Consider the following 49,197-nt stretch of genomic DNA (forward strand, 5'->3'; position numbering starts at 1 on the left):
TCTTCAGCACGTTGCGGATCGCCGCCACGCCGGCCTCCAGATCGGGCACGTCCGATCCGCGCACGGTGAAGGTGGATTTCTCTTCGTTGAATCGATCGGGGGCATTGGGGGTCGACATCGTTCCCCCAGTTAGGACTCCGGCGCGTCCGCAACAACGGGTATATGTGCCGCGAAACACATAGCCCCTCCCCTTCAGGGGAGGGGTTGGGGTGGGGCTTATCCGCAAGTGCCTGTCTCGGTGAGACTCCCCCCACCCCCAACCCCTCCCCTGAAGGGGAGGGGCTTAGATCTGGAGGAGCTGGACATGCAGTTGAAGGGCAAGACGGCGGTCGTGACCGGCGGCAGCGACGGGATCGGGCTGGAGATCGCGCGGCATCTGCTGGCGGCGGGGGCCGAGGTGATCGTGGTGGGGCGGGATCGCGGGCGGCTGGCGTCGGCGCTGGCGGAGGGGTTCGATACGATTACCGCTGACCTGTCCGATGCGGCGGGGTGCGATGCCTTGGTGGCGGAGCTCAGCGGGCGGGCGATCGATATTTTGGTCAACAATGCCGGGATGGGCGGCACTTTCCAGGTGGGGGTGCCGTTCGACCTGGGCGAGATCGACCGGTGCATCTTCCTCAATCTCAATGCGCCGATCCGGCTGATCGCGGGGTTGCTCGACGGGCTGCGGGCGCGGCCGGAGGCGATGATCGTCAACGTCACCTCGGGGCTGGCGATCGCGCCCAGCGGCAAGGGCCCGGTCTATTGCGGGACCAAGGCGGGGTTGCGGAGCTTCACCATGGCGTTGCGGGCGCAGCTTGCGGGGACGCGGGTGCATGTGCTGGAGGCGCTGCCGCCGGTCGTCGAGACGCGGATGACCGAGGAGAACCAGCACAAGAAGATGCCGGCGGCGGAATGCGGGCGGCAGATCGTCGCGGCGATGGCGGGCGGGCGGAACCAGGCGAATGTCGGCATGACCGCGGTGCTGAACGCGGTGTACAATGTGTCACCCGCCATCGCACGGCGGGTGATGATCCGGTATTAGGGCGGAGGCGCGCCGCCTTGTTCCTCTCCAGCGGGAGTTTTGGCTGTAGTCAGGCCGAAATGCCCCCCGGGCATTTCTCAGTCATGCCGGGGGCATGACTGACCTGACTTCAGGCAAAACTGATAGCGAAGCTTGGCAGCTTTGCTGCTTAGCGTAGCTTGGTGAGGGGCTCCGGGAGCTCTCGATAGGTCCGGAACCCCTCACCAACTTCGACTAGATCGCTGCGCTCTCAAGTCTGCGTATCCTCTCCCACTGGAGAGGAGCGATTGGGCTCGGACTCTTACTTGATCGCCGCGAGATCGGCCTTGACCTTGGCCAGCTGCGCGTCGGTGATCGCGCCGTTGGACAAAGGCTGGACCGCCGTCAGCGACAGGACCTTGAACTGCTCATAGGCCGGGTGCGCGGTCATGCCGGGAAGGTCGGCGTCGAGCACGGCCTTGCCGGCGGGGTCGGCGGCGATCGTCTCGATCGGCGTGTCGAGCGTGAACTTGGCTGCGGGCGCAGCGTCCGCGGTCGCCGCCGGCGCGGCGGCGGGAGCGGCTGGGGCCGGCGCCGCAGGGGCGTTCTGCGCCAGGGCTGGCGCCGCCGTCATCACGAACAGGGCGGCGGTAAAGGCGGCAAGCTTCATGGGATTCTCTCTCCAGGGATATGGCACGCGACTCGGTGCCCCGGCCCCGGTGTAGCCGGGATCGAGACACCGTGAAACGGCAGGAGAGCTGACTTAAGAGTGGTTTAGTTGAGGCGCCCGAGACCGGCGATGGTCTGATCGACCAAAGGCTTGTCTGCCGTAGCGTCATGCTTCTGCGCGATGATCGCGGAAGCGGCGCGGGTGGCGGCATCGGCCGCCGTGGCGCGAACCTCGGCGATCGCGGCGCGCTCGGCTGCGGCGATCTTGTCCTCGGCCATCTTGCGGCGGCGGGTGACGAGATCAGCGGAGTCGCTTTCCGCCTTGGCGATCATCTGCTTCGCTTCGGCTTCGGCATGCGCGATGATCGCGGCGGCATCGCCGGCGCTCGCCGCGTTGCGCGCCTTGGCTTCGGCCAGCTGCGCCTCGGCTTCGGTGCGGAGGCGCGAGGCCTCTTCGAGCTGGGTGCGGATCGTCGCGATCCGCGCGTCCAGCATGCCGGCGATCATCGCCGGTACCTTCTTCCAGATGATGATGCCGATGACGACCAGCATCGACAGCGCGACGAAGCCGGGCGCGGTGATGCCCAGAGCAGCCGGCTCGTGATGCAGCTCGGTCGTGCCGGTCGCCGCCGTCAGGCTCTCATGATGCGCTTCAGCCATGCGCCAGTTCCGCCTTCACTTGCTGTTCGATCGCCGAACGATCGACCGCCACGCCCGAAAGCTTGGCGACGATGTCCTGCACCGCATCGACGGTCGCCGTCTCGATCTCGGCCATGGCCGTGGTCTTGGCGGTGCCGATGCGGGCGGTGGCGGTGGCGAGCGCTTCGGCCATGGCCGCGTCGCCCGCCTTCACCTTTGTCTCGGCCGTGGCCGATGCCTTGGCCTTGGCCTCCGTCACCGAGCGCAGGGCCTGGGACCGGGCCGAGTCCAGCCCGGTCTGATATTCCAGCTCCGACGCGCGGGCGGCGGCATTCGCGGCCTCCGCCGCGGCGAGGTCTCCGCCGATACGGGCGTTACGATCGTCGATCGTGCGCTCGATCTTCGGGACCATCGCCTTGCCGATCCCGAAATAGATCAGGGCGAATACGATCGCGAGCCAGAACAGCTGCGACGCGTAGATCTCTCCGATCTGGGATAGCTGCGGCATCTCGGGGTCGTCCTTAGTTCTTGACGACGAAGAGGATGAGGATCGCGACGACGAACGCGATCAGGCCGAGCAGCTCGGAAGCCGCGAAGCCGATGAACAGGCGGCCCTGCTGGCCGTCTGCCGCGCCCGGATTGCGCAGCGCGCCTTCGAGGAACGAGCCGAACACGTTGCCCACGCCGAGCGCGGCCAGGCCGACGCCGATCGCCGCGAGGCCGGCACCGATGTACATTGCACCAAGATCAGTCATGATAAGCTCCTTAGAAATACGGTAGTTAGACGAAATTCGCAGGACTTAGTGCAGGTGCACCGCGTCGTTGAGGTAAAGCGAGGTCAGCAGCGCGAAGACATAGGCCTGGATCGCGCACACCAGCAACTCGAGCGCGCTGACGCCGATGATCATCACGAAGCTGAGGATGCTGACGAGGATGCCGAGGCCCCCACCGGCGTTCAGGCCCTGCACCACGAAGCTGCCGAACACCTCGAGCAGGATGTGGCCCGCGGTCATCGCGACGAACAGTCGGAGACCAAGGCTGAACGGGCGGACCATGAACGACACGAACTCGACCGGGATGATGACGGGCATCAGCCAGCCGGGCGCACCGTGCGGCACGAACAGCGAGAAGAAGTGGAGGCCGTGGCGCCAGAAGCCGACCGCGAGCACGATGCCGAACGACAGGAACGCCAGCACCGCGGTGACGGTGATGTGGCTGGTCACGGCGAAAGTGTGCAGGCCCGGCACGATCGCCAGCGGCAGCACGCCGACCAGGTTCGCGAACAGGATGAACATGAAGATCGAGAAGATATAGGGCGCGAACTTCTTGCCTTCCGGCCCGATGTTCACCTGCATCATGTTGTCGATGAAGCCGACGACCGATTCAGCCGCGACCTGCCAGCGGGTGGGCACCAGCTGGCGCTTCATGCCGCCCCACATGAACAGGAACAGCAGCGCGAACACGACGACCATGAACAGCGCCGAGTTCGTGAAGGACACGTCGTATCCGAACAGCTCGAGATGCCGGCCGAGCACGGGCTCGACCAGGAACTGTTCCATCGGGTCAATTTTACCGGCCACGATCGCCTTACCCTTGTGCGTTGCTGTCGGAAGCGACGGTCATTCCGCGCGCTCCTTCGAGATCTTGAAGATGTTGCGGAACGCCGCGACGACGGCCAGCACGAGCAGGATCAGCAACAGCCAGGGGCTGGTGCCGAGCCACTTGTCGAGCAGCCAGCCGATAAGGCCGCCACCGATCGGCGCGCCGATCAGCTCGGCCAGCACGCGCGACCCCTGCGAATAGCCCTTGGCGGGCTTTGCCGCGGGGTTCCCGGCAGTACGCGCCTCTTCGACCGCGCGCGCCTTCGCGATACGGCTTTCAAGGTCATCGTTCTGGCGGTCGTCGGCCAACGCGAAAGCATCCTGATAAGAAAACGCCGCCGGGCTTGCGCACGGCGACGGAAAACATGGGGCGAGCCCCCGTTGCGGCGCCCGTTTAGAAAAGGGATCGGCTTGAGTCAACCTCAACCCCCGGCGGGGTTTCGCGACCGTCATCCACCCTTTCGGCGCAGGTGACGGGCAGGATACGCCCGAGGTCATGGATGCGGCATAGCGCCCCTGGAGCGTGACTTGAATCACCGCCTCGATGAGGCCGCGTGCGTTGGCGGCCCATAAAATGTCATGAGGGTCACTGACATTTTCGGCGGCAGATTGACGCATCGGCTCACGCATAGTAGTTTGCTTTTATGCGAAATAGCGAACTTGATATGAGCGAGAGACTGACCGCCCTGAAGGCCCTTGCCAGTCCGGTACGGCTTGCCGTGCTTGACTATCTGAAGGATCCGGTGGGCAATTTCCCGCCACAGGTCGACGGCGACCCGGTCACTGACGGCATTTGCGCCGACTTCCTGCGCGACAAGCTCGGCATCGCGCCGGCGACCGCGTCCCGGCATCTGACCCTGTTAGTGGATTCCGGCCTGCTGATCGCAACGCGGAAGAAGGGCTGGACCTTCTATCGGCGCGACGAGGAAGCGATTGCCCGCTTCACGGCCGCGCTCGCGCTCAGCCTCTGACCCGGCGCAGTCCATGTCAGCGCTCCCCTATCTGCACGTCGATGTCTTCGCGTCGCGCCCCTATGCCGGCAACAGCCTGCCCGTCTTCCTCGATGCCCCGGGGCTCGACAGCCGGCAGATGCTGGCGATCACGCAGGAGCTTCGCCATTTCGAGGCGATCTTCCTGACCGGGGCCGGCGAGGCGAACCGGTATCGCGCGCGCATCTTCGACGGTTTCGAGGAGCTGCCCTTTGCCGGTCACCCCATCATCGGGGCGGCGGCGGCGCTGCATGACAGAGACGGCAGCGACGAGACGCGGATCTGGACGTTCGATCTTGCCGAGAAGAGCGTGACGGTCGCGACGCGGCGAACGGGCGGCGGCTATTTCGGGCTGCTCGATCAGGGGCCGGCGACGTTTCTAGGAGAAGTGGCGGCGGACGACCGGATCGCCGCTGCTTTCAGCCTGTCGGCCGGCGACCTCGATCCAGAGTTGCCGCTGGCGGTGGCGAGCACCGGCCTACGCTATCTCATCATTCCCGTCCGGCCCGATGTGCTGCCGCGCGCATCGATCGGGGCGGACATCACGACGCTCCTGCGGGGTGTCGGCGCTCAATTCGCCGTGTTGTTCGACGAGAGCGCGCTCGAGATACGCCATTGGAACAATGACGGCCTGGTCGAGGACGTGGCCACCGGCAGCGCCGCCGGGACGATCGGCGCCTATCGCCTGCGCCATTGCGGCGCGGCCACGGGCTCGGCCTTCACCCTGAACCAGGGCCGCTTCACCGGCCGACCCAGCCGGATGATCGTCGAGCCCCATGGCAGTCCGGAGGCCGTTCCTTCGGTCAGGGTCGGCGGCGAGGTGACGATCGTCGGGAGCGGACGGCTCGAGGTGCTGCCGTGATCGCGCTCTTGCTGGCCCACAGCCGCGCCATCGGCATTCATGAAGTGCAAATGGGGTTTCATGCGCCCTGGCATATCAATTCGCCGGATCGTTTCGGACCCAATACGCGTTATGTTACCCCAAACCGGATGCGCACGAGCGTCTCGGTGGCGCGACCGACGGGCAGCGAAAGGGACCCATCGTTATGGATATATCTGACGAACTGGAGATGTCCCGACGCGGCATCCTGGCCGGTAGCGCGGCGCTGGCCACGCTGACCGCCATCCCGCAGGCCAGCGCCAGCTCGGGCATGCCGCAGCCTGCCCCGACCATGATGAAGGTCAGGCTTCAGGTGAACGGCAGGCAGCGCGACCTGGAGTTGGACACGCGTACCACCCTGCTCGACGCACTCCGCGAGCATCTCCAGCTGACCGGCACCAAGAAAGGCTGCGACCATGGCCAGTGCGGCGCCTGCACCGTGCTGGTCGATGGCGTTCGGATCAATTCCTGCCTCACCCTCGCGGTGATGCACGACGGCGACAAGGTGACGACGATCGAAGGGCTCGGCACCCCTGGCGACCTTCACCCGATGCAGGCGGCCTTCATCAAGCATGACGGCTATCAATGCGGCTATTGCACGCCGGGGCAGATCTGCTCGGCGGTCGCCGTGCTCGACGAGATCCGATCGGGCATCCCTAGCCATGCCAGCGCCAGCCTGACCGAGCGCCCCAAGGCCAGCAATGCGGAGATGCGCGAGCGGATGAGCGGCAATATCTGCCGCTGCGGCGCCTATTCGAACATCCTTGAAGCGATGACCGAAGTGGCGGAGGCACGGGCATGAAACCCTTTTCCTATGCGCGGGCGACCACTCCCGCCGAGGCCGCCGCGGCGGTAGCGCAAACGCCCGGCGCCAAATTCATCGCGGGCGGCACCAATCTGCTCGACCTGATGAAGCTGCAGATCGAAACCCCGGCACATCTGATCGATGTGCAGGACCTCAAGCTCGACCGGATCGAGAAGACCGATGACGGAGGCCTGCGGATCGGCGCGCTCGTTCGGAACACCACGCTCGCGGCCGACGACCGGGTGCGGCGCGATTATGGCGTGCTCAGCCGCGCCTTGCTGGCCGGCGCGTCGGGCCAGTTGCGCAACAAGGCCACGACCGCGGGCAATCTGCTCCAGCGCACGCGCTGCCCCTATTTCTACGACACCAACCAGGCCTGCAACAAACGCAAGCCGGGCAGCGGCTGTGCCGCGATCGGCGGCTTCAGCCGGCAGCTCGGCGTGATCGGCACCAGCGAGGCGTGCATCGCGACTCACCCCAGCGACATGGCGGTGGCGATGCGTCTGCTCGATGCGACGGTCGAGACGGTGCAGCCCAACGGCACGGCCCGCGGCATCCCGATCGCTGCCTTCCATCGCCTGCCGGGCAGCACGCCGCATATCGAGACGGCGCTTGCCCCGGGCGAGTTGATCACCGCGGTCACGCTGCCCAGGCCCATCGAGGGCACGCATATCTACCGCAAGGTGCGCGACCGCGCGTCCTATGCCTTTGCGCTCGTCTCGGTCGCCGCGGTCGTGCAGAAGGACGGCAGCGGCCGGGTCGCGCTCGGCGGCGTCGCCCACAAGCCATGGCGGGTCGAGGCGGCCGAGGCGGAGCTGCCGCGCGGTGCCGGGCCGACAGCGGCACGCCTGCTGGCCGGCGCCAAGCCCACCCGCGACAATGCGTTCAAGGTGCCGCTGGTCGAGCGCACGCTCGCCGCCGTCCTTGCCGAAGCGAAAGCGTGATCCGATGAAATTCGACACCCCCGCCGGGCAGAACCCGATCGACCAGTTGAAAGTGATCGGCAAGGCGACCGATCGAATCGACGGCAAATTCAAGACCACGGGCACCGCGCCCTATGCCTATGAACGGCACGACGTCGTCGCGAACCAGGCCTATGGCGTCGTCGTGGGATCGGCGATCGCCAAAGGCCGGATCCGATCGATCGACCTGGCCGACGCCAGGGCGGCGCCGGGCGTGCTGGCGATCGTGACCGCGGACACTGCGGGCAAGCTGGCCAAAGGCGATTTCAACACCGCCAGATTGCTCGGCGGGCCGGACATCGAGCATTATCATCAGGCCGTGGCGCTGGTCGTGGCGGAGACGTTCGAACAGGCACGGTCGGCCGCGGCATTGGTGCGTGTCGACTATGCGCGCGCCTCCGACGGGCGTTTCGATCTCGCCGCCGCGCTGAAGACCGCGCCGCTGAAGGCCGACGATGCGAAGAGTCCGCCGATCGCACGGGTCGGCAATTTCGAGGCCGCCTTCGCCAGCGCCGAGGTCAAGTTCGACGCGCGCTACACCACGCCGGACCACAGCCATGCGATGATGGAGCCGCATGCCAGCATCGCGGCCTGGGACGGCGACCGGCTGACGCTCTGGACATCGAACCAGATGATCGCCTGGGGCAAAAGCGAGGTCGCCAAGACGCTCGGCATTGCCAAGGAAAAGGTCCGGCTGGACTCGCCCTATATCGGCGGCGGATTCGGCGGGAAGTTGTTCGTGCGCACGGACGCGATCCTTGCCGCGCTCGGCGCGAAGGCAGCGAATCGGCCGGTCAAGGTCGCGCTGACCCGGCCGATGATATTCAACAACACCACGCACCGCCCGGCAACGATGCAACGCATCCGCATTGGCGCGACCAGGGCGGGCAAGATCACCGCGATCGCGCATGAAAGCGGTTCGGGCGACCTGCCCGGCGGCGGACCCGAGGGCGCAGTCGCGCAGACCAAATTGCTCTATGCCGGCGAGAACCGCATGACCGCGATGCGGCTTGCCGTGCTCGACCTGCCCGAGGGCAATGCGATGCGCGCGCCGGGCGAGGCCCCGGGGCTGATGGCGCTGGAAATCGCGATGGACGAGATGGCGGAGAGACTGGGCATCGACCCGATCGATTTCCGCGCGCTCAACGATACGCAAGTCGATCCGGCAAAGCCCGAGCGCAAATTCTCCCAGCGCCAGCTGGTCGAATGCCTGCGCCAGGGGGCGGAGCGCTTCGGCTGGAAGAGGCGCCATCCGAAGCCGGCAATGGTCCGCGACGGACGCTGGCTGGTCGGCATGGGCGTCGCCTCCGGCTTCCGCAACAATCTGCTGACAAAGTCGGCGGCGCGAGTCCGGCTCGACGCGAGCGGCAGGATCACGGTCGAAACCGACATGACCGATATCGGCACCGGCACCTACACGATCCTGGCGCAGACCGCCGCCGAGATGATGGGGGTCGATCTCGACCGGGTGAAGGTCGTGCTGGGCGATTCCGACCACCCCGCCTCGGCCGGATCGGGCGGGCAATGGGGCGCCAACAACTCGACCGCCGGCGTCTATGCGGCCTGCGTCAAGCTACGCGAGACAGTGGCGCGGAAGCTTGGCTTCAACTCGGCCGACATCGCCTTTTCCGACGGGAAGGTACGATCGGGCAATCGCAGCGCGACGCTGGGCGATGCCGCCAGGGACGGCGACATCGTCGCCGAGGAGCAGATCGAATATGGCGATCTGGACAAGACCTTCCAGCAATCGACCTTTGCCGCCCATTTCGTCGAGGTCGGAGTCGATGCCTATACCGGCGAAGTGCGCGTGCGGCGGATGCTCGCGGTGTGCGCGGCCGGCCGAATCCTCAACCCCAAGGCGGCGCGCAGCCAGGTGATCGGTGCGATGACGATGGGGGTGGGCGCGGCATTGATGGAGGAGCTGGCGGTCGACCATCGCTTCGGCTTCTTCGTCAACCACGACCTGGCGAGCTATGAAGTGCCGGTCCATGCCGACATCCCGCATCAGGAGGTGATCTTCCTCGACGAGGTCGATCCGATTTCCTCCCCGATGAAGGCCAAGGGCGTGGGCGAACTCGGCCTGTGCGGAGTCGGGGCGGCGGTCGCCAACGCCATCTACAACGCCACCGGGGTGCGCGTGCGCGACTATCCGATCACGCTCGACAAGCATCTGGAGCGCCTGCCCCGGATTGCATGACGTCGGCCCGCCCCCGGAACGAGGGAGAAAGTCAGACGCAGCGGAGAAAAAGGGGTCAGAGTGATTTTTGATCGCCTCGGGACCAGCGCTGGCGCACGAAAAGCGAAAATTCACTCTGACCCCTTTTTTGCTCAGAAGCTCTTGCGGATCCCTGCGAACACGCCGCGGCGCGCGCCATATTGCGGCGCGCCGACGCCGACGCCCGATCCGTCTCGGATCAGATAGCTCTTGTCGAAGATGTTGGTGACATCGAGGCGGATCGACAGGCCCTTGAGCACGCCGGGGCCGTCGAGATTCTGCGCGATCCCGACATCGGCGGTGAAATAGGACGGCAGCTTTCCGCCATTGGGGACCAGGCCCGCCGGATCGTCGGCGCGCAGGCCGTCGCCATAGAGGAAGGATACGGTCGGCACGAGCGTGCCGATCCCGTCCCCGATCGTGACGCTGCCGCCGCCCGAGGCGGTCCAGCGCTGCGAATGGTCCGTGAAGATGCTGTGGTTCGCAATATAGGCGAGTTCGTCGGGCGCGAAGAAATACTGGCTGGAGACGATGTTCCGGCCCTTCTCCTCGCCGCGCGCGACATTGGCGTAGAGATCGAGCGCACGGTGGGTGTAGTTGGCGCTGAACTCGACACCCCAGGCATAGCCCTTCGCATAGTTGAACGGGGACAGCACGAGCGAGGGACCGAACTGCCCCTCGTCGAGCAGGTTGCGCTTGATCTTGTAATAGGCGTCGAGCCCGACCTTGAAGCCGGGCGCGATCGCCTGTTGCACGCCGCCGTCGAAATAATGCTCGCGTTCGGCGCGCACCGGGTCCGCCGTCATGATCTCGGTCGCCTTGGTCGTGCCGGCGAACAGCGCCAGGGTCGGCGCGGCGATCAGTTCCTGCGGCGGCGGGGTGAAGTTGCGCGCATAGCCGAGATGGAAGGTCGTCCCCTCGCCCGGCTTCCACACCATGTTGACGCGGGGGCTGACCTGCTGCTCGTTCGTATAGGCGCGCACCGCGTCGAAGCGGGCACCATAGTTGAGCGTCAGCGTCGGGGTCAGCGACCATTCGTCCTGGAGATAGACGCCGTAGAGCTGGCCGTTGCGCCCGCCGCTGTCGGTGATCGACAGCGGAACGTCGGATGTCTGGACGATATCGCCACTGGGAAGCGTGTCGATCGTGAAGACGCGTGAGGTGACGGTCGATCGTGTCCGCTCGTTCTGGAAGAAGAGGCCAAAACGCAGCGTGTGGCTGTCCGAGAGCTTGTAACTGCCATCAGCCTGGACACCGGCAGTGAGGCTCGACAGCCGCGAATTGTCGGCGACCCCGGCGAGGATGAGATCGCCGCCCTGCGGATCGGGCGTGAAGCGAGTCTGCGAATAGCGGATGAAGGGCGCGACCTGGAAATTGAGGGCATCGCCGGCATATTGATAGGTGAGCACGCCATAATGCGTGATCTCGCGCTGGTTCTGGTCGAGCGTCGCCGAATCGAAATCCGATTTGCCGTTCAGGACCCAGTTCATGCCGTTGGGCCCGGCCCCGCCCTGGCCCGGATTGTCGGGAATCTGGAAATAGCCGATCGACGTACCGCCGAACGCGGTGATCCGGCTGGTGTCCGACAGGATATCGGAGAGATAGCCGAAGGCGCGGTATTGCCGGGTATGATCGTGGATCGCGTCGCGCGTGCCGATCGGGTTCTCGACGCCCAGATCATTCTCCTGATAGCTGCCGGAGACGAAATAATTCAGATTGCCGCTCGATCCGTGCAGCGAGGCGCTCGGCTGCAGACTGCCCCGGCTGCCGCCGTAGAAACCGACATCGCCACCATCGTCGAACGCGCCGGAGCGCGTCTTCAGGCTGACCACGCCCGAAGTGCGATAGCCATATTGCGCCGGCAGCGTGCCGGTCACGAGGTCGATCGACTGCGCGATGCGGGGATCGAAGGTGGAGCCGAAGCCGGAAATGCTCTCCGGCACGATCACCCCGTCCAGCCGGTATTGGAGATTGGCGTGCTCGTTGCGGACATGGATCGCGCCGTAGCTGTCAAGCGTGACGCCAGGCGCCTGGAGCAGCACCTGGGAGAGGCTGCGGTCGACCCCTCCCGGCTGCTTCTCCAGCATGGTGCGGTCGAGGCTGTAGTCGCTAGCCCCAAGCGACGGCAGGATCGCGTCCCGCGCGGCATCGAGCTTCTGCGCGGTGACGACGATATCCTTGGGGACCACATCGCCCGCGGAATCGGCGGGCGCGTCCTTCGCCCAGGCCGGAGACGCCACCAAAAGCCCGAAGCCGCACCCTGCGAGCAACATCGACCGACCCATCGAGATCCCTTTCACCTCATGCCGTCAGCCTGCGCTGACGGGGCAGGCCGATAGCGGTGAAAGTCGATGTTACATCATTACATTGTTGTCATGATCGCAAACTGACGGCGAAGCGGTCGAAAGCGTCGATGGGACGAAGCGAACTGGTCGTGTGGCCCCCTTTCCTCTCCCGCATGCGGGAGAGGAGGGCCTCAAACGCAGCGGGAGTCGCGTTCCGGGGCGCCCGCGCCGCGGGTCGCCCAGGTGCCGCCCGGCGTCTTGTACTTCTCGCCCACCGCCGTCTGCAGGATCAGGTTGCAGCCGCTGACGAACGCCATCTGCTCCACCGTCGCCCCCGAGGCCGCGCTCTGGGTATATTTCGCCTTGCGCTGGATGTTGATGTTGTTGACCAGCGCGCGCAGTTCCGCGGTGCCGGCACCGACGACGCCGAGATAGCCATCAGGCTGCTCGCCGACCTGGCCGGCCGAACGCGCCGCCTGATAAGCGGGATCGCGCTGCGCATAGGCCGCCGTGGCAAGGCCCGCGACCCCGAGGGCCGCCGTGATCGTCATGAGCTTCATCATCTTCTTCATCAGAAAATACCCGGATTCTGCTGGATCAACGTCTTCGCCTCGCCATCGAGCCGATAGACCACCTCCTGAGTCACGTTGATGTTGAGATTGATCTCGATCGGCTTGTCCGGGGCGGTCACGTTGATGCAGCCGCTCGTCGCGGTGCTGGCGCCCAGGGCCATGATCGATAGCATTCTCTTCATCCCGTACCTCGTCGGTCTCCACTTTCGTTTCGTCAATCCTGTTTCGGTCATGGCAGTTTCTCGCTTTCGGCAGGCTGAATGGGCTGGATGGGTGGCGGCGTCTGCCCGTTCGCGTCGGGCGGAGGCTTCGCGCGCTTGCGCTGCTCCTCCAGCAGGGCGGGCAGGTTGCGCTGGATGAGGCGTTTCGGATCGTAGAAGGAGGCAGCCGAATCGATCAGCCCGCGGAAGGGTGCCTTGATCCGGACGTTGAAGATGAAGGGCAGCTTCTGTAGCCGGTCGATAATGAAGTTGCGCTTCGCCCCTTCGCCCTGGCCGACCCCGGCAAAGCGCACTTCGGTGACCATCTCACCCGCCAGCGGGCCGTTCATCACCAGCTCCAGATAGCGATAGCGCAGCGATTTCAGCGCCTGGAAGGCAAGATTGCCCCACATGCCGACATCCTTCTGGCTGATCTCCCCGACATAAGCGAGCGTGCCGCCGCCGACCCGCACGGTCAGCCGGCCATTCTCGATCCGCCCGCCCTGCTCGTCGAAGACCATCGGCAGGGTGCCGTCGAAGATGCCGGTCGCGTTGAGATTCTTGAAGTCGAATTGCTGGAGGAACTGGCCGGCGTCCATGCTGCTGACGGTGAAGGTCATGCGGCGTTCGATCTTCTGGCCGAAATCGAGCATGGTCGGTTCCAGGACCAGCGCCCCTCCTGCGAACGGCCAGCGCCCCTCCTCCACCTGGACCCGGGTGCCGGCGAGCAGCCGGTAGCGGATCGTGCCGTCATTCACCGCGATGCCCGGGTTGACCGTCTTGACGGTGGCGATCTGGCCGGGCGCGGTTTCCAGGTTGAGCAGGTCGGTAAAGCGGATCTCCCCCGCGATGCCGGTGACCGGACCAAAGGCGGCGGCGAGATCGGTGCCCGGGGTGCGGAAAATGCCCTCGCTGGTCACGCCGGCCTGGTTCCAGCGTATATGACCCTCGCCCGAGACAGTGCCGACGACATTGGCGATCACGCCGTAGGTCAGCGGGGTGAGCTGGTCGGGCTGGAGCGCCTCCCCAAAGGCGATGCCCGGCACGCTGAGATCGGCATGGCCGCTGCCGTTCGACAGATCATGCTCGATCGCGACCCCGCTGACGAAGATATGCTTCTCGGGCGTGCTCAGCCGCCCGGTGGCGGTGATGCGGTTGTCGGCGAGGCGGAGCGCGACCTCGCTGCCAGCGAGGGGATGGAAGCGCGGCGCGGAATCGGCATCGGCCACACTCAGCGTGCCGCCGGTCAGGTCGAGCACGCCCCTGGCAAAGGTCCAGCGCCCCCGCGCTTCCGACATCAGCAACGGCACATTGGCGATGCGGCCCGATCCACCCTCGATCGTGCCGGCCATGGTGCCGCCCGAGAGGCCACCCTCGACATGCGCGAAGGATAGCTGGGTCGCTCGCTCCGGCGCACCGATGCGGATATCGACGTTGCGCAGATCGGCGCGGGTGTCGCGCAGGCGAAGCATGAGGCTGGCGGTGGACAGGGTGAGTGGCGAACTGCCGATCGCCCCAGACAGCCGCAACGCGCCGGACTGAATGCCGCCGCCGATCCGGCCGCCGTCGAGACGGAACATCGCCCCGTCGACCGGGCAGAGCGTGGCGGCGGCCCGGCCCAGCCTGAAGCTCGATAGGGCGAGCGCATCGATCGACAGCGGCGCGCAGGTGCGGTTGATCTGGAGCCGGTCGCGTCCGTCCCACAGGCCCGTCACCGGCAGGACGAGGGTGTCGATCCGGCCGTCGCCGAGCGGCCCCGACAGGGTGACGCGCGTCGCGATGCGGGTCGTGCCGCTTTGTGTCGCGGCGAAGCTGACCGGCGTCAGCGCGAGGCTGGCATTTCCCGCGGCATAGGGCTGCACGGTAGCGGTGCCGCTCACCGGTCCGCCGGCCACTGCTTGTGCGATGCGGATGGTGGCGGTCGGAAGATCGCCGCCGCCCAGGTCGACCGAGCCATCGAAGCGCACGCCGCCGCCCGGCCAGGCATAGCCGACGCCCTCCCCGCCGGCGATCGTCGCCCAGGCGCCGGAGGCGGTCGCGAGCTGGAGCCGCGATACCCTGGCCTGGCCGCGCCCCCCATCGAGCGAGACAGATATATCGGCGTCGAGATCGGCGGATTGGGCACCGGCCACCGCCGCATCGACCGCCTTGTGGACCAGCGGCCCGACCGGCGTACCGGCACCCATGTCGCGATACGATGCCAGCCGGGCGCGCATCTGGCGGCCCAACAGGGCGTGGCGGGCACCGGCCTTGCCGTCGAACGCGATGCCGGCCTTGCCGAAGCGGTAGGTCCCGGCGAGCGTCGTCGTGCCGGCGGCGAAACCCCGGACCCCGGCGATGCCCGATGCGAGGTTCAGCTTGCCGGCGGTACCGTCAGCCTTGCCGGCAAAGTCGATCGTGCCGGCAAGGGCATGAAGTTCGGCGGAAGCATGACGGATCTTCGCCACGGCCAGTTTCGCGTCACCGCGCCAACCGTCCAGCGCCTGATCGAGCGTCACCGAGATATCGGCGCCCGCATCCGTCAGCGTCACGCCGGAGCAATCCAGCTTTGCGGCATGGACCGGTCCGCGCAGCGTCGGGCGCGATGATTCAATATGTACCGCCAGCACCGCCGTCGCCGGACCGCTGATGCAGGTACCGAGATCGAGCCGTTCGGTGATCGCCGCAACCTGGCCGGCAAAGCCGTTGTTCAGCCTCCCCCGCCCGCTCAGCTTGAGGCCGACCACGCCCTGCGGCGCGATCAGCCTGATCCGCGCATCCTCCACATCGGCATAGAGGTCGGGCAGCGCGAACGGCTTGCCGGAAGGGGCGGGCATCAGTCTGTCGAGCGCGCCGAGCGACAGTTTGCCGTCGACCAGCCGCGCGTTCATCCGGACATGGCCCGCACGGATCGCGGTGACGGTGGCGCCGGACAGGCCGATGCTGGTGCGCAGCTCGATCCAGTCGGCGACGAGATCGGGGTGCGCGGGATCGCCGATCGACACATGGGTCAGCCGCTGGCGGTTGAAGCCGAGATCCGCGATCCGGTAGCGCGCGGGTACACCGTAGCCGGTGAGCGCCTTGTCGATATAGCTCGACGCGATCGGCTTGCGCTGGGTCCAGAGCGCGATCAGCCCCCCGAGCAGCACCAGCGCGACGACGAGCGCGACCCGGCGGGCCCGTCGCCAGCGGGGCTTGTCCTCGATCGCTTCGTCCAGACTCACGCCGCTCGCCACTCCCGGTGCGGCACGAGGATGCGCCCGCATTCAAGCATAGGACACCCCCAAGCACGCGCAATTGCGCGTGGCCAGCCCCCGCACTAATCCTCCAACCGCAATGAGCGTTCCCGAACCAGACAATAGCGGCCACCGTGCCCGCCTGCGCCAGCGGCTGGGCAAAGGCGGATCCGACGCGCTGCTCGATCATGAGCTGATCGAATATCTGCTCGCGCTGGCGATTCCGCGGCGCGACACCAAGCCGCTGGCCAAGGCGCTGCTCGCCGAATTCGGTGGGATCGGCGGGCTGCTGACCGCCGATCATGAGGCGCTGGCGCGGGTAAAGGGCATGGGCGAGACGTCGGTCGCGGCGGTCAAGGTCGCGCACGCCATTGCGCTGCGCCTGCTGCGCGCCGAGGTGGCGGAGCGGCCGGTCCTGTCCAACTGGCAGGCGCTGCTCGATTATCTGCGCGCGGACATGGCGCATCACGTCAACGAGCGTGTGCGGGTGCTTCACCTCAACACCAGGAACATGCTGATCCGCGACGAGCTGATGAGCGAGGGATCGATCGACGAGGCCGCCGTCTATGTCCGCGAGGTGATCAAGCGGGCGATGGACCTTGGATCGGCGGCGATCATCCTGGTGCACAACCACCCGAGCGGCGACCCCTCGCCGAGCCGCGCCGATATCGAGATCACGCGCAACATGGTGGAAGGCGGCAAGCGCATGGGCATCACCGTGCATGATCATATCATCATGGGCACGAGCGGCCATTCCAGCCTGCGGGCGCTGGGGCTGATGTAGGGCAGCGAGGGGCGGATTCGATTCGGCCAAAAACCTTTCCGTCACCCCGGGGTCCACCGTGCCGCACGACCAACGGTCGAGGAGTTTTGCGGAACGGTGGATGCCGGAACAAGTCCGGCATGACGGTGGCAAGTTGTCGCTCCCTGCGCCCCTCCAAGCCTTCAGGAGTGCCAAAGGGTGTAGATTGACCGGCGCGCCATGGTGGGGTGATCTGAAACGGCGAACGGCCGCCGGGCCCGAAGGTCCGACGGCCGCCCCGGAGGGACTGCGCGTCCCGCTAGGATCTTTTACGAGCCCTTGGTCAGGAACCCGGTGAGCTCAGTTTTCGACAGCGCCTTGTTCTTGTCGGTGTCGGCGCTGGCAAAGGCCTGGTCGACCCAGGTCTTGGTGGCGGCGCTGTCCGCCTTGGTCGTCGGATCGCTGGCCGTCTTCAGCGCGACCATCCAGGAACTGAACTCGGTCTCGTTGAGCGAGCCGTTCGAGTCCTTGTCATAGGTCGGGAACTCGGTGCTCACGACCTGGGCGATCTGGTCGGCGCTGGTCGCCGGCTGGGCGGCAGCGGTCTGGGCCGGCGCTGCGGCGGCTGGATCAGCCGGAGCAGGCGTAGTCTGCGTCTGCGCCGTCTGCGGTGCGGCCTGATCGGTAACCGGCGTCACCGCCTGCATCGCCTGATCGACGGGCGAGCCCGTGGCGGGCGCCGTAGCATCGGGCGCGGCTGGTGTCGCTTCCGGCGCAGTCGGCGCCGGCGCGGTTTGCGTAGTCGGCGCCTTCTGTGTATCGGCAGGTTTATCCTGCGCAAGAACAGGGACAGAAATCGTCATAGCGCTGGCAAGAAAAATATATTTCAACATGGTTCTCTCCGTTGGCGTTACTTCAAGATACGTCTAATGGCCAATTTTCCTGTTGACCGACACTTGAAGACAGAACCCCTCACCCATCGAGATAGTTCATTTTTTCTCGATTTGAAGCTTCGCCCCGTCCCTGCTAACGCGCGGCTCATCGCGAGTCCGTTCAGGATTCGCGGCGAACCGAAACCGGAATTTCAGGAACCGTTGCAATGGTGCCACGCTACTCACGCCCCGACATGGTCGCCATCTGGACGCCCGAAGCCCGATTCCGCATCTGGTTCGAGATCGAGGCGCACGCCACCGATGCGCTGGCCGAGCTGGGCGTGGTGCCGAAGGAAGCCGCCAGGGCGATCTGGGAGAAGGGCGCGTTCGAAGTCGACCGGATCGACGAGATCGAGCGCGAGACCAAGCATGACGTGATCGCGTTCCTGACCAACGTCGCCGAGCATGTCGGACCGGAGGCGCGCTTCATGCACCAGGGCATGACCTCGTCCGACGTGCTCGACACCTGCCTCGCGGTGCAGCTCGCGCGCGCCAGCGACATGTTGATCGCCGATATCGACGCGCTGCTCGTCGTGCTGAAGCGCCGCGCGGTGGAACACAAGCTGACCCCGACGATCGGCCGCAGCCACGGCATCCATGCCGAGCCGGTGACCTTCGGCCTCAAGCTCGCCCAGGCCTATGCCGAGTTCGACCGCAACCGCGCGCGGCTCGTCGCGGCGCGGACCGATATTGCGACCTGCGCGATCTCGGGCGCGGTCGGCACCTTCGCCAATATCGATCCGTTCGTGGAAAGCTATGTCGCCGAAAAGCTTGGGCTGAGCGTCGAGCCGGTCTCGACTCAGGTCATTCCGCGCGACCGGCATGCGATGTTCTTCGCGACGCTGGGCGTGATCGCCAGCTCGATCGAGCGGCTCGCGACCGAGATCCGCCATCTGCAGCGCACCGAAGTGCTGGAGGCCGAGGAATATTTCTCGCCGGGGCAGAAGGGCTCGTCAGCGATGCCGCACAAGCGCAACCCGGTGCTGACCGAGAACCTCACCGGCCTGGCGCGCATGGTGCGCGGTTATGTGACGCCGGCGCTGGAGAATGTGGCGCTGTGGCATGAGCGCGACATCAGCCATTCGTCGGTCGAGCGCTATATCGGCCCGGACGCGACGATCACGCTCGACTTCGCGCTGGCGCGGCTCACGGGCGTGATGGACAAATTGCTCGTCTATCCGGCGCGGATGGAGAAGAATCTCAACAAGATGGGCGGCCTCGTTCATTCGCAGCGCGTACTGCTGGCGCTGACCCAGGCTGGGGTGAGCCGCGAGGACGCCTATCGCCTGGTTCAGCGCAACGCGATGAAGGTGTGGGAATCGGACGGCGAACTCTCGCTGCTCGAATTGCTCAAGGCCGATCCAGAGGTGACCGCAGCCCTGTCGCCAGCGGAGATCGAGGACAAGTTCGACCTCGGCTATCACCTGAAGCATGTCGACACGATCTTCGCCCGGGTGTTCGGGGATGTGCCCGCCGCATGATCGATAGCGACCGGCATCGCACGCTCGTCGCGCGCGCGGCGCTGACGGTCGCGGGGCTGGTCTTTGCCTATGGGCTGATCCGGCTCGGGCTGCATGCCGCGGTCGCGCTCGGTTATCCCTATGATCTCGACTATGGCGAGGGCGTCGTCTGGGAGCAGATGCGCCTGATCATGAGCGGATCGGGCTATGAGGCGCTGCGGCCGATGCCCGCCTTCGTATTCGAATATCCGCCGCTGTATCATGTCGTGACGGCGGGGACCGCGGGGACGTTCGGGCTCGATCCGCTCTTTGCCGGGCGGCTGGTATCGCTGGTCATGGCGCTTGTATGCGCGGTGATGATCGGGTTGCTGACCAATGAAGCGATCGGCCGGGCGCAGGATCGCCAGCTACGCCTGATCGCCGCACTGATCGCCGGCCTCGCGTTCGTGACGCTGCCGGTCGTGCTCAACTGGTCGACCTTGATGCGCGTCGACATGCTCGCTTATGCGCTGACGCTGGCGGGGCTGCTGGTCGCGGTGCGCAGTGCGGAGCGCCCGATGCTGGCAATCGTCGCCGGGATGCTGTTCACCCTCGCCCTTTATACGCGGCAGACCAACCTTCCCGCCCCGGCGGCGTCTTTCCTGATCCTGCTGATCGTGCGGCCACGTGCCGCCTGGCTGATGCTGGCGGCATCGCTCATCACCGGCCTGACCGCGCTGACGGTGCTGAGCGTGGCGAGCCATGGCCAGTTCCTGGTCCATATCCTCGCCTACAACATCAACCGCGTGATCTGGGATCATGCGACGATGCTGGTGCTGGTGCTGATGGCGAACATCGTCACCCTTGCGCTGGGCGCGATCGGGGCGATCGCGGCGTGGCGATACCTTGCGCCGGGCGGATGGCGGCAGTTGCGCGGCGATCCCAGCCTGACCGCGACCGCCATCGTGCTGCTGACGCTCGCGCTGAAGACGCTGATGCTGCCGGCGATCCTCAAGTCCGGGGCGAGCGACAACTACCTGATCGACTGGTTCGCCATGATCGCGGTACTGATCGGGATCGCCTGCGTGCCGCTGGCCCGCGCCGCGTTGAACCAGCCGGCGCGTCCGGGCCTTGCGCTGGTCCTGCTCGTCGCGGTCGGCCTGCCGGTACAGATGATCGATCCGCCATTGTGGCCCGACTATGCCAAGGCCGAGCGGGAGCGCCTGGCCTTGGCGCCGGTGGTCGAGCGCATCCGGGCCAGCCCCAAGCCGGTGGTGACCGACGAGATGGTGCTGGTCCTGCGCGGCGGGCAGCGGGTGATGTGGGAACCGGCGATCATCGCCGAACTGGGCAGCGCCGGCGTCTATGACGAGCGGGCGCTGGCGGCGCGGGTGCGGCGCGGCGAGTTCGGCTTCTTCGTCACGCGCGGCGAGCGCGGGTCGCTCCTGTTCGACCAGCGGTTCAATCCGATCATCGCGGATGCGATGGATGCTGCCTATCCCCGGCGCGAGCGGGCGGGCGATCTGACGCTGCATTTGCCGGCCGAGTGAGGTGAACCGTTGCGATCTGTCGATAAGACGAATGCAAATGCTGCAACTGCGAAGGCCTGTAATAATATTGCGCGATTCCGCAATAATCTCCACATGACACATAGCCGGACTTTCCCGGCATCGGAGACCCTACCATGCGCTTCCTGGAAACCGTGGTCAGCACCATGCTGACGTTCACGGCTCTTGCGCTGGTGGTCGAGGTCGTAAGCCTCTGATCCATCGGCCCGCCCACCCCTTGTCCAAAGGGGTGGCTAGGCCGGCGGGACCGCGGACCAGCTCAATCCGTCCATGATATAGGTCGCGTAGTGGAAGTCGCGGATCGCCGCGATCCGATCCCCGCGCCAATCGAGCAGCACGACGAAGACAGGTGCGCCGGACTCGTCCCCCAGTTTCCCGATCAGCAAGGCAGGGCGGCCCTCGGCCGTGCCGACGCTTGCCCGCCAGTCGGGCAAGGCGGCGTAGCGGCTGAAATAGACCGAGACGTCGCGAGCACCGGACAGCGCTGTCCGGTTGGCGAGATCGAGCCTCACGTCATCCGCCAGCAACGCGCGCAGAGCGTCCCAGTCATGCGCGTTGAAGCGATCGGCATAAGCGCGCAGACGCTCGCGTTCGGCCGGGGCGATGACCGCCGCGACCTCGACCTGCTGCGCCTGCGCGCGCAGCCGGCTTCGACCGCGATGCAGCGCTGCCTTCACCGCCGGCACCGTCATGCCGAGGATTGACGCCGTCTCGGCAAGCGAGTGGCCAAGCACGTCGATGAGCGCCACGCTCGACCGCTGCGCGGGGACAAGGTGCAGGAAGCTGCCCAGCCCCGCCTCCACTGCGATCCGGCGATCGGCCTCGTCGGTCGAAATGTCGTCGGAGACGGCAAGGGCATCGCGCGCCTCCTGCCGCCGCCTGCGGCGCAGGGCATCGAGCGCTGTATTGTGGACGATGCGGAAGATCCAGGCGTCGGGTTCGGCCACCTGTGCGCCGGCGCCCAGTGCTTCCGCCGCCTTGGCGAGTGCGTCCTGCACGACATCCTCGCCGTCAAAGGCGGAACCCATCATGCGCGCGGCGTAGCGGTGCAGCCTCGGCCGCATATCGCCCAGCCAGTCGTTCAACCGATCCGTCACATCCGCCTCCGCATTTCCCTTAGCCCAAGGACGCCGCCGGAGACGCAAAGGATTCGGCTGCGGATTCTTTTTCGGCGGCCGAATCCTTTGCGGGATCGACGCCGTCTTTTCCTCCGACGCCATACCGCGTCGATAAAGGACCCACATCATGCAGAGAGTGACGATGGTACGCTATGCGACCAAACCCGAAGCCACGGCCGAGAATGAACGGCTGTCACGCGCCGTGTTCGACGAAGTGCGGGCGACCGCGCCGGACAGACTGGGCTACGCGCTGTTCCGGGACGGGGACGAGTTCATCCACCTGCTCGTCAATCTGGCGGGCGACGATGCGGACGCGGTGACGGGGCTAGCGTCGTTCCAGGCGTATCAGGCTGATCTGGCGGCGCGTTGTGCGACGCCGGTGGAACCGGTGCGGTTGAGTGTAGCGCTGGTCGATAGTTTCGGGATTGGTTGACCGGACAGGCCCTCCCCCAACCCAGTTTCAGGTGAACGATGCCCCGCATCGTTCAGGTCAGGCTGGGAGCCTGACCGACCTGAAACTCGCAAGCGGGAGGGGGATTAAGGATCAGCCCAGCGCGCTCTTCACTTTCTTGAAGAAGCTGGTGGTCTGCGGGTTTTCCTCGCCGGTTTCGGTGGCGCGGAACTGTTCGAGGAGCTCGCGCTGCCTGGCGGTCAGCCTGGTCGGGGTTTCGACCTCGACGCGGATCACCAGGTCGCCGCGGCCGCGGCCTTGCAGGACGGGCATGCCGGCACCGCGCTGGCGCAACTCGCGGCCGCTCTGGGTGCCGGCGGGGATCTTGATCGTATGGCGCTCGCCGTCCGGGCCCGGGATGCGGATCTCGCCGCCGAGGGATGCGGTGGTGAAGCTGATCGGGGCACGGGCGAACAAGGTCGTGCCCTCGCGCTCGAACAGCGCGTGCCGCTGCACGTGCAGGAAGATGTAGAGATCGCCCGAAGGCGCCCCGCGCGCGCCGGCTTCGCCCTCGCCGGTCAGGCGGACGCGGGTGCCCTCGTCCACGCCGGGCGGGATGTTGACGGTGAGCGTCTTGGTCTTTTCGACCCGACCCTCGCCGCGGCAATGGCTGCAAGGGTCGGAGATGACCTGGCCGGCGCCGTGACAGCTCGGGCAGGTCCGCTCGACCACGAAGAAGCCCTGCTGCGCCCGCACCTTGCCATGGCCGCCGCAGGTGCCGCAGGCCTTGGCGCTGGTGCCGGGGTTGGCGCCGGTACCCTTGCAGGGATCGCAGGACGCGGAGACGTCAACGGTGATCTCGGTCGACTTGCCGCGGAACGCATCCTCGAGCGTGATCTCCATGTCGTAGCGCAGATCGGCGCCGCGGCGCGGGCCCCGCGGAGCACGTCCGCCGCCGCCCATGAACTCGCCGAAGATATTTTCGAAGATGTCGCTGAACGCGCCGAAATCCTGCGCGCCGCCACCACCGCCACCGCCGCCGTTGCGGAAGGCGGCATGGCCGAACCGATCATAGGCCGCGCGTTTCTGCGGGTCCTTGAGGCAATCATAGGCCTCGCTGATCGCCTTGAACCGGGACTCGCTATCCTTGCACCCGTCATTCTTGTCGGGGTGATATTTCATCGCGAGCTTGCGATAGGACGCCTTCAGCGTCGCATCGTCCGCAGTGCGCTCGCATTCGAGCAATTCGTAGAAATCGACTTCGGTGGTCATCTTGGGCCCCCGCCCTCCCCGCTACCCCTGCCTTCGCAGGAATAACGGGGGGAACGCAACAAGTTACGCTTTGGTATCATCGACTTCCGAGAATTCGGCATCGACTACGTCCTCGGCGGGCGCCTCCTGCGCCGGCTCGGCGGCGGGCGACGCCTCCGACTGGGCCTGCTTCTCGTAGATCGCCTGGCCGAGCTTCATCGCGACCTGCTGCAGGGCGTTAGCCTGTTCGCGCATCGTGTCGGGATCGCCGCCCTCGACTGCCGTCTTGGCCGTGGCGACCGCTGCCTCGATCTCGGACTTGAGCGACGCGTCGACCTTGTCGCCATTGTCGGCGAGCTGGCGCTCCGTCGTGTGGATCAGGCTGTCGAGCGTGTTCTTCGCCTCGGCCGCCTCACGACGCTTCTTGTCCTCCTCGGCGAACTGCTCGGCATCGCGGACCATCTGGTCAATGTCGCGATCCGAGAGGCCACCCGAGGCCTGGATGCGGATCTGCTGCTCCTTGCCGGTGCCCTTGTCCTTCGCCGATACGTTGACGATGCCATTGGCGTCGATGTCGAAGGTGACCTCGATCTGCGGCACACCGCGCGGCGCCGGGGGGATACCGACCAGGTCGAACTGGCCGAGCATCTTGTTGTCGGCGGCCATCTCGCGCTCGCCCTGGAAGACGCGGATCGTCACGGCCTGCTGATTGTCGTCAGCGGTCGAATAGACCTGCGACTTCTTGGTCGGGATCGTCGTGTTGCGGTCGATCATGCGGGTGAACACGCCACCCAGCGTCTCGATGCCGAGGCTCAGCGGGGTCACATCGAGCAGCAGCACGTCCTTGACGTCGCCCTGAAGCACGCCGGCCTGGATCGCGGCACCCATCGCCACGACCTCGTCCGGGTTGACGCCCGAATGCGGCTCCTTGCCGAAAAAGTCCTTCACGACCTGGCGCACCTTGGGCATGCGGGTCATGCCGCCGACCAGGACGACCTCCGCAATGTCAGCGGCCTTCACGCCGGCATCGGCCAGCGCCTTGCGGCACGGCTCGAGCGTGCGCTGGATCAGGTCCTCGACCAGCCGCTCCAGATCGGCGCGGGTGATGGTCTTCACCAGATGCTTCGGACCGTTCTGGTCGGCGGTGATGAAGGGCAGGTTGACCTCGGTCGTGGCGGCCGAACTCAGCTCGATCTTCGCCTTTTCCGCGGCTTCCTTCAGGCGCTGGAGCGCCAGCTTGTCCTTGGTCAGGTCGATGCCTTCGGCCTTGCGGAAATCTTCCGCCAGGAAGCGCAGGATCTTGTCGTCGAAATCCTCGCCGCCGAGGAAGGTGTCGCCATTGGTGGCCTTCACCTCGAACACGCCGTCACCGATCTCGAGCACCGAGATGTCGAAGGTGCCGCCGCCGAGATCGTAGACCGCGATCGTCTTGCCGTCCTGCTTGTCCAGGCCATAGGCCAGCGCCGCCGCGGTCGGCTCGTTGATGATGCGCAGCACTTCGAGGCCGGCGATCTGGCCGGCGTCCTTGGTCGCCTGGCGCTGTGCGTCGTTGAAATAGGCCGGAACCGTGACGACTGCCTGGGTAACCGTCTCGCCGAGATAGGCCTCGGCGGTTTCCTTCATCTTCTGCAAGGTGAAGGCGGAAATCTGCGCGGGCGAATAATCCTTGCCGCCGGCCTGGACCCATGCGTCGCCGTTCGGACCCTTCACGATGTGATAGGGAACCAGCTCGGTGTCCTTCTTGGTCACCGGATCGTCGAAGCGGCGGCCGATCAGGCGCTTCACCGCGAATACCGTGTTTTCGGGATTGGTCACCGCCTGGCGCTTGGCCGGCTGACCGATCAGCCGCTCACCATCCTTGGCGAACGCGACGATCGAAGGCGTGGTGCGTGCGCCTTCCGCATTCTCAATGACCTTGGGCTTGCCGCCTTCCATCACGGAAACGCAGCTGTTGGTCGTGCCCAGATCGATACCGATTACTTTAGCCATGGTCCTCTTCGGCCCCCGTCTTCTCTAAAAAAAAATTGCCTCTCGGCCGCGCCCCCGAACTGGGCGACGCGACACTTACTGCTGGCGATATAGGGGGGCTTTCGCTTGCCGCAAGATTTTCGACTCCGTAGAGGGCACCCAAGATTTCCCGAAGCGGGAGAATATGATGCGTATCCTGCCCCTCCTTGGTGTCCTGCTGGCGCTTGCCGGCTGTGAAAGTCCCAAGGAAATTCATGTCACCAACGCCTGGGTGAGGCTCGCCGCGGTGCCGCGCGGGCCGGCGGCCGCCTATTTCACGCTGCATGGCGGACCGGCCGACGCGACCCTGGTCAGCGTGACCAGCGACGTCTCGATTCGGGCCGAGATGCACGAATCGATGCAATCGGGATCAATGGCCTCGATGAAACCGATCGAGCAGGTCGCCCTGCCCGCCGGCGGCGAGCTGGTCTTCGCGCCGGGCGGCAAGCATGTGATGCTGTTCGATGTGAACCCCGGCATCAAGCCGGGCGCGCCGGTGCCCCTGCTGCTCACCTTCGCCGACGGCCAGCGGATCACCTACAAGGCCACCGCGGTCGGCGCAGGCGAGGGTGCGCCGGGGAGTTGAGCGCCGAACGAACCGGACGCCTGCTGACTCCGGGCGAGATCGCGCTGGCACGAAGCGTGTTCGGCGATGCGATCGATTATGCGCTGGTACGAATCGCGCGGCGCAAATGGGCGTTCTTCCAGCCGCGCGAGACGGTGATGGCGCCGACAGGATCGATCCATTTCCACCCCGAGGGCAGCCGCTACCGCGACGACTTCGCGGCCGGATCGCTCGACGACCAGGGGCTGTTCATCCACGAGATGACCCATATCTGGCAGCACCAGAGGGGCATCAGGCTGCCGATCAGGCGACACCCCTTTTGCCGGTACGATTACGCGATCCGGCCCGGCCTGCCGCTGCACCGCTATGGCATCGAGCAGCAGGCCGAGATCGTGCGGCACGCCTTCCTGCTACGCCATGGCCGCCAGGTGATCGGGGCCCCGACGCTCGCTCGATACGAGAGCATCCTGCCATTCGAAACCTGATTGACGCGCCAAAACCTTGTCTACGGGCCGGTTTCGCCGCAAAGCGCCGCATGATCCGTTCCCCCTTGCTGTTGCTCGCCTTCCTGCCGACCACGCTTGCCGCGCAGGCGGTGTCCCCCGGCAACTGGGACGTGAAATCGACCGCCGTCGAACTCGTCGTGCCCGGCACGCCAGGCTTCATGCTCCGCATGATGAAAGGCCGCTCGAAGACCGAGCATAAATGCCTCGCGCCCGAACAGGCCAGGGCGGGCGCCGCCGCGCTGTTCTCGCCAGATCCCAAGGCGAAATGCAGTGTCGAACGCTCCTCGGTGGCTGGCGGCCATGTCGATCAGGTCATGATGTGCCCGCAAAAGAAGGGCGATCCGGTGCGTGTCACCCGCACCGGCACCTATAACGGCGCGAGTTTCACCGCGCGCCTCACCATGTCCGGGCAGACGCCCAAGGGGCCGTCACGGATCGTCGTCGACCAGGTTGGAACCCGCACCGACGCCAGGTGCCGATAAGGCCATAACTGCCGTACGCCGAAGGCGGTTACCCCGGCAGCCCTTCTACGCTAGAGAGGCCCATATGCGCGCGCTGTTCAGCCTGTTATCCGCCCTGTTCCTGATCGCAAGCCTCGCGACCGGGGCGGTGGTGCATGCGGCGGAGGTGGCCGGACAAGGCGAGGTGACGGCCACCACTGAATGGCTCCATCTGGCGGGCGATCACGATCAGGTGCCGCCCGATTCCGACAAGAATTATCCGCACCATCATACCGGTTGCCAGGGCCATGATATCGGCGTGCCGTTCAAGACCGGGGCTCCCCCGGCCTGGGCCTGCGATACCGGTGCGGTCATCGAAAGCCGGGGGATGGTGGTGCACGAAGCGCTGCCGACCCGGAACCTGCGTCCCCCCATCGCCTGACGACGACGCCCGCGCCCCAGGTGCGCCTGTCCTCTTCAGGAGATAGTCCATGTTTCGCTACCCTGCGGCGCTCGTCGCCGCGCCGTCGCGCGTCGTCGCGGCGGCCCTTATCCTGTCGCTCGCGGCCTGCGGTGCACCGGCCGGCACCGAGACGCCCGAACCGGAACAAGCGCACAGCGACGGCACAATCACGCTGAGCGCCGAGCAGATCGCCGCCGCGGGCATCGCCCTGACTCGTCCGGGCAGCGGCACTGGCGGCGGCACCATCGAAGCGCCCGCAATGATCGAGGGCGATCCCCAGGCGACCCAGATCGTATCGGCCGCGGTCGGCGGGCGGGTCATCTCGCTGACCCGCAATCTCGGCGAGACGGTGCGGCGCGGCGATACCCTCGCCGTGATCGAGAGCCGCGAAGCGGCGTCGCTCAATGCCGAGGTGGAGGCAGCCCGTGCGCGTGCCGCGCTCGCGCATTCCAATCTCAACCGTGAGGAGAAGCTGTTCGCGATGGGCTATCGGCCCGAGCGCGAGGTGCTGGTGGCGCGCGCGGCGGCGACCGAGGCCAATGTCGCGCTGCGCCTCGCGGGCCAGCAGGTTGCGGCGGCCGGACTGCGCGGCAGCCATCTCAACCGAATCGCGATCGGCGCGCCGATCGGCGGGCAGGTGATCGGACGGACGGCGGTGCTGGGCCAGACGGTGGCAGCCGATGCAGAACTGTTCCGGGTGGCCAATCTTCGCCAGTTGAGCGTCTCGCTCTCCCTGTCCCCCGCCGATGCCGGGCGGGTGGCCCCGGGCGCGAGCGTCGAGGTCAGCGCGGCCGGGCGCCGCGATATCGCGCGCGTCACATTCGTTTCGCCGGTGCTCGACGAGGCAACCCGGCTGGTGCGGGTGATTGCGGTGCTCGACAATCGCGCCGGGCGATGGCGCGCGGGCGAACCGGTGCAGGCCGCGATCCGAATCGTAGGAACTGCGGATGGCGGGAACATGATGGTGCCGGCGGGTGCGGTGCAGACCGTGGAGAATCGTCCGGTCGTGTTCGTGCGCACTGAGACGGGCTTCCGCGTCGCACCGGTGATGCTCGGGCGGCGCGATGGGCCGATGGTGGGGATCGCCTCCGGCCTTACCGGCACCGAGACGATCGCTTCGGACAACAGCTTCACCCTCAAGGCGGAACTCCGCAAGGGCGATGCCGGGCATGAGGACTGAGCCATGATCGGACGGATCGTCTCGCTCTCGGTCGAGCGGCGCTGGCTGGTGCTGCTGCTGACCCTCATCGCCGCCACGATCGGTGCCTTCGCGCTCGTGCGCCTGCCGATCGACGCCGTGCCCGACATCACCAACAATCAAGTGCAGGTGAACATCCGCGCCCCCGCACTGTCGCCCGAGCTGGTGGAAAAGCAGATCGCCTTTCCGATCGAGACCGCGCTCGCGGGCACCCCGGGACTCGATTATACAAGATCGATGAGCCGCAACGGCTTTGCGCAGGTCACGGCCGTGTTCACCGACTCGACCGACCTGTATTTCGCAAGGGCACAGGTGTTCGAGCGGCTGCGCGCGGTCGAACGGGACCTGCCCGAGGGCGCAGTGCCCGAACTGGGACCGATCGCCACGGGCCTGGGCGAAATCTTCATGTGGACGGTGCGCATGGAGCACCGCGCGGGCGACACCCACGCGATCGGCCAGCCCGGGCTGCAGCCGGACGGAAGCTATATCACGCCCGAGGGCGACCATCTGGTCAGTGAGGCGGACAAGGCGACCTATCTGCGCACCGCGCAGGACTGGATCGTCGCGCCGCTGCTCAAGAAGGTCGATGGGCTGGCCGAAGTCGATTCGATCGGCGGCCATGTGAAGCAGTATCTCGTCGTGCCCGATCTGCAGCGGCTGGCCGCGCTGAAGATCGGCCTGGGCGATCTGGCCGCGGCGATCGAGGCGAACAATGTCGGGATCGGCGCGGGCATCGTGAACCGGCATGGCGACGGGCTCGCCGTGCGATCCGACGCACGGGTGACCAGCATCGCCGAACTGGCGCGCATTCCGGTGGCCACGCGCGAGGGCGTGCCGATCCTGCTCGACCAGGTCGCCAGCGTGCGGATCGGCCAGGAATTGCGGATGGGGTCCGCCTCCGAGAATGGCGCGGAAGTGGTGGTCGGCACCGCGATCATGCGGGTCGGCGAAAACAGCCGCAATACGGCTTCGGGAGTCGCGGCACGGCTGGAGGAGATCAATGCCTCGCTGCCGATGGACGTATCGGTACGCCCAGTGCTCGATCGCACCGCGCTGGTGAATGCGACGATCGCCACGGTCGGGCGCAATCTGGGCGAAGGCGCCTTGCTGGTCGTGGTGGTGCTGTTCGCGCTGCTGGGCAATGTCCGCGCGGCGCTGATCGCGGCGCTGGTGATCCCGATCACGATGATGCTGACCGGATTCGGCATGCTGCAGGCGGGCGTGTCGGCCAATCTGATGAGCCTTGGCGCGCTCGATTTCGGGCTGATCGTCGACGGGGCGGTGATCATCGTCGAGAATGCGCTGAGACGGATCGGCGAGCGACAGCATATTGCCGGGCGCCTGCTCACCCGCGACGAGCGGCTCGAGACGGTGACGGACGCGGCGCGCGAGATGATCCGGCCATCGGTGTTCGGCCAGGCGATCATCATCCTGGTCTATGTGCCGTTGCTGATGCTGAGCGGCGTGGAGGGCAAGACCTTCACACCGATGGCGCTGACCGTGATCATCGCGCTTGCCGCCGCCTTCCTGCTGTCGATCAGCTTCGTGCCCGCGGCGATCGCCGTCGGACTGAGCGGGCGCGTGGAGGAGAAGGAAGGCCGGATCGTCGGGTGGCTGACGCGCCGCTACCGGCCCGGTCTGGACCGCGCGATGGCACGACCAGGCGCAACGATCGGTCTGGCGATCGGCGCCTTTGCGGCGGCGGCGGCGCTGTTCGCCATGCTGGGACAGGAATTCCTGCCGCAGCTCGACGAGGGCGATCTGGTCGCGCAGATCCTGCGCGTGCCCGGCACATCGATCGAGCAGAGCCAGGCCATGCAGTCGCAGGTCGAGCGGCGGATCGCCCGCCTGCCCGAGGTGCGTTTCGTCTTTTCCAAGACGGGCACGGCGGAGGTCGCGTCCGACCCGATGCCGCCCAACATCTCCGACACCTTCATCGTGATGAAACCGCGCGCCGACTGGCCCGATCCGGGGTTGCCCAAGACGGCTCTGGTCGAAAAGGTCGAGAGGCTGCTCGGCACGCTGCCCGGCCATGGTTTCGAGATCAGCCAGCCGATCCAGATGCGGTTCAACGAACTGATCGCCGGCGTACGCGGCGACGTGGCGGTGAAGGTGTTCGGCGACGATCCCGCCCTGATGAGCGACGCCGCCGACCGGGTCGCGGCGATCCTGCGCCGCACCCGGGGCGCGGCGGACGTGCGGGTCGAGCAGGCCGAGGGGCTGCCGATGCTCGACATCCGGCCGGACCGCGACACGATGGCGCGGCTGGGCATCACGGCGCGCACCGTGCAGGATGTGATCGCCGCCGCGGTCGGCGGGCGCGATGCAGGGCTGATCTTCGAAAGCGACCGGCGCTTCGCGGTGACGATCCGGCTCGACGAAGCGGCGCGCGCCGATCCGGGTGCGCTGGCGCAGGTGCCGGTGCCGACACCAGCGGGCGCGTTCGTACCGCTGGCGAGCATCGCCACGATCACCGTGACCGAAGGCCCGAACCAGATCGGACGCGAAAATGGCAAGCGTCGCGTCGTGGTGCAGGCCAATGTGCGCGGCCGCGACGTGGCGGGCGTTGTGGCAGACGCCCGGGCCGCGATCGGGCGCGAGATCCGCCTGCCGCCCGGCGTCTATCTCGAATGGGGCGGCCAGTTCGAGAATCTTGCCTCGGCGCGGGAACGCCTCATGCTGGTCGTGCCCGCCTGCCTGATCGCCATCCTGCTGCTGCTCTACGGCGCACTCGGGAGCATCCGCGATGCGGCGATCGTGTTCACCGGAATACCGCTCGCGCTGGTCGGTGGCGTCGCGGCGCTGGCGTTGCGGGGCATGCCCTTTTCGATCTCGGCGGCGGCCGGGTTCATCGCCCTGTCGGGCATCGCCGTGCTGAACGGGCTGGTGATGGTGGCGTCGATCCAGACGCTGATACGAGGTGCGACGGACCGGGCCACCGCGGCGAAACAAGGCGCGCTGGCGCGGTTGCGGCCGGTGGTGATGACCGCGCTGGTGGCATCGCTCGGCTTCGTGCCGATGGCGCTTGGCCACGGCGCCGGGGCGGAGGTGCAGAAGCCGCTGGCGACGGTCGTGATCGGCGGGCTGCTGTCGGCGACAATCCTCACCCTTTTCCTGCTGCCGACGCTTTATGCGAGATTCGGCGGCGGGGCCGCGAAGGAGGACAGGATGAGCGCCTGACTCCCGGGTCGCGTCAGGCCGCGAGTTCCTGCTGCTCGGCGATCGCCGTCGCAAGGGTCAGCACCGCGACGGCCCCCCTGCCCTCGCCTTCGCTCTCCAGCCGCAGCGAACCCTGCATCGCGGTCATGGAATTCGCGCACCAGTGCAGGCCGAATCCGCCCGACTTGTCCTTGCGGGTCGAGAAGCCGCGCTGGAACAAAGTGGGCGCGCGGTCGATCGCGAAACCCTCGCCATCGTCGCGGATGGCGATGACGGTCTGGCCGTTCATTTCCTCGACCGTCACCCCGATGGTGCCGCCCCCTAGGTCCATGGCGCCGATCGCTTCGGCCGCATTGGCGAAGAGATTGCCGATCACCTGGCTGAGGATCACGCGGCTGCCCATCACTCGGTGAGGGCGCGCGGGGAAACTGAAGGCGATCGACAGCTCGCCCGAATAGCGCGCGATCGTGGCGTTCCTGGCGATGATCTCGGTCACGTCGCACGGCTCCAGCTCGGGCCGGCCGTTGGCGGCGTGCTGCTGCTCGCCGATGATCTCGAGCACATGGCTCATCGCCTCGCGGCCGACCTGGAGCTGGCGGCGGCGTTCCTCGCGGTCCCTCGCTTCGGCCTCGATCGCGGCGGCGACGAAAGCGACCAGCTTTTCCCGCCGCGGCTGGGGGATGTCGTCCTTGGCCAGTTCGGCAATGGCGCGGTCGAGCGTGCCGCGATCCATCGGCGCCGGCTGGGCGATGCCCTGGCTGAGGATCGTGCTGATCGGATTGAGCGCGTTGCGGACATTGTGCATCACCGCGACGGCACTTTCGCTGCGGCCGAGCGCGAAGCTCTGCACCTCGAGCTGCTCGCGCAAGTCCTTTAGCTGGCGCAGCATCGCGTTGAAGCTGCGGCCGAGCGAGCCGATCTCGTCCTGGCGCACCGCCTCGTCGGGCAGCAGGCTGAGCGCGCCGGAAGCGCGGACGACCTGCATATGGTTCTCGACCCGGTGGAGCGGACGCAGCACCAGCCGGCCGATCATCCGGCGCAGCATAAGGAGCACGATGAGCATCAGGATGGTCGACCCTGCGACCGCAAGGATCAACATGCGCCGGCCGAGCACCGACACGTCGCGCGGCACGGTGAACGCTGCGCTCGCCACGGCGTGGCCGGCGGGACCGAGGATCGGCACCGCGATGCGCATCGTCTCGCGGCTCGGCGTGATCAGGTTCGTATCGGTGACATTGGCGAGATCCAGCCCGGCGGTGAGCTGGAGCAGACCGGAAAGCTGTTCCGAGGTGATGCGGCGCGCCATCAGCACATAGCCGCGCGGGGCGCCGCTGCCGTCGCTGCGCCGGACCTGTGCGACGCCGACCGCCGAGACGACCGGGCCGAGCCGGACGAAGAAGCTTGCCGAATTGCGTGCGGCGAGGAGCTTCCGGAAATCGATTTCGCGGATCTGCGCGATCAGCGCGACGCGCATCCCCGGATCGTCCTTTTCGCCGTCGCGCCAGCGGGCGATGACGATGCGACCGTCCCTGGCGACATAAGCCATGCCGTTGACGCCGAGATTCTCCATGGCGAGGGGCGAGAAGGATTCCTCCTCGAACGCCGCGGTCTGGTGCGCCATATAGTCGTAGCTGGAATTCCAGTCGCCATAATCGCGCACCGCGCTTTCGACCTTGGACGCATATTCGCCCAGCGCGGCTCGGGTGCGCTCGACATGCGCGTCGACCGACCGGGATTCGAGCTGGTTGAAGCTGGGCACGATGACGCTGGCGAGCAACAGGGTGATCGCGGCGGAGCCGATCAGCCCCACCACGGTCAGGATCAGGACGAGTTTTGCGCCAAGCGAGCTTGGATTGCGCAGCACCCCGATCCGGCCGCCAAGGGCACGGATGACCGGGGACATCAGCCGTGTGTCCCGTTACCCAGTTCCGGTTCGAGATATTCTTCCTCGAGACCCGAAGGATCGGGAATGAAGCGCGCTGCGGCTATCTCGCGCGCGATATCGGCGCTGATCGGCCGCGAGAAATAATAGCCCTGGAGATGTGAGGCGCCGGCGGCGCGAAGCGCCATGACCTGCGCCTCAGTCTCGACGCCCTCGGCGATCACGCCGAGCCCAAGCGCGCGGCCAAGATGGATGATCGAATGGACGATCGCAGCGCTCTCGCGCTCCCGGCCCATGCCGTCGATGAAGCTGCGGTCGATCTTCAGACAATCGAGCGCGAACTTGCGGATATTGTAGAGGCTCGAATAACCGGTGCCGAAATCGTCGAGCGCGATGCGGAAGCCCATCTGGCGCAGGCGGTACAGCGTATCGGCCGCACGATCGGCATCGTCGAAGATCGCCGTCTCGGTGATCTCGATCTGGACCCGGTTGGGTTCCACGCCGGCGCGCTGGACGCATTCAAGCACATGGCCGATGAAATTGGGCCGGCGGAACTGGCGCGGCGAGAAATTGACCGAGACATATTGGCCCGGCCAGTCCTTCAGCTCCTGGAGCGCCTCGCACAGCACCCAGGTGCCGAGCTCGTGGATCAGGTTCGATTCCTCGGCGATCGGGATGAACATCGACGGGCTTACGGGTCCGAACTCCTCGGTGTCCCAGCGGAGCAGGGCCTCGAAGCCGACGACCTCGAGCCCGTCGCGGGCGACGATCGGCTGATAGACGAGATTGAGTTCGCCCTTCTCGATCGACTTGCTGAGGCCACCCTCGATACGGCGGCGGAAGCGGATCGATTCGTCCATGGTATCGTCGAAGGTGCGGACCACGCCGCGACCACCCTGCTTGGCGGCGTTGAGCGCGAGATCCGCACGGCGCATCACGTCGACCGGATCGTGCTTCTGGCCTGCCTCGACATAGACGAAACCGGCCGAAGCGCCGCACTGGACCGAATGGCCGAAGATCTTGAAGGTGGCGGAGCACGCCTTGATCAGCCGCTCGCACGCCATGCAGGCGGCCTGCTCGCCGGGCGAATCGAACAACAGGCCGAATTCGTCACCACCCAGCCGCGCGACCATGCCGCCTTCGGGAATGGCGGCTTGCAGCACAGCGCAGATCTGGCGGATCAGATCGTCGCCCGCGAGATGCCCGAGCGTGTCGTTGACCAGCTTGAACCGGTCCAGATCGACCATCGCGGTGGCGAAGCTCTCGTTGCCGCGCGTCTTTTCGGCGAGCGTGCGCAAGAAGGCGAGGCGGTTGGGCGCCTCAGTCAGCGAATCATGATTGGCGATATGGACCGCCTTGCTCTCGTTGGCGGCGAGCTCCAGACCCTGCTCTTCGAGAATCACGATCTTCTCGGCGAGCGCGGCGCGGGTCGCGGCCAGCTCGCGGTCGAGCTGCCAGCGGTGCGCGAGGGCTGACGCCATCTGAGTCACCTCGGCAACCTCGAACGGCTTGGCGATGTAGAAGATCTTGTCGGCCGGCCCGGCGGCCTTGCTGATCTCGATCGGCGAGAAATCGGAATAGCCGGTGACCATCACCAGGTTGATGTCGGGATCGAGCGCGCGGATTCGGGTTGCGGTTTCCTTGCCGTCGATGCCGGGCGGCATGCGCACGTCGATAAAGGCAACGGCGAAGGGATCGCCGTCGAGGATCGCCTGTTCGATCGCGGCGACGCCGGCAAGGCCCTGCATGGCGTGCGTGAGCGCGAAATCCATCGTGGAACCGGAATCGGCGGCCGAGGCATCGCCATCATCGCCGAACAGCTCGGCCGCCATCGCATCGAGGGCACCGGCATCGGCATTCCCCACCGGCGCGAAGCTTCGCCTGTAGGAATCATGCATCGCAGGTTCGTCGTCGACGATCAGAATGCGCATGGAAACACCGCCGTGGTTAATCATTGAGGGCGCGTCTGCCCCTTGCCACGGCGTAACCGGACGCGGTTAAAGCGGTGTAAACGACGTTGCGACGGGACGAAGCGCCCGGATGCCGAGTTCGATCGCGCCGAGCGGCCCGGCATGATTGCCGAGCGCGGCCGGCACCACATAGTCCTCGACCGGAGCGAGGCCGGGCGCGGCGACATAGCCACCCAGGCTCGCGACCAGTTTCTCGCGGATTCGCGGGAGGAGATGCGGCATGCCGGTCATCACCCCGCCGCCCATCACGATGCGGCGGGGGATACCGGTGAGCACCAGGGTGTGGGTGAGCTGGGCCAGGGCGTGGGCGACGCCGTCCCATAGCGGATCGTCCTCGGTGAGCTGCTCCGCCGGCTTGCCCGCCCGCGCCTTGATCGCCGGCCCCGAGGCGAGGCCTTCAAGGCAATCGCCGTGGAAGGGACAGGAACCGGGCCAGGCGTCGCCGTGCAGCCGCACCGGGCGGATATGGCCGAGTTCGGGATGGGTAAGGCCATTGGTCGGCTCGCCGCCCATGACCAGACCGATACCAATCCCGGTGCCGACGGTGACATAGGCATGGTCGGCGACATCCCGCGCGGCACCCCAGCGCCCCTCGCCCAGCGCGGCACCGGCGACGTCGCTGTTGAAGCCGAGCGGCACGTTCGCATGGCGCGACAGGCGCCGGCCGACATCGGTGTTCGACCAGCCGGCCTTGGTCGTCGCGGTGATGAAGCCGTAATTCTCCGCCGCCGGATCGATCGAGACGGGACCGAAGCTGGCGATGCCCAGCGCCTGATAGCCCGACCAGCGCCCGAGCACCGCCTCGACCGCGGCGAGCGTCTCCTCCGGGCCGGTAGTGGGAATCCGGACTTCCTCGCGGATATCGTCGGGGCCGGAACCCAGGACGCAGATACATTTGGTTCCGCCAAGTTCGACGCCAGCGATCAGGGGATTGGTCATGGCGATGCTATCCGCCCCCTGCGCGAATACTGTCAATCTCACGTCAATGCGCGGACCGGCACATTCTTGCGACAAATGGAGTCTAGGGCTCCGAGTGTGATTCGAGTTGGAGCGACCATGCGGCGTATCGGCATCCTGTTCCTGTTGGCATCGGCCAGCTTCCCCGCCCTGGCGGCAGCCCAGGAGGCGACGAGCGCGGCGCCTGCCGCCGGGGCGGGGCCGGCGGTACAGAGCGACGACCAGGCCGATGTGGAGGAACCCGACGTCATCGTGCGGGGGCAGCGCAACCTGCCCGGCTCGGTGATCGGCGACATCCAGCCCGAGGAGCAGCTCGGCCCGGCCGACATCCGCTCCTATGGGGTCAGCTCGCTATCCGACCTGCTGACCGAGCTGACGCCGCAGACCACCAGCGGGCGCGGCAGTGGCGGTGCGCCGGTGGTGCTGCTCAACGGCAAGCGCATTTCCAGCTTTGCCGAGATCCGCGACTTGCCCACCGAAGCGATCGCGCGTGTCGACATCCTGCCCGAGGAGGTCGCGCTGAAATATGGCTATCGCGCCGACCAGAAGGTGGTGAACGTCGTCCTGCGCCGCCGCTTCCGCGCGACCACGGTCGAACTGGCGGACCGGGTGCCGACCGCTGGCGGGAACAACGATGCCGACGGCAAGCTCGACCTGCTCCATATCCGCGGCGACGGCCGCTTCAACCTGCATGTGGAATATGAAGCGCAATCGGCTCTGACCGAGGACGAACGCGACATCACCGATGCGGATCCCTATCGCAGCCTCCTTCCCTCAAGCCGGGATTTCACCGCGAATACCGTTTATGCGCGGCCGATCGGCAAGGTCTCGGCGACGATCAACGGGCGGGTGGAATATACCGACAGCCTGCGCGTCAACGGCCTGCCGGAGGGCGTGACCGACCCGGCGCTCAATGGTGTATTGCCGCTCCAGCAGCGTGCTTCGACGCTGACCGCTCATCTCGGCACCACCTTGAATGGCTCGATCAGCCCGAAATGGCGCTGGTCCGTCACCGGCAATTACGATCGGAGCGACACCAAGACCTTCAGCGACTCGGACATTCCCGGGGTCGCCGCTGATGCGATTCGGGCCAACCGCGCCTATGGCGTCTCGAACGAGGCCGGTGTCGATGCCCTGTTCAACGGTCCGCTGTTCAAGCTGCCGGCAGGCGATGTCTCGACCAGCATCAAGCTCGGCGCCGATACCAGCAGTTTCGATTCGCGGTCCTATCGCGTGATGGGAGAAGACCCGGATATTTTCGTGCGCGAAACAAATGGCTCCGTCTCACGCGACACGGTCAGCGGGCAGGTCAATATCGACGTGCCGATCGCCAGCAAGACCAACGGCTTCCTGCCGTTCCTCGGCAGGCTGTCGGCCAATTTCAACATCGCCGAGGACCATCTTTCCGACTTCGGCACGATGCAGACCCTCGGTTACGGCGCGAACTGGATTCCGGTCGATGCGGTCCGTTTCATCGTGTCGCATACCGATCAGGATCTGGCGCCGAGCGCGCAACAACTCGGCAATCCGGTGATCACCACGCCGAACGTGCGCGTGTTCGACTATGTCCAGGGCACGACCGTCGACATCACTTCGGTGACCGGCGGCAATCCCGACCTGATGGCCAGCAAGAACCATGTGACCAAGATCGGCCTGACCCTGAAGCCCTGGTCGCAAAAGGACCTGAGCCTCACGGCCAATTACGTCACCAGCCGGACCGAGAATCCGATCGCCGGCTTCCCGAGCGCGACAGCAGCGATCGAGGCGGCGTTCCCGGATCGCTTCACCCGCGATGCGATGGGCCAGCTCACCCGGATCGACATGCGGCCGATCAACTTCGCCGAGAGCAGCCGGTCGCAGCTGCGCTGGGGCATCAACTTCTCCAGGCCGATCAAGTCGAAGGTACAGAAGGAGCTGGAGGCGTTCCGCGCCGGGACCGGACCGAACCCGTTCGCCGGGCTGCAGCCGCCGGGCGGCTTCCGGCGGCGCGGTGCCGACGGCGCCAATACCACGCCCGACGGCAGCGCGCGCAGCGGCGGCACGCCGGCGGGCGACATCCCGGCCGGCCAGCAGGACGGCAACCCGCCGGGAGCACCGGGCGGTGCGCCCGGGGCCGGCGAAGGCGGCCCGCGCGGCGGCGGGTTCGGCGGACGCGGCGGCGGCTTTGGCGGGCGTGGTGGCGGTTTCGGCGGCGGCGGCCAGGGCGGCGGGCGGCTGAACTTCGCGCTCTACCACACCTGGCATTTCAAGGAGGAAGTGCTGGTCCAGAATGGCGGGCCGCGGCTCGACCTGCTCAATGGCGACGCGACTGGCAGCAGCGGCGGCCAGTCGCGCCATGAATTCGAGGCGCAGGCGGGCTATACCAATAACGGCCTGGGGTTCCGCCTGTCGGGCAATTACCGCACCGGCACCGAGGTGAATGGCGGCACGCCGGCCGCGCCGGAACGGCTGAACTTTTCCGGGCTCGGCACGCTCGACCTCAGGCTGTTCGCCGATTTCGGCCAGCGGCTCGACCTGATCAAGAAGCATCCCTGGCTGCGCGGCACGCGCCTGACGATCGGAGTGACCAACATCTTCGACGGCAAGCAGCGCGTGACCGACGCGAACGGCGAGACCCCGATCAGCTATCAGCCGGACTATCTCGATCCGCTGGGGCGGAGCGTGCGGATCAGCATCCGGAAGCTGTTCTTCTGAGGCGGTTGTTGGAAATGTCAGTAGGGTCACTGACATTCCCAACATTACAGTCCTTATATATCAATGACTTAGTGAATCAGAAATTCACCCGGAAGGTTGCGCCAGCCGTGCGCGGCGTGCCGAGCTGGCCAGCATAGGCGAAGGGCGAGGTGCCGACGATCGCCGTGGTCGACAGGTTCTGGAAGTATTTCTTGTCGAAGGCGTTGTTCACCCAGGCCGACAGATCATATTGCCCGTCGCGAAAGGACGCCCCGACGCGGAAGTTGAACAGGCCGTACGGGTCGATCAGGCTATAGGGGCCCGCATCCGCAGTGCCAAAGGTGCTGGAGCGATAGCTGAACTGGCCAATCGCATAAGGGCGCACGCCGCCGGCGAGCTGGACATGATAGTCGATCGACGCATTGGCGACCCATTTCGGTGCCTGGAACAGCGGTTTTCCGGTGAGATCGCACACGCCGGTGACGCCCACCGGGCACGGCGCATTGGCATAGCTCTTGTACCTGGCGTCGTTGTACGAGCCGTTGGCGTCGATCGTCAGGTTGTCGGTGAGCTTCAGCGACGCATCGACCTCGACGCCACGCGCGCGCACATCGCCGACATTGGCGAGATAGGAGCGGTTGCCGTTGGTGGGCACGATATTGGCCTGGAGGCCGGACAGGTCGGTCGAGAAGGCGCTGATGTTGATGGTGACGCGCCGGTCGAAGAACTGGGTCTTCAGGCCGAGTTCCCAATTTTTCACTTCCTCGGGCGCCAGGACCAGCGGCGTTCCCGCCGAGACCGCCGCGTTGAGGTTCAGGCCCGAGCCCTTGTAGCCGGTCGAATAGGACCCGTAGACCAGTATGTCCGGCGCGACCTTGTAGGAAAGGCTGGCGAGATAGGAGACGTTATCGTCCTTCACCGAGACATTGTAGTGGAACGGGATCGAGGTCGCCGGGTTGGGCGTGCCCACGGTCGAGGTGTCGGACCGGCCCCAGCGCTTGTCATGGGTGTAGCGGATGCCGGCGGTGAGGGTCAGCCGGTCGGTGATCGAATAATTCGCCTGGCCGAACACCGCGATGCTGTCGACCGTGGTGCGGACGTCGTCGAGATATTGCGAGCCCGGCGCGATGTTGATCGCCGCGGCGGCCGGGTTCGCGAGCCGGGCATAGGTGGTGTAGAAATTGCTCGCGTCGGTGCCGAACTGGTTGAGGATGAAGTGGTCGCGCAGCACCTGGTGGAACAGATAGCCGCCGACCTGCCAAGTGAACCGCCCGGGCTTTGAGGCGAGGCGGATCTCCTGCGAGAACTGGTCGTCCTTGGTCTGGGCGACATTGACCTGGATGACGTCGAGCGGCGTGCCGTCGCTGTCCTGCAGCGGGCTGAAGTGCCAATAGCGCCACGCGCTGATCGAGGTCAGCGTGACGGGTCCCAGATCCCAATCCGCCTGCAGCGACACGCCCTTCTGGTCGGTCTTCATGTTCTGGATCGAGTTGTTCTGGGTGTAGTCGAGATTCGCCCTGGGCACATAACCGAGCGCGGCGAGTGCCTGGAGCGTGCGGCCAGTGGTCGCGCTGAGGCTTGCGGGCAGCACCAGCTTGGTCGCGCTGACGCAGCAGGTGTCGTCCTCGATCGAATAGTCGCCGATCAGCCGCAAGGTGAGGTTGCTGGCGGGCGTCGCGAGAAACTGGACCCGCGCGCCGCTGCGCCCCACGCTGTTGGCGTCGACCCCGGTCTTGATATTGTCGAGCACGCCGTCGCGGTGGGTGTTGAACCCCGTGACGCGGAAGGCGAGCAGCCCGTCGATGATGGGCCCGGTCACGCTCACGCGTTCCTGGTTGTAATTGTACGTGCCGCCGGAAATCTCGGCCGTGCCCTTGAACTCGAATTCCGGCCCCCGCGTCGTGATGTTGAGCACGCCAGCCGAGTTGTTGCGCCCGAACAGCGTGCCCTGCGGGCCGCGCAGCACCTCGACCCGATCGACATCGATCAGGTCGGACAGCGCCATGCCGGGCCGGCCGAGATAGACCCCGTCGATATAGACGCCGACCGAGGTATCGAGCCCATCCGAGGCGGAGGAGACGCCGATGCCGCGAATGCCGATCGAGGAATTGCGCGGGTTGGAATTATAGGCGGTGAGGCTCGGCGTCTGGAACTGCACGTCGGTGAGCGTGTAGCCGCCCTTGCGCTCAAGCGTCTCGCCCGAGACCACCGACAGCGCGATCGGCACGTCCTGGGCGCGCTCCGACGTGCGCCGCGCGGTGACCACCACGTCCGCGCCCTCGTCGAGCACCGGCGCATCGTCAGACACCACCGCCGATGCCGTCTTGACGAGGTTCTCCTCCGATCCGGCGCCGTGCGCGACGGCCGGCTGGGCGAGCCCCACTCCCGCGATGATCGATGACAGCAGAAGTGACTGGCGGAATGTCTTCATGGGTGGCCTCCCTTGCCCCGGTGCGCTTTTGATCGACCGGTGCGCGGCCGCCCCTCTCCAAGGCAGTCCGGCAAGGAGCCGGCAGTCTCTCGACGCCATGCTCAAGTGCATGCCGCGGGACGGCCCGACCCGCCCAGATCGAAGGCCCCAAGGCTGATTCCTAATTCCTATCGAGTCAATGGGAATTGATTCTTCGGCGACGCGAAGATTTTCTAAAGCCGCCTCGTTTCGTCGCCCCGACGGAACGACTCGTCGGCGGACTTATCCTTTATAGGATAGATGCTTATGAGGCATTTCTACCTTTGATAGGCAGTGCGCGCGAACGCACACGCGTCAAAACGGTTCCCTCTCCTAATTCCTACTAGATAGATATGGATTCTACACCAAAGGATAGATATCCTACGTTCGCCGATCGACCGCCCCGAGGCAGTCTTTGGCTTCAACAACTCGTTCAGGGATCAGCAGATGCCGACCATTGGAAAGCTTGACGTCAGCCAGCAGGGCTTTGGTGCGATGGGGCTGTCGCACACCTATGGGCAGGCCGACGACGCCAGCTCGATCGCGACGCTGCACCGCGCCATCGACCTGGGCATCACCTTTTTCGACACGGCCACCGGTTATGGCGCCGGGCATAATGAGGAGCTGCTGGGCAAGGCGATCAAGGATCGCCGCGACGGCCTGGTGATCGCCAGCAAGTTCGTCCACCGGCCCAATGGCGGTGGCCCTGCAGTACCGGCGGTCAAGCCCCGCGACGCGGTGGAGGCGAGCCTGACCCGGCTCGGCCTCGACCATATCGATCTTTATTATCTGCACCGGGTCGATCCCGATATTGCGATCGAAGAGTCGATCGGCGAGCTCGGGCGGCTGGTCGAGCAAGGCAAGATCGGCGGCGTCGGCGTGTCGGAAGCATCGGCCGACGGCATCCGCCGCGCTCATGCGACCTACCCCCTCACCGCGCTGCAGAGCGAATATTCGCTCTGGACCCGCGACGTCGAGGTCGAGATCCTGCCCACGGTCCGCGAACTGGGCATCGGCTTCGTCGCCTATAGCCCGCTCGGGCGCGGTTTCCTGGCCGGTGCCGAGGTGAGCGATCCCGACGACCGCCGCCGCCAGCATCCGCGCTTCCAGCCGGAAGCGGTCGCCGCGAACAGCTTGCGCCGCGCAACGATCGAGCAGGTCGCCAAGCGCGTCGGCGCGAGTGTCGCGCAGGTGAGCCTGGCCTGGGTGCTGTCCAAGCAGGTCGTGCCCATTCCGGGCACGCGCCACATCAACCATCTCGAGTCGAACTGGGCGGCCAACCATCTGGAACTCGATTCCGAATCGCTCGTGGCGATCGAGGCGGCCTTCCCGCGCGGCGCGACCACCGGTGCCCGCTACCCGGCCGAGGCGCTCAAGCTCGTCCCGCCCGAGCCCATCGCCGCCTGAACGACCCGGCCGAAGGAGCCAATCATGAACGCCATCACCGCGCTTCGCCCCGATACCAACCAGGACCGCTTCACCTATGACCATATCGCCGTCGAGGCGGTGACGCCGACGATCGGCGCCGAGATTTCCGGCGTCGACCTGCGCGAGCCGATCACGCCCGAGATCGCCGCCGACATCCAGCGCGCGCTGCACGACTGGCGGGTGGTGTTCTTCCGCGACCAGGACATCAGCAACGACCAGCTAAAGGCGTTCGGCCGGGCCTTCGGGCCGCTGACCCCCGCGCATCCGATCGCCGAGGGCCTCGAGGACCATCCCGAGATCTGGGAGCGCTCGGTCGCCGAATATCGCACCCGGCGCGAGCGCAACACCGCCCTGCCCCCGGGCCGCGAGCCGCCGCGGGATTACAAGGGCTGGCACATCGACATCACCTTCGTCGCCAACCCCAATCGCTATTCGATCCTGCACGGCGTCGAGATCCCGCCCTACGGCGGCGACACGCTCTTCACCAACCTGATCGCCGCCTATGAGGGGCTGTCGGCCCCGATCCGCAGCCTGATCGACGGCCTGCAGGCAGTCCACCGCACCACCGATTATGACGGCGGCACCAGCGAGCCGCGCCGCGACGGGCGCAGCAAGGGGCCGTTCGTCGCGCTCCACCCGCTGGTCCGAATCCATCCGGAAACCGGCGAGAAGCTGCTGTTCCTCAATCCCGGCACGATCAGTCATATCGTCGGACTGAAGGAGCCGGAGAGCAAGGCGCTGCTCGACCTGCTGTTCTATGAGGCGACCCGGCCCGAATATCAGGTGCGGTTCCACTGGCGACCAAAATCCCTGGTGGTGTGGGACAATCAGGCGGTCGCCCATGCCGGGCCGATCGATTACGCGCAGTTCGATCTGGCACGCGCGGTACGCCGCATCACCGTGGCGGGCGAGCAGACCCGCGGCCCCGACGGCTTTATCTCGCAACAGCTCGAGGGCGAGCTGTTCAACGTGCTCGGCTGATGCCGGCCGCGGCCAGATCGAAGCCCTGGGGTGGTATCGCTCTGGCCGCGTTCGTCGCGGTCACGATCGGCCTGCTGATATTGTTCGCGCCCAACCGTCAGGCCAAGGCGGCGGGCGGGCTGGCGCTGTCGGCACCCCTGCCCGACACCGTCCCGGACGGGACCGTGCTGACGGTCGGCGATCCGGTGACGGAGTGGGTGGTCCGGCACAATGGCTGGGACAAGGACCTGAAGTTCACGATCAAATGGGTGCAGATCACCGGCGGACCCGACGTGACCGAGGCCTTCCACGCCAAGGCGCTCGACGTCGGGCTCGGCGCCAACGTGCCGCCGATCCATGCCATCTGGGTCGGCCTGAAGGTGAAGATCGTCGCCACCGCCTATCGGCGCGATCCATTGAACCACCCGGCCTTCGTGCTGGGTATCGCACCCAAGGCGAATATCCGAACGATCGCCGATCTGCGCGGCAAAAGGATCGCGATCAGCCCAAGCCAGGTACAGGGGCAGATCGTCCTCCAGACGCTGAAGACTGCGGGCATCGCGAAGAGCGAGGTGACCCTGGTCGAACTGCCCTCCAGCATCGGCGGTGACGTCTATACCAGCGCGCTGGCAAGCAATGCGGTCGACATGGCGCCGATTGGCGGCGGCATCGTCGCCGAACGTTATCTGCGCAAATATGGCGACGATGGCGCCCGCCTGTTGAAACATCCCGATTTCCGCGATGACCCGATCTTCGCCTATGTGCCGGTCGAAGCCCTGGAAAACCCTGCCAAGGCCGCCGCGCTGAAGCAGTTCGTGGCTTTGTGGGGCCGGGCCTGGGGGTGGCGGCTAGCGCATCCCGAGGAGCTGGCGCGCGGCTATTATGTCGGCGAGCAGGGCCTGAAGCTGGAGGATGCGCGGCTGATCGTCACCGCTACGGGCAAGCCCGACATCCCGGCGCGCTGGGCCGATGCGATCCAATATCAGCAGGCATCGATCGATATCCTCGCGCCCGAGCTGGGCAATCCGCGCTTCGAGGCCGGGACCCTGTTCGACCCCCGTTTCGAGGCGCTTGCCGCAAGCGGCTTCTCCCTCGCCAGTTCCAGATGACCGGAGGTGTCATGAACGCTCCCTTCCCCCAATTGGTCGTCGCGCCGCCCCGGCATTTTGCCCCCGCGCAGGTCGCGCCAAGCCAGCAGCCGGGTCTGCGCCGGCTCGGCCTCGGCGCCCCGCTCGCCTGGGGCTGGATTCTCGGGCCCGGGCTGCTGTTGCTCTATTGGTCGGTCCTGTCGGCGACCGGCTGGCTCGACCCGCGCGTGCTGCCGGCACCCTGGACGGCGGTGGAGACGGCGATCGAGCTGATCCGCGACGGCCGGCTGCAGGACAATCTCGCGGTGTCGGCCTGGCGCGCCGGACAGGGCCTGGTGTTCGGCACGACCGTCGGTGTCGTGCTCGCCTTGCTGTCGGGGCTTACCCTGCTCGGCGGCTATGTGATCGACGGGCTGGTGCAGCTGAAGCGCGGCATCCCGGTGCTGGCGCTGATCCCGTTCATGGTCCTGTGGTTCGGCGTCGGCGAAGGCATGAAGGTGACGGTGATCGCCGTCACGGTGTTCGCACCCGTCTATATCCAGACTCATGCGGCGCTGCGCGCGATCGACCTGAAACAGGTCGAACTGGCCGAGACGCTGGAGCTGAGCCGCTGGGGCTTTATCCGCCATGTCGTGCTGCCCGGTGCGCTGCCGGGCCTGCTCACCGGGCTGCGCTTCGGCGTGACCGCGTCGTGGCTGGCGCTGGTCGTGGTCGAGCAGCTCAACGCGACGAGCGGGATCGGTTACATGATCACGCTCGCGCGCAATTATGCGCAGACCGACATCATGCTGGTCGGGCTGGTCGTCTACGCCCTGCTCGGCCTGACATCGGATGCGGTGGTGCGGCTGATCCAGCAACGCGCGCTCCGCTGGCGCCGGACGCTCGCGTCGTGAGCGCGGTCGTCCAGGTCCGCGGGCTCGTCCGCCGCTTCACCCGCAAGGGCGTGCTGGAGGGGATCGATCTCGACATTGCCGCCGGCGAATTCGTCGCGCTGCTCGGCCGCAGCGGTTCGGGCAAGAGCACCCTTCTCCGCGCGCTCGCCGGGCTCGACCATGAAGCGGAGGGCACGGGCACGATCCTCGTGCCGGAGCGGCTGTCAGTGGTGTTCCAGGATGCGCGGCTGCTGCCCTGGAAGCGCGTGCTCGACAATGTGCTGCTCGGGCTGACCGGTGCCGACCGGCGCGAACGCGGGCTGAAGGCGCTTGACGAGGTCGGGCTGGCGGGCCGCGAGACCAGCTGGCCGTACGAGCTTTCCGGCGGCGAGCAGCAGCGCGTGGCGCTGGCGCGCTCGCTGGTGCGCGGGCCGGCGCTGCTGCTGGCCGACGAGCCGTTCGGCGCGCTCGACGCGCTGACCCGTATCCGCATGCACGCGCTGCTGCGGCGCCTGTCCGAAGTCTATAACCCCGCCGTCCTGCTCGTCACCCATGACGTCGACGAGGCGATCGAGCTGGCCGACCGGGTGGTGGTGCTCGACGACGGGCACATCGTCGCCGACATCCGCGTCGCCCTGCCGCCCGACGGCATCGCCCGGCGCGAACGGACCGCAGCGCTTCAGCGCGAGCTTCTCGGCCTGCTCGGCGTCGCGGTCGACGCCGCCACCTCTCCCTATGTCCGCAGCGAAAGGATCCCCGCATGACCACAGACAGAAAGCTTCGTCTCGGCGCCTTCCTCCAGGCGACCGGCCATCATGTCTCGGCCTGGCTGCACCCGAATACCGACGCCGATGCAGGGCATAATCTGGAGCATTACAAGAATCTCGCGCGGACGGCAGAGCGCGGCAAATTCGACCTGGTGTTCCTCGCCGACAGCCCGGGCGGCTATGCCGATTTCACTGACGAGGCGACCTTTCGCCAGAATGCCAAGGCGGCGCATTTCGAGCCGGTGACCCTGTGGGCGGCGCTTTCCCAGGTGACCGAGCGGATCGGCTTCGTCGCCACCTCCACCACGACCTATGAGGACCCCTATACCACGGCGCGTAAATTCGCTTCGCTCGACTGGATCTCCGGCGGGCGGGCGGCGTGGAACGTCGTCACCACAGGTGCCGACGTCTCGGCCAATTTCAGCCGGACCGAGCATCTCGAGCATTCGAAACGCTATGAGCGCGCCGAGGAATATATCGATGTCGTGAAGGGCCTGTGGGACAGTTACGAGGACGACGCCTTCGTCCGCGATCGCGCGGCGGGCGTATTCCTCGACACGGACAAATTCCATGTGCTCGGCCACAAGGGCGAGCATTTCCAGGTGCGCGGGCCGCTCAACATCGGGCGTCCGCCACAGGGCTATCCAGTGATCGTGCAGGCCGGCGCTTCGGAGCCCGGCCGCGAACTGGCGGCGCGGACCTCAGAGGTGATCTTCACCGCAAACCTGCTGCTCGAGGATGCCCAATCATTTTACGGCGATGTGAAAGCCCGGCTCGGCAAATATGGACGGCGGCGCGAGGATTTGCTGGTGATGCCAGGCATCTTCGCGGTGCTGGGCGGCACCGAGGCCGAGGCGCAGGCGAAATATGAAGAGCTGCAATCGCTGGTGCACCCGGCGGTCGCCTGGGGCATCTTGAACCGGCATTATCAGGGCGTCGACCTGTCGAGCTACACGCTCGACGATGTGGCACCACCGCTGCCGGGCGATACCAATAGCAGCAAGAGCCGGCTGAAGCTGGTATCCGACCTGGTCGAGCGCGAACGGCCGACCCTGCGCCAGCTCTACCGTCAGGTTTCGACCGCGCGCGGGCATCTGACCACCGTCGGCACACCCGAACAGGTCGCCGATCTGATCCAGACCTGGTTCGAGACCGGCGCCGCGGACGGCTTCAACGTGATGCCGCCGATCCTGCCGACCGGGCTGACCGATTTCGTCGATCAGGTCGTGCCGATCCTGCAGCGCCGCGGGCTGTTCCGCGAGGAATATGAGGGGAAGACGTTGCGTGAGAATCTGGGCCTGAGGCGGCCCGAGAACAGTTTCGCGGCCCGTACCGCTGCCGTGGCGGAGGCATCGTGAGCGAGGCCCTTCAGGCGCGCTATCGCCATGAGGACAGCGCCGCGATCTGCCGCAACCCAGCGATCGACCTGCTGATCAGGCACCGCTCGGTGCGGGCCTATCTGCCCGATCCGCTGCCCGAGGGAACGATCGAGACGCTGGTCGCGGCGGCGCAGTCGGCCGCCTCGTCCTCCAACCTGCAGGTGTGGAGCGTGGTCGCGGTGCAGGACCCCGAACGCAAGGCAAGGCTGGCGTCGCTGGCGGGGTCGCAGAAGCATATCCTCGAGGCACCTTTGCTGCTCGTCTGGCTGATCGATTTCGACCGGCTGACTCAATTGGCGAGCGCGCGCGACGTGCCGGCCGAGGCGCTCGACTATGTCGAGACCTTTCTGCTCGGATCGGTCGACACCTCGCTGGCGGCGCAGAACGCCGTGGTCGCGCTTGAATCGCTCGGGCTGGGATCGGTCTATATCGGCGGCATCCGCAACCGCCCCGCCGAGGTCGCCGCGGAACTCGACCTGCCGCCCAGGATGTTCCCGCTGTTCGGCCTCGTCGTCGGCAAGCCGGACCCGGCGCGCCCGGCCTCGATCAAGCCCCGCCTGCCCCAATCGTCGGTGCTGTTCCATGAGACCTATGCCTGGACCGACCGCCAGCATGACGGCGCGCGCGCCTATGACGGCCGGCTGCGCGCCTTCCAGCGCGAACAGGGCATGGCGGAGCGCGACTGGACTGAACTGGCCGGCGAGCGGACACGCGGGCCGGACTCGATGGCAGGGCGGCATGTCTTGCGAAACGTGCTCGGCGATCTTGGCTTCGAACTGCGTTAGGGCAGATCGAAATTCGACATATGCTGCCCTTTTTCCTCTCCTTTGGGAGAGGATAGTGAAGCTTGGCAGCTTGTTGCCTAGCGTAGCTTGGTGAGGGGCTCCGGGAGCTCTCGATAGCTCCCGGAGCCCCTTGTAACTTACCTGACGCCGCATCTGCGATTATAAATGCAGGTGCGGTGGCAGGCGGGAGGCCG

General features: G+C 66.4%; 43 protein-coding genes (1 of these 43 running past the window's edge). 24 read left to right on the forward strand and 19 right to left on the reverse strand.

Annotated features, from left to right (window positions below):
- Window positions 1-118 carry the 5' end (the start) of an excinuclease ABC subunit UvrC gene (uvrC, locus tag AC1RT8_RS05825; RefSeq protein ID WP_493074611.1) on the reverse strand. Its footprint begins 1,805 nt before the window's first position, so 118 of the gene's 1,923 nt are visible here — the first part of the coding sequence; it begins with the start codon at window positions 116-118; the stop codon falls past the left edge of the window.
- A gap of 186 nt (window positions 119-304) precedes the next feature.
- Between uvrC and AC1RT8_RS05830 the strand changes: the two genes are divergently transcribed.
- Window positions 305-1,024 carry an SDR family oxidoreductase gene (locus AC1RT8_RS05830; RefSeq protein ID WP_493074612.1) on the forward strand — a complete coding sequence of 240 codons (720 nt, stop codon included), beginning with the start codon at window positions 305-307 and terminating at the stop codon, window positions 1,022-1,024.
- A 280-nt stretch (window positions 1,025-1,304) separates the two neighbouring features.
- On the opposite strand, the gene AC1RT8_RS05835 is transcribed toward AC1RT8_RS05830, so the two are convergent.
- The 6 genes from AC1RT8_RS05835 to AC1RT8_RS05860 form a co-directional block, all read right to left on the reverse strand.
- Window positions 1,305-1,652, reverse strand: a complete 348-nt coding sequence (locus AC1RT8_RS05835) for a hypothetical protein (protein ID WP_493074613.1) — start codon at window positions 1,650-1,652, stop codon at window positions 1,305-1,307.
- A gap of 104 nt (window positions 1,653-1,756) precedes the next feature.
- Window positions 1,757-2,311, reverse strand: coding sequence for a F0F1 ATP synthase subunit B family protein (locus tag AC1RT8_RS05840; RefSeq protein WP_493074614.1), 555 nt, complete (start codon window positions 2,309-2,311; stop codon window positions 1,757-1,759).
- Entirely contained in the window at window positions 2,304-2,798 is a 495-nt protein-coding gene (locus tag AC1RT8_RS05845) for a F0F1 ATP synthase subunit B family protein (RefSeq protein ID WP_493074615.1), read from the reverse strand. Before AC1RT8_RS05845 ends, AC1RT8_RS05840 begins: the two co-directional genes overlap by 8 nt.
- A gap of 13 nt (window positions 2,799-2,811) precedes the next feature.
- Window positions 2,812-3,027: a F0F1 ATP synthase subunit C gene (locus AC1RT8_RS05850; protein ID WP_133191986.1), complete on the reverse strand. Its 216-nt coding sequence runs from the start codon at window positions 3,025-3,027 to the stop codon at window positions 2,812-2,814.
- A 63-nt stretch (window positions 3,028-3,090) separates the two neighbouring features.
- Window positions 3,091-3,849 carry a F0F1 ATP synthase subunit A gene (locus tag AC1RT8_RS05855; protein WP_493074686.1) on the reverse strand — a complete coding sequence of 253 codons (759 nt, stop codon included), beginning with the start codon at window positions 3,847-3,849 and terminating at the stop codon, window positions 3,091-3,093.
- Window positions 3,850-3,909: 60 nt separating this feature from the next.
- On the reverse strand, window positions 3,910-4,521 hold the full coding sequence (locus tag AC1RT8_RS05860) for an AtpZ/AtpI family protein (protein WP_493074616.1): 612 nt from the start codon (window positions 4,519-4,521) through the stop codon (window positions 3,910-3,912).
- Window positions 4,522-4,556: 35 nt separating this feature from the next.
- On the opposite strand from AC1RT8_RS05860, the gene AC1RT8_RS05865 reads away from it, so the two are divergent.
- The 5 genes from AC1RT8_RS05865 to paoC all read left to right on the forward strand — a co-directional run bounded on the left by AC1RT8_RS05865 (window position 4,557) and on the right by paoC (window position 9,724).
- Window positions 4,557-4,862, forward strand: coding sequence for an ArsR/SmtB family transcription factor (locus AC1RT8_RS05865; protein WP_493074617.1), 306 nt, complete (start codon window positions 4,557-4,559; stop codon window positions 4,860-4,862).
- Between the two features lie 13 nt (window positions 4,863-4,875).
- Window positions 4,876-5,742 (forward strand): PhzF family phenazine biosynthesis protein, encoded by an 867-nt coding sequence (locus AC1RT8_RS05870; protein ID WP_493074618.1) that lies wholly within the window; start codon window positions 4,876-4,878, stop codon window positions 5,740-5,742.
- Window positions 5,743-5,926: 184 nt separating this feature from the next.
- Window positions 5,927-6,562 (forward strand): aldehyde dehydrogenase iron-sulfur subunit PaoA, encoded by a 636-nt coding sequence (gene paoA / locus AC1RT8_RS05875; RefSeq protein WP_493074619.1) that lies wholly within the window; start codon window positions 5,927-5,929, stop codon window positions 6,560-6,562.
- A complete protein-coding gene (locus AC1RT8_RS05880; protein WP_493074620.1) occupies window positions 6,559-7,509 on the forward strand; it encodes an FAD binding domain-containing protein in 951 nt (316 codons plus the stop codon). The genes paoA and AC1RT8_RS05880 overlap by 4 nt, the downstream gene beginning before the upstream one ends.
- A 4-nt stretch (window positions 7,510-7,513) precedes the next feature.
- Entirely contained in the window at window positions 7,514-9,724 is a 2,211-nt protein-coding gene (gene paoC, locus AC1RT8_RS05885) for an aldehyde oxidoreductase molybdenum-binding subunit PaoC (RefSeq protein ID WP_493074621.1), read from the forward strand.
- Window positions 9,725-9,855: 131 nt separating this feature from the next.
- Here paoC and AC1RT8_RS05890 read toward each other — a convergent pair whose 3' ends face one another.
- From AC1RT8_RS05890 to AC1RT8_RS05905, 4 genes are all read right to left on the reverse strand, one after another.
- Window positions 9,856-12,027 carry a TonB-dependent receptor gene (locus AC1RT8_RS05890; RefSeq protein WP_493074622.1) on the reverse strand — a complete coding sequence of 724 codons (2,172 nt, stop codon included), beginning with the start codon at window positions 12,025-12,027 and terminating at the stop codon, window positions 9,856-9,858.
- A 191-nt stretch (window positions 12,028-12,218) separates the two neighbouring features.
- The gene (locus tag AC1RT8_RS05895; RefSeq protein ID WP_493074687.1) at window positions 12,219-12,590 is read right to left on the reverse strand and encodes a YdbL family probable chaperone protein; all 372 of its coding nucleotides are present in this window, start codon (window positions 12,588-12,590) and stop codon (window positions 12,219-12,221) included.
- An 8-nt stretch (window positions 12,591-12,598) separates the two neighbouring features.
- Window positions 12,599-12,781 (reverse strand): YnbE family lipoprotein, encoded by a 183-nt coding sequence (locus tag AC1RT8_RS05900; RefSeq protein ID WP_493074623.1) that lies wholly within the window; start codon window positions 12,779-12,781, stop codon window positions 12,599-12,601.
- Window positions 12,782-12,828: 47 nt separating this feature from the next.
- Window positions 12,829-16,002, reverse strand: a complete 3,174-nt coding sequence (locus AC1RT8_RS05905; protein WP_493074624.1) for an intermembrane phospholipid transport YdbH family protein — start codon at window positions 16,000-16,002, stop codon at window positions 12,829-12,831.
- A 112-nt stretch (window positions 16,003-16,114) separates the two neighbouring features.
- On the opposite strand from AC1RT8_RS05905, the gene radC reads away from it, so the two are divergent.
- A complete protein-coding gene (radC, locus tag AC1RT8_RS05910) occupies window positions 16,115-16,798 on the forward strand; it encodes a RadC family protein (protein ID WP_493074625.1) in 684 nt (227 codons plus the stop codon).
- A 287-nt stretch (window positions 16,799-17,085) separates the two neighbouring features.
- On the opposite strand, the gene AC1RT8_RS05915 is transcribed toward radC, so the two are convergent.
- The gene (locus AC1RT8_RS05915; RefSeq protein ID WP_493074626.1) at window positions 17,086-17,619 is read right to left on the reverse strand and encodes an EF-hand domain-containing protein; all 534 of its coding nucleotides are present in this window, start codon (window positions 17,617-17,619) and stop codon (window positions 17,086-17,088) included.
- A gap of 236 nt (window positions 17,620-17,855) precedes the next feature.
- Between AC1RT8_RS05915 and purB the strand changes: the two genes are divergently transcribed.
- Together purB and AC1RT8_RS05925 are read left to right on the forward strand one after the other, a co-directional pair.
- Window positions 17,856-19,169, forward strand: a complete 1,314-nt coding sequence (gene purB / locus AC1RT8_RS05920) for an adenylosuccinate lyase (protein WP_493074627.1) — start codon at window positions 17,856-17,858, stop codon at window positions 19,167-19,169.
- Window positions 19,166-20,677 carry an ArnT family glycosyltransferase gene (locus AC1RT8_RS05925; protein WP_493074628.1) on the forward strand — a complete coding sequence of 504 codons (1,512 nt, stop codon included), beginning with the start codon at window positions 19,166-19,168 and terminating at the stop codon, window positions 20,675-20,677. The genes purB and AC1RT8_RS05925 overlap by 4 nt, the downstream gene beginning before the upstream one ends.
- Window positions 20,678-20,928: 251 nt before the next feature.
- Here AC1RT8_RS05925 and AC1RT8_RS05930 read toward each other — a convergent pair whose 3' ends face one another.
- Window positions 20,929-21,792 carry a sigma-70 family RNA polymerase sigma factor gene (locus AC1RT8_RS05930; protein ID WP_493074629.1) on the reverse strand — a complete coding sequence of 288 codons (864 nt, stop codon included), beginning with the start codon at window positions 21,790-21,792 and terminating at the stop codon, window positions 20,929-20,931.
- Between the two features lie 148 nt (window positions 21,793-21,940).
- Here AC1RT8_RS05930 and AC1RT8_RS05935 point away from each other — a divergent pair, with 148 nt between their 5' ends.
- Window positions 21,941-22,246 carry a hypothetical protein gene (locus AC1RT8_RS05935; protein WP_493074630.1) on the forward strand — a complete coding sequence of 102 codons (306 nt, stop codon included), beginning with the start codon at window positions 21,941-21,943 and terminating at the stop codon, window positions 22,244-22,246.
- Between the two features lie 111 nt (window positions 22,247-22,357).
- Here the strand turns inward: AC1RT8_RS05935 and dnaJ are convergent, their stop codons facing one another.
- The gene (dnaJ, locus tag AC1RT8_RS05940) at window positions 22,358-23,476 is read right to left on the reverse strand and encodes a molecular chaperone DnaJ (RefSeq protein WP_493074631.1); all 1,119 of its coding nucleotides are present in this window, start codon (window positions 23,474-23,476) and stop codon (window positions 22,358-22,360) included.
- A 63-nt stretch (window positions 23,477-23,539) separates the two neighbouring features.
- A complete protein-coding gene (gene dnaK / locus AC1RT8_RS05945) occupies window positions 23,540-25,444 on the reverse strand; it encodes a molecular chaperone DnaK (protein WP_493074632.1) in 1,905 nt (634 codons plus the stop codon).
- Between the two features lie 166 nt (window positions 25,445-25,610).
- Between dnaK and AC1RT8_RS05950 the strand changes: the two genes are divergently transcribed.
- The 6 genes from AC1RT8_RS05950 to AC1RT8_RS05975 all read left to right on the forward strand — a co-directional run bounded on the left by AC1RT8_RS05950 (window position 25,611) and on the right by AC1RT8_RS05975 (window position 31,814).
- Window positions 25,611-26,048, forward strand: a complete 438-nt coding sequence (locus tag AC1RT8_RS05950; protein WP_493074633.1) for a copper chaperone PCu(A)C — start codon at window positions 25,611-25,613, stop codon at window positions 26,046-26,048.
- Window positions 26,045-26,512, forward strand: a complete 468-nt coding sequence (locus tag AC1RT8_RS05955; protein ID WP_493074634.1) for a vgr related protein — start codon at window positions 26,045-26,047, stop codon at window positions 26,510-26,512. The genes AC1RT8_RS05950 and AC1RT8_RS05955 overlap by 4 nt, the downstream gene beginning before the upstream one ends.
- Window positions 26,513-26,562: 50 nt before the next feature.
- Window positions 26,563-27,015, forward strand: coding sequence for a DUF3617 domain-containing protein (locus tag AC1RT8_RS05960; protein ID WP_493074635.1), 453 nt, complete (start codon window positions 26,563-26,565; stop codon window positions 27,013-27,015).
- 64 nt (window positions 27,016-27,079) lie between these two features.
- Entirely contained in the window at window positions 27,080-27,415 is a 336-nt protein-coding gene (locus AC1RT8_RS05965; protein ID WP_493074636.1) for a hypothetical protein, read from the forward strand.
- A gap of 49 nt (window positions 27,416-27,464) precedes the next feature.
- Window positions 27,465-28,616 (forward strand): efflux RND transporter periplasmic adaptor subunit, encoded by a 1,152-nt coding sequence (locus AC1RT8_RS05970; RefSeq protein WP_493074637.1) that lies wholly within the window; start codon window positions 27,465-27,467, stop codon window positions 28,614-28,616.
- A gap of 3 nt (window positions 28,617-28,619) precedes the next feature.
- Window positions 28,620-31,814 (forward strand): efflux RND transporter permease subunit, encoded by a 3,195-nt coding sequence (locus tag AC1RT8_RS05975; RefSeq protein ID WP_493074638.1) that lies wholly within the window; start codon window positions 28,620-28,622, stop codon window positions 31,812-31,814.
- Window positions 31,815-31,827: 13 nt separating this feature from the next.
- Here the strand turns inward: AC1RT8_RS05975 and AC1RT8_RS05980 are convergent, their stop codons facing one another.
- From AC1RT8_RS05980 to AC1RT8_RS05990, 3 genes are all read right to left on the reverse strand, one after another.
- A complete protein-coding gene (locus tag AC1RT8_RS05980; RefSeq protein ID WP_493074639.1) occupies window positions 31,828-33,696 on the reverse strand; it encodes a CHASE4 domain-containing protein in 1,869 nt (622 codons plus the stop codon).
- On the reverse strand, window positions 33,696-35,606 hold the full coding sequence (locus AC1RT8_RS05985) for a putative bifunctional diguanylate cyclase/phosphodiesterase (protein ID WP_493074640.1): 1,911 nt from the start codon (window positions 35,604-35,606) through the stop codon (window positions 33,696-33,698). Before AC1RT8_RS05985 ends, AC1RT8_RS05980 begins: the two co-directional genes overlap by 1 nt.
- Window positions 35,607-35,672: 66 nt before the next feature.
- Window positions 35,673-36,584, reverse strand: a complete 912-nt coding sequence (locus AC1RT8_RS05990; protein WP_493074641.1) for an ROK family protein — start codon at window positions 36,582-36,584, stop codon at window positions 35,673-35,675.
- A gap of 117 nt (window positions 36,585-36,701) precedes the next feature.
- Between AC1RT8_RS05990 and AC1RT8_RS05995 the strand changes: the two genes are divergently transcribed.
- Window positions 36,702-39,296, forward strand: a complete 2,595-nt coding sequence (locus AC1RT8_RS05995; protein ID WP_493074642.1) for a TonB-dependent receptor — start codon at window positions 36,702-36,704, stop codon at window positions 39,294-39,296.
- Window positions 39,297-39,372: 76 nt separating this feature from the next.
- Here the strand turns inward: AC1RT8_RS05995 and AC1RT8_RS06000 are convergent, their stop codons facing one another.
- The gene (locus AC1RT8_RS06000) at window positions 39,373-41,706 is read right to left on the reverse strand and encodes a TonB-dependent receptor (protein ID WP_493074643.1); all 2,334 of its coding nucleotides are present in this window, start codon (window positions 41,704-41,706) and stop codon (window positions 39,373-39,375) included.
- A 465-nt stretch (window positions 41,707-42,171) separates the two neighbouring features.
- Between AC1RT8_RS06000 and AC1RT8_RS06005 the strand changes: the two genes are divergently transcribed.
- Genes AC1RT8_RS06005 through AC1RT8_RS06035 form a run of 7 tightly spaced genes read left to right on the forward strand, consistent with a single transcriptional unit; the run spans window position 42,172 to window position 49,003 of the window.
- Entirely contained in the window at window positions 42,172-43,131 is a 960-nt protein-coding gene (locus AC1RT8_RS06005; protein ID WP_493074644.1) for an aldo/keto reductase, read from the forward strand.
- A gap of 24 nt (window positions 43,132-43,155) precedes the next feature.
- On the forward strand, window positions 43,156-44,133 hold the full coding sequence (locus AC1RT8_RS06010) for a TauD/TfdA dioxygenase family protein (RefSeq protein WP_493074645.1): 978 nt from the start codon (window positions 43,156-43,158) through the stop codon (window positions 44,131-44,133).
- Complete coding sequence (locus tag AC1RT8_RS06015) at window positions 44,133-45,221, forward strand: ABC transporter substrate-binding protein (protein WP_493074646.1); 1,089 nt, start codon at window positions 44,133-44,135, stop codon at window positions 45,219-45,221. The genes AC1RT8_RS06010 and AC1RT8_RS06015 overlap by 1 nt, the downstream gene beginning before the upstream one ends.
- A gap of 11 nt (window positions 45,222-45,232) precedes the next feature.
- Window positions 45,233-46,093 (forward strand): ABC transporter permease, encoded by an 861-nt coding sequence (locus AC1RT8_RS06020; RefSeq protein ID WP_493074647.1) that lies wholly within the window; start codon window positions 45,233-45,235, stop codon window positions 46,091-46,093.
- Window positions 46,090-46,836, forward strand: coding sequence for an ABC transporter ATP-binding protein (locus tag AC1RT8_RS06025; RefSeq protein ID WP_493074648.1), 747 nt, complete (start codon window positions 46,090-46,092; stop codon window positions 46,834-46,836). Before AC1RT8_RS06020 ends, AC1RT8_RS06025 begins: the two co-directional genes overlap by 4 nt.
- Window positions 46,833-48,197, forward strand: coding sequence for an LLM class flavin-dependent oxidoreductase (locus tag AC1RT8_RS06030; RefSeq protein WP_493074649.1), 1,365 nt, complete (start codon window positions 46,833-46,835; stop codon window positions 48,195-48,197). Before AC1RT8_RS06025 ends, AC1RT8_RS06030 begins: the two co-directional genes overlap by 4 nt.
- A complete protein-coding gene (locus tag AC1RT8_RS06035) occupies window positions 48,194-49,003 on the forward strand; it encodes an NADPH-dependent oxidoreductase (protein ID WP_493074650.1) in 810 nt (269 codons plus the stop codon). The genes AC1RT8_RS06030 and AC1RT8_RS06035 overlap by 4 nt, the downstream gene beginning before the upstream one ends.
- Window positions 49,004-49,197 lie beyond the last annotated feature (194 nt).

It is taken from the genome of Sphingomonas sp. GW821-FHT10F11 (assembly GCF_058809095.1).

What these genes read in the sequence shown, in the direction of transcription:
- AC1RT8_RS05830 (WP_493074612.1), top strand. Translation starts at nt 305, where the DNA reads ATGCAGTTGAAGGGCAAGACGGCGGTCGTGACCGGCGGCAGCGACGGG.
- AC1RT8_RS05835 (WP_493074613.1), bottom strand. Translation starts at nt 1,652, where the DNA reads ATGAAGCTTGCCGCCTTTACCGCCGCCCTGTTCGTGATGACGGCGGCG.
- AC1RT8_RS05840 (WP_493074614.1), bottom strand. Translation starts at nt 2,311, where the DNA reads ATGGCTGAAGCGCATCATGAGAGCCTGACGGCGGCGACCGGCACGACC.
- AC1RT8_RS05845 (WP_493074615.1), bottom strand. Translation starts at nt 2,798, where the DNA reads ATGCCGCAGCTATCCCAGATCGGAGAGATCTACGCGTCGCAGCTGTTC.
- AC1RT8_RS05850 (WP_133191986.1), bottom strand. Translation starts at nt 3,027, where the DNA reads ATGTACATCGGTGCCGGCCTCGCGGCGATCGGCGTCGGCCTGGCCGCG.
- AC1RT8_RS05855 (WP_493074686.1), bottom strand. Translation starts at nt 3,849, where the DNA reads ATGGAACAGTTCCTGGTCGAGCCCGTGCTCGGCCGGCATCTCGAGCTG.
- AC1RT8_RS05860 (WP_493074616.1), bottom strand. Translation starts at nt 4,521, where the DNA reads ATGCGTGAGCCGATGCGTCAATCTGCCGCCGAAAATGTCAGTGACCCT.
- AC1RT8_RS05865 (WP_493074617.1), top strand. Translation starts at nt 4,557, where the DNA reads ATGAGCGAGAGACTGACCGCCCTGAAGGCCCTTGCCAGTCCGGTACGG.
- AC1RT8_RS05870 (WP_493074618.1), top strand. Translation starts at nt 4,876, where the DNA reads ATGTCAGCGCTCCCCTATCTGCACGTCGATGTCTTCGCGTCGCGCCCC.
- paoA (WP_493074619.1), top strand. Translation starts at nt 5,927, where the DNA reads ATGGATATATCTGACGAACTGGAGATGTCCCGACGCGGCATCCTGGCC.
- AC1RT8_RS05880 (WP_493074620.1), top strand. Translation starts at nt 6,559, where the DNA reads ATGAAACCCTTTTCCTATGCGCGGGCGACCACTCCCGCCGAGGCCGCC.
- paoC (WP_493074621.1), top strand. Translation starts at nt 7,514, where the DNA reads ATGAAATTCGACACCCCCGCCGGGCAGAACCCGATCGACCAGTTGAAA.
- AC1RT8_RS05890 (WP_493074622.1), bottom strand. Translation starts at nt 12,027, where the DNA reads ATGGGTCGGTCGATGTTGCTCGCAGGGTGCGGCTTCGGGCTTTTGGTG.
- AC1RT8_RS05895 (WP_493074687.1), bottom strand. Translation starts at nt 12,590, where the DNA reads ATGATGAAGCTCATGACGATCACGGCGGCCCTCGGGGTCGCGGGCCTT.
- AC1RT8_RS05900 (WP_493074623.1), bottom strand. Translation starts at nt 12,781, where the DNA reads ATGAAGAGAATGCTATCGATCATGGCCCTGGGCGCCAGCACCGCGACG.
- radC (WP_493074625.1), top strand. Translation starts at nt 16,115, where the DNA reads ATGAGCGTTCCCGAACCAGACAATAGCGGCCACCGTGCCCGCCTGCGC.
- AC1RT8_RS05915 (WP_493074626.1), bottom strand. Translation starts at nt 17,619, where the DNA reads ATGACGATTTCTGTCCCTGTTCTTGCGCAGGATAAACCTGCCGATACA.
- purB (WP_493074627.1), top strand. Translation starts at nt 17,856, where the DNA reads ATGGTGCCACGCTACTCACGCCCCGACATGGTCGCCATCTGGACGCCC.
- AC1RT8_RS05925 (WP_493074628.1), top strand. Translation starts at nt 19,166, where the DNA reads ATGATCGATAGCGACCGGCATCGCACGCTCGTCGCGCGCGCGGCGCTG.
- AC1RT8_RS05935 (WP_493074630.1), top strand. Translation starts at nt 21,941, where the DNA reads ATGCAGAGAGTGACGATGGTACGCTATGCGACCAAACCCGAAGCCACG.
- dnaJ (WP_493074631.1), bottom strand. Translation starts at nt 23,476, where the DNA reads ATGACCACCGAAGTCGATTTCTACGAATTGCTCGAATGCGAGCGCACT.
- dnaK (WP_493074632.1), bottom strand. Translation starts at nt 25,444, where the DNA reads ATGGCTAAAGTAATCGGTATCGATCTGGGCACGACCAACAGCTGCGTT.
- AC1RT8_RS05950 (WP_493074633.1), top strand. Translation starts at nt 25,611, where the DNA reads ATGCGTATCCTGCCCCTCCTTGGTGTCCTGCTGGCGCTTGCCGGCTGT.
- AC1RT8_RS05960 (WP_493074635.1), top strand. Translation starts at nt 26,563, where the DNA reads ATGATCCGTTCCCCCTTGCTGTTGCTCGCCTTCCTGCCGACCACGCTT.
- AC1RT8_RS05965 (WP_493074636.1), top strand. Translation starts at nt 27,080, where the DNA reads ATGCGCGCGCTGTTCAGCCTGTTATCCGCCCTGTTCCTGATCGCAAGC.
- AC1RT8_RS05970 (WP_493074637.1), top strand. Translation starts at nt 27,465, where the DNA reads ATGTTTCGCTACCCTGCGGCGCTCGTCGCCGCGCCGTCGCGCGTCGTC.
- AC1RT8_RS05975 (WP_493074638.1), top strand. Translation starts at nt 28,620, where the DNA reads ATGATCGGACGGATCGTCTCGCTCTCGGTCGAGCGGCGCTGGCTGGTG.
- AC1RT8_RS05980 (WP_493074639.1), bottom strand. Translation starts at nt 33,696, where the DNA reads ATGTCCCCGGTCATCCGTGCCCTTGGCGGCCGGATCGGGGTGCTGCGC.
- AC1RT8_RS05985 (WP_493074640.1), bottom strand. Translation starts at nt 35,606, where the DNA reads ATGCGCATTCTGATCGTCGACGACGAACCTGCGATGCATGATTCCTAC.
- AC1RT8_RS05990 (WP_493074641.1), bottom strand. Translation starts at nt 36,584, where the DNA reads ATGACCAATCCCCTGATCGCTGGCGTCGAACTTGGCGGAACCAAATGT.
- AC1RT8_RS05995 (WP_493074642.1), top strand. Translation starts at nt 36,702, where the DNA reads ATGCGGCGTATCGGCATCCTGTTCCTGTTGGCATCGGCCAGCTTCCCC.
- AC1RT8_RS06000 (WP_493074643.1), bottom strand. Translation starts at nt 41,706, where the DNA reads ATGAAGACATTCCGCCAGTCACTTCTGCTGTCATCGATCATCGCGGGA.
- AC1RT8_RS06005 (WP_493074644.1), top strand. Translation starts at nt 42,172, where the DNA reads ATGCCGACCATTGGAAAGCTTGACGTCAGCCAGCAGGGCTTTGGTGCG.
- AC1RT8_RS06010 (WP_493074645.1), top strand. Translation starts at nt 43,156, where the DNA reads ATGAACGCCATCACCGCGCTTCGCCCCGATACCAACCAGGACCGCTTC.
- AC1RT8_RS06015 (WP_493074646.1), top strand. Translation starts at nt 44,133, where the DNA reads ATGCCGGCCGCGGCCAGATCGAAGCCCTGGGGTGGTATCGCTCTGGCC.
- AC1RT8_RS06020 (WP_493074647.1), top strand. Translation starts at nt 45,233, where the DNA reads ATGAACGCTCCCTTCCCCCAATTGGTCGTCGCGCCGCCCCGGCATTTT.
- AC1RT8_RS06030 (WP_493074649.1), top strand. Translation starts at nt 46,833, where the DNA reads ATGACCACAGACAGAAAGCTTCGTCTCGGCGCCTTCCTCCAGGCGACC.